Origin of the sequence: Mycetohabitans sp. B2 (assembly GCF_021733735.1) — a bacterium.
Taxonomy (GTDB): Bacteria; Pseudomonadota; Gammaproteobacteria; order Burkholderiales; family Burkholderiaceae; genus Mycetohabitans; species Mycetohabitans rhizoxinica.
The window spans coordinates 1-57,392 of record NZ_JAHKSP010000028.1; the positions used below are offsets into that span (position 1 = coordinate 1).

The 57,392-nt window shown below is 63.2% G+C and carries 54 protein-coding genes and 2 pseudogenes (1 of these 56 running past the window's edge); 49 read left to right on the forward strand and 7 right to left on the reverse strand.

The window, feature by feature from the left end; all coding sequences use genetic code 11:
* The 4 genes and pseudogenes from KPG66_RS05940 to KPG66_RS05955 all read left to right on the forward strand — a co-directional run.
* Positions 1-968: DNA polymerase III subunit gamma/tau C-terminal domain-containing protein (locus KPG66_RS05940; protein WP_272907039.1), on the forward strand; the 968-nt coding region annotated here is incomplete at its 5' end.
* Positions 969-1,011: 43 nt separating this feature from the next.
* Positions 1,012-1,338, forward strand: a complete 327-nt coding sequence (locus tag KPG66_RS05945) for a YbaB/EbfC family nucleoid-associated protein (protein ID WP_237070325.1) — start codon at positions 1,012-1,014, stop codon at positions 1,336-1,338.
* Positions 1,339-1,408: 70 nt separating this feature from the next.
* A complete protein-coding gene (gene recR, locus KPG66_RS05950; RefSeq protein ID WP_013435084.1) occupies positions 1,409-2,011 on the forward strand; it encodes a recombination mediator RecR in 603 nt (200 codons plus the stop codon).
* Between the two features lie 81 nt (positions 2,012-2,092).
* Positions 2,093-2,233: pseudogene (locus tag KPG66_RS05955) on the forward strand (ABC transporter permease); the annotation flags it as partial.
* On the opposite strand, the pseudogene KPG66_RS05960 reads toward KPG66_RS05955, so the two are convergent.
* A pseudogene (locus KPG66_RS05960) lies at positions 2,223-2,551 on the reverse strand (zinc-binding dehydrogenase); the annotation flags it as partial. The pseudogenes KPG66_RS05955 and KPG66_RS05960 sit on opposite strands and share 11 nt — an antisense overlap.
* 341 nt (positions 2,552-2,892) lie before the next feature.
* On the opposite strand from KPG66_RS05960, the gene surE reads away from it, so the two are divergent.
* The 6 genes from surE to rlmD all read left to right on the forward strand — a co-directional run bounded on the left by surE (position 2,893) and on the right by rlmD (position 8,946).
* Complete coding sequence (surE, locus tag KPG66_RS05965) at positions 2,893-3,657, forward strand: 5'/3'-nucleotidase SurE (protein ID WP_041753410.1); 765 nt, start codon at positions 2,893-2,895, stop codon at positions 3,655-3,657.
* The gene (locus tag KPG66_RS05970; RefSeq protein WP_237070254.1) at positions 3,654-4,526 is read left to right on the forward strand and encodes a protein-L-isoaspartate(D-aspartate) O-methyltransferase; all 873 of its coding nucleotides are present in this window, start codon (positions 3,654-3,656) and stop codon (positions 4,524-4,526) included. Before surE ends, KPG66_RS05970 begins: the two co-directional genes overlap by 4 nt.
* 11 nt (positions 4,527-4,537) lie before the next feature.
* Positions 4,538-5,428, forward strand: coding sequence for a peptidoglycan DD-metalloendopeptidase family protein (locus KPG66_RS05975; protein ID WP_083813503.1), 891 nt, complete (start codon positions 4,538-4,540; stop codon positions 5,426-5,428).
* A gap of 11 nt (positions 5,429-5,439) precedes the next feature.
* Entirely contained in the window at positions 5,440-6,516 is a 1,077-nt protein-coding gene (gene rpoS / locus KPG66_RS05980) for an RNA polymerase sigma factor RpoS (RefSeq protein WP_013435091.1), read from the forward strand.
* Entirely contained in the window at positions 6,513-7,289 is a 777-nt protein-coding gene (locus KPG66_RS05985; protein WP_013435092.1) for a 3'-5' exonuclease, read from the forward strand. The genes rpoS and KPG66_RS05985 overlap by 4 nt, the downstream gene beginning before the upstream one ends.
* A gap of 133 nt (positions 7,290-7,422) precedes the next feature.
* Complete coding sequence (rlmD, locus tag KPG66_RS05990) at positions 7,423-8,946, forward strand: 23S rRNA (uracil(1939)-C(5))-methyltransferase RlmD (RefSeq protein WP_237070255.1); 1,524 nt, start codon at positions 7,423-7,425, stop codon at positions 8,944-8,946.
* Between the two features lie 211 nt (positions 8,947-9,157).
* On the opposite strand, the gene KPG66_RS05995 is transcribed toward rlmD, so the two are convergent.
* A complete protein-coding gene (locus tag KPG66_RS05995; protein ID WP_237070256.1) occupies positions 9,158-9,859 on the reverse strand; it encodes a Bax inhibitor-1/YccA family protein in 702 nt (233 codons plus the stop codon).
* A gap of 200 nt (positions 9,860-10,059) precedes the next feature.
* Between KPG66_RS05995 and ndk the strand changes: the two genes are divergently transcribed.
* From ndk to KPG66_RS06080, 17 genes are all read left to right on the forward strand, one after another.
* Complete coding sequence (ndk, locus tag KPG66_RS06000) at positions 10,060-10,485, forward strand: nucleoside-diphosphate kinase (protein ID WP_237070257.1); 426 nt, start codon at positions 10,060-10,062, stop codon at positions 10,483-10,485.
* A gap of 103 nt (positions 10,486-10,588) precedes the next feature.
* Entirely contained in the window at positions 10,589-11,728 is a 1,140-nt protein-coding gene (gene rlmN / locus KPG66_RS06005) for a 23S rRNA (adenine(2503)-C(2))-methyltransferase RlmN (protein WP_237070258.1), read from the forward strand.
* Between the two features lie 248 nt (positions 11,729-11,976).
* Positions 11,977-13,029, forward strand: a complete 1,053-nt coding sequence (locus tag KPG66_RS06010; RefSeq protein WP_237070259.1) for a helix-turn-helix domain-containing protein — start codon at positions 11,977-11,979, stop codon at positions 13,027-13,029.
* 127 nt (positions 13,030-13,156) lie between these two features.
* Positions 13,157-14,524 carry a flavodoxin-dependent (E)-4-hydroxy-3-methylbut-2-enyl-diphosphate synthase gene (gene ispG / locus KPG66_RS06015; RefSeq protein ID WP_237070260.1) on the forward strand — a complete coding sequence of 456 codons (1,368 nt, stop codon included), beginning with the start codon at positions 13,157-13,159 and terminating at the stop codon, positions 14,522-14,524.
* Positions 14,521-15,858 carry a histidine--tRNA ligase gene (gene hisS, locus KPG66_RS06020; protein WP_237070261.1) on the forward strand — a complete coding sequence of 446 codons (1,338 nt, stop codon included), beginning with the start codon at positions 14,521-14,523 and terminating at the stop codon, positions 15,856-15,858. Before ispG ends, hisS begins: the two co-directional genes overlap by 4 nt.
* A 23-nt stretch (positions 15,859-15,881) precedes the next feature.
* Positions 15,882-16,511: a tetratricopeptide repeat protein gene (locus KPG66_RS06025; RefSeq protein WP_237070262.1), complete on the forward strand. Its 630-nt coding sequence runs from the start codon at positions 15,882-15,884 to the stop codon at positions 16,509-16,511.
* Positions 16,512-16,561: 50 nt separating this feature from the next.
* Positions 16,562-17,704, forward strand: coding sequence for an outer membrane protein assembly factor BamB (gene bamB / locus KPG66_RS06030; protein WP_237070263.1), 1,143 nt, complete (start codon positions 16,562-16,564; stop codon positions 17,702-17,704).
* 71 nt (positions 17,705-17,775) lie between these two features.
* Positions 17,776-19,110 carry a ribosome biogenesis GTPase Der gene (der, locus tag KPG66_RS06035; protein ID WP_013435104.1) on the forward strand — a complete coding sequence of 445 codons (1,335 nt, stop codon included), beginning with the start codon at positions 17,776-17,778 and terminating at the stop codon, positions 19,108-19,110.
* A 128-nt stretch (positions 19,111-19,238) separates the two neighbouring features.
* The gene (gene hfq / locus KPG66_RS06040) at positions 19,239-19,475 is read left to right on the forward strand and encodes an RNA chaperone Hfq (RefSeq protein WP_041754221.1); all 237 of its coding nucleotides are present in this window, start codon (positions 19,239-19,241) and stop codon (positions 19,473-19,475) included.
* 67 nt (positions 19,476-19,542) lie between these two features.
* Entirely contained in the window at positions 19,543-20,790 is a 1,248-nt protein-coding gene (hflX, locus tag KPG66_RS06045; protein ID WP_237070264.1) for a GTPase HflX, read from the forward strand.
* Between the two features lie 30 nt (positions 20,791-20,820).
* Positions 20,821-22,173, forward strand: a complete 1,353-nt coding sequence (hflK, locus tag KPG66_RS06050) for an FtsH protease activity modulator HflK (RefSeq protein ID WP_237070265.1) — start codon at positions 20,821-20,823, stop codon at positions 22,171-22,173.
* Positions 22,174-22,185: 12 nt separating this feature from the next.
* Positions 22,186-23,103, forward strand: coding sequence for a protease modulator HflC (gene hflC, locus KPG66_RS06055; protein WP_013435108.1), 918 nt, complete (start codon positions 22,186-22,188; stop codon positions 23,101-23,103).
* Positions 23,104-23,165: 62 nt separating this feature from the next.
* Entirely contained in the window at positions 23,166-23,351 is a 186-nt protein-coding gene (locus tag KPG66_RS06060) for a DUF2065 domain-containing protein (protein ID WP_237070266.1), read from the forward strand.
* A 37-nt stretch (positions 23,352-23,388) separates the two neighbouring features.
* Complete coding sequence (locus KPG66_RS06065) at positions 23,389-24,537, forward strand: ATP phosphoribosyltransferase regulatory subunit (RefSeq protein WP_013435110.1); 1,149 nt, start codon at positions 23,389-23,391, stop codon at positions 24,535-24,537.
* Positions 24,538-24,626: 89 nt separating this feature from the next.
* The gene (locus tag KPG66_RS06070; protein WP_013435111.1) at positions 24,627-25,991 is read left to right on the forward strand and encodes an adenylosuccinate synthase; all 1,365 of its coding nucleotides are present in this window, start codon (positions 24,627-24,629) and stop codon (positions 25,989-25,991) included.
* Between the two features lie 23 nt (positions 25,992-26,014).
* Complete coding sequence (locus KPG66_RS06075; RefSeq protein ID WP_013435112.1) at positions 26,015-26,590, forward strand: phosphoribosyltransferase; 576 nt, start codon at positions 26,015-26,017, stop codon at positions 26,588-26,590.
* A gap of 232 nt (positions 26,591-26,822) precedes the next feature.
* Positions 26,823-28,718 carry a potassium transporter Kup gene (locus tag KPG66_RS06080; RefSeq protein ID WP_237070267.1) on the forward strand — a complete coding sequence of 632 codons (1,896 nt, stop codon included), beginning with the start codon at positions 26,823-26,825 and terminating at the stop codon, positions 28,716-28,718.
* 139 nt (positions 28,719-28,857) lie between these two features.
* Here KPG66_RS06080 and KPG66_RS06085 read toward each other — a convergent pair whose 3' ends face one another.
* Positions 28,858-31,194: a Tex family protein gene (locus KPG66_RS06085; RefSeq protein WP_237070268.1), complete on the reverse strand. Its 2,337-nt coding sequence runs from the start codon at positions 31,192-31,194 to the stop codon at positions 28,858-28,860.
* 92 nt (positions 31,195-31,286) lie between these two features.
* On the opposite strand from KPG66_RS06085, the gene KPG66_RS06090 reads away from it, so the two are divergent.
* The 3 genes from KPG66_RS06090 to KPG66_RS06100 all read left to right on the forward strand — a co-directional run bounded on the left by KPG66_RS06090 (position 31,287) and on the right by KPG66_RS06100 (position 34,976).
* On the forward strand, positions 31,287-32,135 hold the full coding sequence (locus tag KPG66_RS06090; RefSeq protein WP_237070269.1) for a colicin transporter: 849 nt from the start codon (positions 31,287-31,289) through the stop codon (positions 32,133-32,135).
* A gap of 132 nt (positions 32,136-32,267) precedes the next feature.
* Positions 32,268-32,483: a DUF465 domain-containing protein gene (locus KPG66_RS06095; RefSeq protein ID WP_041753423.1), complete on the forward strand. Its 216-nt coding sequence runs from the start codon at positions 32,268-32,270 to the stop codon at positions 32,481-32,483.
* Positions 32,484-32,576: 93 nt separating this feature from the next.
* The gene (locus tag KPG66_RS06100; protein WP_422393294.1) at positions 32,577-34,976 is read left to right on the forward strand and encodes an ATP-dependent DNA helicase; all 2,400 of its coding nucleotides are present in this window, start codon (positions 32,577-32,579) and stop codon (positions 34,974-34,976) included.
* Positions 34,977-35,003: 27 nt separating this feature from the next.
* On the opposite strand, the gene KPG66_RS06105 is transcribed toward KPG66_RS06100, so the two are convergent.
* The gene (locus tag KPG66_RS06105; RefSeq protein WP_041753425.1) at positions 35,004-35,819 is read right to left on the reverse strand and encodes an outer membrane protein assembly factor BamD; all 816 of its coding nucleotides are present in this window, start codon (positions 35,817-35,819) and stop codon (positions 35,004-35,006) included.
* A gap of 15 nt (positions 35,820-35,834) precedes the next feature.
* Here KPG66_RS06105 and KPG66_RS06110 point away from each other — a divergent pair, with 15 nt between their 5' ends.
* From KPG66_RS06110 to rimO, 7 genes are all read left to right on the forward strand, one after another.
* A complete protein-coding gene (locus tag KPG66_RS06110; RefSeq protein ID WP_237070270.1) occupies positions 35,835-36,956 on the forward strand; it encodes an RluA family pseudouridine synthase in 1,122 nt (373 codons plus the stop codon).
* Positions 36,953-37,858 (forward strand): peptidoglycan editing factor PgeF, encoded by a 906-nt coding sequence (pgeF, locus tag KPG66_RS06115; protein WP_237070271.1) that lies wholly within the window; start codon positions 36,953-36,955, stop codon positions 37,856-37,858. Before KPG66_RS06110 ends, pgeF begins: the two co-directional genes overlap by 4 nt.
* 345 nt (positions 37,859-38,203) lie before the next feature.
* Positions 38,204-40,189 (forward strand): class I poly(R)-hydroxyalkanoic acid synthase, encoded by a 1,986-nt coding sequence (gene phaC, locus KPG66_RS06120; protein WP_442929417.1) that lies wholly within the window; start codon positions 38,204-38,206, stop codon positions 40,187-40,189.
* A 46-nt stretch (positions 40,190-40,235) separates the two neighbouring features.
* Positions 40,236-41,417: an acetyl-CoA C-acetyltransferase gene (locus KPG66_RS06125; RefSeq protein ID WP_237070273.1), complete on the forward strand. Its 1,182-nt coding sequence runs from the start codon at positions 40,236-40,238 to the stop codon at positions 41,415-41,417.
* Between the two features lie 46 nt (positions 41,418-41,463).
* Positions 41,464-42,204, forward strand: coding sequence for a 3-ketoacyl-ACP reductase (locus KPG66_RS06130; protein ID WP_013435123.1), 741 nt, complete (start codon positions 41,464-41,466; stop codon positions 42,202-42,204).
* Positions 42,205-42,312: 108 nt separating this feature from the next.
* Positions 42,313-42,888: a polyhydroxyalkanoate synthesis repressor PhaR gene (phaR, locus tag KPG66_RS06135; protein ID WP_013435124.1), complete on the forward strand. Its 576-nt coding sequence runs from the start codon at positions 42,313-42,315 to the stop codon at positions 42,886-42,888.
* Positions 42,889-43,259: 371 nt separating this feature from the next.
* Complete coding sequence (gene rimO, locus KPG66_RS06145) at positions 43,260-44,597, forward strand: 30S ribosomal protein S12 methylthiotransferase RimO (protein WP_237070327.1); 1,338 nt, start codon at positions 43,260-43,262, stop codon at positions 44,595-44,597.
* Positions 44,598-44,600: 3 nt separating this feature from the next.
* Here the strand turns inward: rimO and KPG66_RS06150 are convergent, their stop codons facing one another.
* The gene (locus KPG66_RS06150; protein WP_237070274.1) at positions 44,601-44,999 is read right to left on the reverse strand and encodes a hypothetical protein; all 399 of its coding nucleotides are present in this window, start codon (positions 44,997-44,999) and stop codon (positions 44,601-44,603) included.
* Between the two features lie 115 nt (positions 45,000-45,114).
* On the opposite strand from KPG66_RS06150, the gene KPG66_RS06155 reads away from it, so the two are divergent.
* Together KPG66_RS06155 and KPG66_RS06160 are read left to right on the forward strand one after the other, a co-directional pair.
* Positions 45,115-45,684 carry a hypothetical protein gene (locus KPG66_RS06155; protein ID WP_422393293.1) on the forward strand — a complete coding sequence of 190 codons (570 nt, stop codon included), beginning with the start codon at positions 45,115-45,117 and terminating at the stop codon, positions 45,682-45,684.
* Between the two features lie 17 nt (positions 45,685-45,701).
* A complete protein-coding gene (locus KPG66_RS06160) occupies positions 45,702-46,907 on the forward strand; it encodes a cystathionine beta-lyase (protein WP_237070276.1) in 1,206 nt (401 codons plus the stop codon).
* A 46-nt stretch (positions 46,908-46,953) separates the two neighbouring features.
* Here the strand turns inward: KPG66_RS06160 and serB are convergent, their stop codons facing one another.
* Positions 46,954-47,793, reverse strand: coding sequence for a phosphoserine phosphatase SerB (gene serB, locus KPG66_RS06165; RefSeq protein WP_041753431.1), 840 nt, complete (start codon positions 47,791-47,793; stop codon positions 46,954-46,956).
* Positions 47,794-47,971: 178 nt separating this feature from the next.
* On the opposite strand from serB, the gene KPG66_RS06170 reads away from it, so the two are divergent.
* A complete protein-coding gene (locus KPG66_RS06170) occupies positions 47,972-48,547 on the forward strand; it encodes a DUF6013 family protein (RefSeq protein WP_237070277.1) in 576 nt (191 codons plus the stop codon).
* Positions 48,548-48,658: 111 nt separating this feature from the next.
* Here the strand turns inward: KPG66_RS06170 and KPG66_RS06175 are convergent, their stop codons facing one another.
* Positions 48,659-48,850, reverse strand: a complete 192-nt coding sequence (locus tag KPG66_RS06175; RefSeq protein WP_237070278.1) for a hypothetical protein — start codon at positions 48,848-48,850, stop codon at positions 48,659-48,661.
* Between the two features lie 142 nt (positions 48,851-48,992).
* Between KPG66_RS06175 and KPG66_RS06180 the strand changes: the two genes are divergently transcribed.
* From KPG66_RS06180 to KPG66_RS06220, 9 genes are all read left to right on the forward strand, one after another.
* A complete protein-coding gene (locus KPG66_RS06180) occupies positions 48,993-50,585 on the forward strand; it encodes an ABC-F family ATPase (protein WP_237070279.1) in 1,593 nt (530 codons plus the stop codon).
* Positions 50,582-51,610: an asparaginase gene (locus KPG66_RS06185; protein WP_237070280.1), complete on the forward strand. Its 1,029-nt coding sequence runs from the start codon at positions 50,582-50,584 to the stop codon at positions 51,608-51,610. The genes KPG66_RS06180 and KPG66_RS06185 overlap by 4 nt, the downstream gene beginning before the upstream one ends.
* A 363-nt stretch (positions 51,611-51,973) precedes the next feature.
* Complete coding sequence (locus KPG66_RS06190; protein ID WP_237070281.1) at positions 51,974-53,800, forward strand: hypothetical protein; 1,827 nt, start codon at positions 51,974-51,976, stop codon at positions 53,798-53,800.
* 285 nt (positions 53,801-54,085) lie between these two features.
* Positions 54,086-54,463: a 30S ribosomal protein S6 gene (gene rpsF / locus KPG66_RS06195; protein ID WP_041753437.1), complete on the forward strand. Its 378-nt coding sequence runs from the start codon at positions 54,086-54,088 to the stop codon at positions 54,461-54,463.
* A 45-nt stretch (positions 54,464-54,508) separates the two neighbouring features.
* On the forward strand, positions 54,509-54,811 hold the full coding sequence (gene priB / locus KPG66_RS06200) for a primosomal replication protein N (protein WP_013435139.1): 303 nt from the start codon (positions 54,509-54,511) through the stop codon (positions 54,809-54,811).
* A gap of 2 nt (positions 54,812-54,813) precedes the next feature.
* Positions 54,814-55,089 (forward strand): 30S ribosomal protein S18, encoded by a 276-nt coding sequence (gene rpsR / locus KPG66_RS06205; protein WP_076785003.1) that lies wholly within the window; start codon positions 54,814-54,816, stop codon positions 55,087-55,089.
* Positions 55,090-55,115: 26 nt separating this feature from the next.
* Entirely contained in the window at positions 55,116-55,568 is a 453-nt protein-coding gene (gene rplI / locus KPG66_RS06210) for a 50S ribosomal protein L9 (protein ID WP_013435141.1), read from the forward strand.
* 112 nt (positions 55,569-55,680) lie between these two features.
* On the forward strand, positions 55,681-57,069 hold the full coding sequence (locus KPG66_RS06215) for a replicative DNA helicase (protein ID WP_041753440.1): 1,389 nt from the start codon (positions 55,681-55,683) through the stop codon (positions 57,067-57,069).
* Positions 57,070-57,235: 166 nt separating this feature from the next.
* A protein-coding gene (locus KPG66_RS06220) for a DUF47 domain-containing protein (RefSeq protein WP_041754229.1) crosses the window boundary here: on the forward strand, positions 57,236-57,392 show its 5' portion. The gene runs 470 nt beyond the window's last position; only the first 157 of its 627 coding nucleotides appear in the window; the start codon lies at positions 57,236-57,238; its stop codon lies off the right edge, out of view.

Below are 57,392 nucleotides of genomic sequence, written 5' to 3' on the forward strand. Positions count from 1 at the left end.
CCCCACAATCGGTTCCATCGCCCCCGAATCCCTCGCGCGCTGGCAGTCCGGCCAGCGCGGCGCTTGGCATGCTGCGGGGCAAGGGAGCGCGCGCTTCAAGCGAGCGCGGTCGTGCGCCGGCGGCTGCGTCGGGTGCCATCCGATCCGAGGCGACGACGGCGCCGGGCGCGGGCGGCGACAGCGCCGCCGCGCTGCCTCGCGCGAAAGCGGCGTCTGCGGCAGCACAGCTTGCCGAACGGCTGGCGGCCAGCGCTGCCGCCGGCGCCCGGCGCCCGGCGCCGCGCCGCGACGCCCAGCAGCGGGGCGCTGCCGCGCCAGGTGGCGCGGCGCCCGGCGCCGGCGACGCACAGGGCGCTGCTCGTGCATCGACGCCGGCGGTGGCGCCCTGGGACGACATGCCGCCTGACGACGAGTTCGTGCCGCTGTCCGCGTATGACGGCGCGTTTGATGTTGGCGAGCCCAATTTCGCCGCGCTGGCGGATGACCCGGCGCCCGTGCCGGCTGCTGTGCAGCCGCCGGCGTCAGTCGATGACACACCGTTGCCGCCGGCTGTGCCTCTTGCGCCGCTTGGCTACGACGGCGACTGGCCGACATTGGCCGCATCGCTGTCGCTCAGCGGCATCGCATACCAGCTTGCGTTTCACAGCGAGCTTGTGGCGTGCGACGGTGACGAGCTGACATTGCGCGTGCCGGTGCCGCAGTATGCGGACGCGGCGCACGCTGGCAAACTGAAGGCCGCGCTCGACGCGGCCCTAGGCAAGCCGGTCCGCGTAGCCGTATCGGTTGGCCCCGCACGCCGCACAGCCGCGGCCGTAGAGGCCACGCGGCGCGCGCAGCAACAGCAGCAAGCCGAGCGCGAGATCAACGCAGACCCGTTCGTGCAAACGCTGATCCGCGAGTTCGGCGCGACGATCGTGCCGGGTTCGATTCGCCCGCTTGGCGCCGACCACCGCGCATCCGCCGCATGACCGGCGCGAGCAGCATTTCCCCGCTATTCGAAGGAGTTTCATGATGATGAAGGGCCAACTCGCCGGCTTGATGAAGCAGGCGCAGCAAATGCAGGAAAACATGAAGAAGATGCAGGAGCAGCTCGCGCAGATCGAGATCGAGGGCCAGTCCGGCGCTGGTCTCGTGAAGGTGACGATGACTTGCAAAAACGAAGTGCGTCGCGTCACGATCGATCCGAGCCTGTTGGCCGATGACAAGGACATGCTTGAGGACCTGGTCGCCGCCGCGTTCAATGATGCAGCGCGCAAGGCAGAGGCGACAGCGCAGGAGAGAATGTCCGGCATGACCGCGGGTCTGCCGCTGCCGCCGGGCTTTAAGCTGCCATTTTGATTTTGCGGGTGCCGTCGATGAAGGAGCGTGTCGTGTTTCGACTCCCGGCGCGCGTTGGCGCGCGACGCTCATGAACGTGAAGCCACCGTCCGCGCTGGCCGCGCTGATCGAAGCGCTGCGCACGTTGCCCGGTGTCGGACCGAAGTCCGCGCAGCGCATTGCCTATCACCTGATGCAGCATGACCGGGATGGGGCACAGCGGCTCGGGCGGTCGCTGCTGCACGCGACGCAGGCGCTCAAGCATTGCGAGCGGTGTAACACGTTCACCGAGCGCGACGTATGCGAGCTATGCAGTGACGAGCAGCGCGATCCGACGCTGTTGTGCGTGGTCGAGACACCCGCCGACCAAGTCATGCTCGAGCAGACGCTCGCGTATTGCGGACTGTATTTTGTGCTGATGGGACGCTTGAGCCCGCTTGACGGCATCGGGCCGCGCGAGATCCATTTTGAGCGGCTGATGCGCCGGGCGACCGACGGCGTGGTCAGTGAAGTTGTGCTGGCCACCAATTTCACGAATGAAGGCGAGGCGACTGCCCATTACCTAGGCCAGATGCTCAAGGCACGCGGCCTGACGGTGACGCGGCTGGCCCGCGGCGTGCCGGTCGGCGGTGAACTCGAATATGTCGACGCCGGCACAATCGCCCGCGCGGTACTGGACCGGCGCTCGGTCTGAACGCGTGCCGTTGATCGAGTCGAACGAGTTGACAAAGACGCATGGGGACATCCTTGGCGCCACGGTCGGGCATCAAGGTCCTTGCATACCGTGTTCGCTGGGATCCTGGTGCTGACGCTGTTCGCACTGGTACTTGATGGGATCGTCGCGCTGGCCGAAAAGCGGCGGCTGAAGTGGCAACCAAAATCCGGCGAAACCGAGAAACTGTCGTTTAGCGCGTGATCAGCACCTTACCGGTCACACGCCGCGCGGCCATCTCTTGCAACGCGCGCGGCGTATCCTCGAGTGCATAGCGCGCTGAGATATGCGGGCGCAACTTGTCGCCGCGCAACCCATCGAGCAGGTGTGCGACCGCCGCGGCGTTGCGCTGCGGCTCGCGCCGCACGAATTCGCCCCAGAACACGCCAAGAATGCCAGCCTGCTTGAGCAGCGCGAGGTTTAACGGCAGCTCGGGATCTCGCCGTTGGCGAAACCCACGACCCGGTAGCGGCCGCGCCATGCCATGCTGCGAAGCGCCGGTTTGGCATAGTCGCCGCCGACTCGGCAACTCGGGCCTAAACTGCTACTGGTTCTGAATGACCAGCACGTCCGGGAGGGTGACCGCAGCAGCCTTCACCTCGATCACGACTGGGTCGGGGTCGGCTTCGGGACGGGCACTGTCTCGACCACCAGCGTGTTGGGCGGGCCGTATTGGTGGCAACGAATCGCGCGCATGGTGGCTTTCTTGTGTGGCCGGGTGCCAGTGTAGACTATCGCGAACGCTCGTGCCTTTTGATTCGGTGCGGCCCGGCGGCCGGGATCACTGCTGCTGTGCGTCGCATGATCGAGTCGTGCGCCCGATTGCCATCCGTTAGCAAAACATCCTCGGTTACAATCGCTTGATGAAGATCCTGCTCAGCAACGACGACGGTTACCTGGCGCCCGGGCTCGCGGCGCTTCACCACGCACTTGCGCCATTGGGCGAGGTGGTCGTGGTGGCGCCAGAGCACAACTGCAGTGGCGCATCAAACTCGCTGACGCTGTGGCGGCCACTGTCCGTTTTCACCGCCGCGAACGGCTTTCGCTACGTGAACGGTACACCGACTGACTGCGTACACGTGGCGCTGACCGGGCTGCTCGACGGCAAGCCAGACCTGGTGGTGTCCGGCATCAACAATGGGCAGAACATGGGCGAGGACACGCTCTATTCGGGTACCGTCGCGGCAGCCACCGAGGGATTCCTGTTCGGCGTGCCGTCGATAGCGTTCTCGCTGGTCGACAGAGATTGGGCGCATCTGGATGCGGCCGCGCGCGTGGCCGCGGAGGTTGTGCAGCATTGTTTGCGCACGCCATTGCCCGCGCATACGCTGCTGAATGTGAATATCCCGAACCGGCCGTACGCCGAAATGGGAACTTGGCGCGTCACGCGTCTGGGTAAGCGGCATCCGTCACAGCCGGTGATCCGCGCGAGCAATCCGCATGGTGAGCCGGTCTACTGGATCGGGGCGGCTGGCGCTGCGCTCGATGCGAGTGAAGGCACGGACTTTCACGCGGTGGCGGCCGGCGACGTCTCGCTGACGCCGCTGCAATTGGATTTGACCGATACGCGATTGCTTCCGGCGCTACACGAATGGACGCGTGGTTGGCGGCCGGAGCAGCCTGCATGAGCGCCGGGCGCGCCAAGCGGTTCCCGCTCGGGCTGTCCGACGTGATGCGCGAGCCGCGCGGTGCGCCAGTCCTGCCCGGCGTGGCCGGATCCGCGTCCGCCAGCACCGCGACCAAGCCCACGCTGGGCGGCACGCGCCCGCGCGAAGGCGTCGAGCAGATGCGGCCGTTTTTTGACAGAATGGTGCCGGCTTCGCCCGCGGCCGTGCCCTTGTCGACGCAACTGGCGCTGACCTCGGAACGCGTTCGGCAACGGATGGTCGAACGCGTGCGCGCGAGCGGCGTCGCCGACGCACGCGTGCTTGCCGCGCTCGCGGCGATACCCCGGCACCAGTTCGTCGATCCTGGGCTTGCCGCGCAGGCCTATGAGGATGCCGCGCTGCCCATCGGGCATCAGCAAACGATCTCCAAGCCGTCAGTGGTCGCGCGCATGCTGGAATTGGTGGCAGCCGGGCGCGCACTGGAGAAAGTATTGGAGATCGGCACGGGCTGCGGATATCAAGCGGCAGTACTGAGCCACCTGGCGCGCGACGTGTATTCGGTCGAACGGGTAAAGCCATTGTACGAACGGGCGAAAACGAACCTGCGTCCGTTGCGCGTGCCGAACATCCGGCTGCATTACGGCGATGGGCGGCTCGGCTTGCCAAGCGCCGCGCCGTTCGATGCCATCGTGATTGCTGCCGCAGGCTTCGATGTGCCGGCCGCGCTACTCGAGCAATTGGCCATCGGCGGCCGCCTGGTGGCGCCGGTGGGCTCACGCAGTGGCAACGAACAGGTGCTCACGCTGGTCGAGCGCGTGTCCAGCGCGCAGTGGCGGGAGTCACAGCTTGATCGTGTTTTCTTTGTCCCCTTAAAATCGGGAGTGATTTGACGTTGAACAGCATGTTGCGGAGTGAGAGCGTGAATGCGAGTCTGGTGACGATCCAGCGAACGGTTTGTGTGGCCGCCGCGCTAGCAATGCTGACGGCGTGTTCGACCCGGCTGGAGCCCGCTCCCGTCATCGACCGCAGCGGCGCGCCGCTTTCTACCACCGGCACGGCGGCGTTGGGCGTGCCATTGGGCCCCCCGCCGCCCGGATACTACCGTGTGCAGCTAGGTGACACGCTGTACCGGATCGCGCTTGAGAATGGGCAGAACTACCGCGACATCGCGGCGTGGAACAACCTGACGAACCCAAACCAGATCGAAGTTGACCAGTTGCTGCGGGTCGTGCCGCCGGGGGCCAACGTCGCCGCTTCGCCGCCTGGTGTCGCGGCTGCGCCACTTGGTGGCGCGGCGGTGCAGTCGCGCCCGCTCGGCGGCCCGGCTGAGCCCGGTGCCGCGACGACTCCGTCGACGGCCGCGCCGCCTTACGGCTCGGCGCCGGCGATCGCCTCGATCCCGCCACAGCCGGAAGCGGCGGCCGGCAGCCTCAATTTCGCGTGGCCGGTGCGTGGCCCGGTGCTCAATTCGTTCGACGAAGCGAAGAACAAAGGCGTGAACATCGGCGGCGCACTGGGTGCGCCGGTGAAGGCGGCGGCCGATGGGCGCGTCGTTTATGCGGGAAATGGGCTGCGCGGATACGGCAATCTCATTATTATCAAGCATAATGCGACGTACCTGACCGCGTACGCACACAACCGTACCTTGCTGGTCAAGGAAGGCGACCCAGTGACCCAGGGCCAGACGATTGCCGAGATGGGCGGTAGCGATGCGGACAAGGTGATGCTGCATTTCGAGGTCCGCAAGCAGGGCAAGCCTGTCGATCCCATGAAGTATCTTCCGCCGCAATAGAGCAAACTACCATGGCCAAAGCGAAGCGCCGTCCTTCGACCGACATGTCGGATCCCGTTGGCGATACCTCCGGTGAGTTGGGCGACGGCGAGCGCTTCGTGCGACCCGCCGACGAACCGTCTGCCGAATACGGACTGGACGATGAGCCCGTGTCGGAGCAAGGTGCTGCGGAAGAGGCGGCGGTCGCGGAGCCCGATCCGGACGATTTCCGCGCGTTGCTGAAGGCTGAGCTGACCGCCGATACGATCCAGCACTACCTAAACCGCATCAGCGTGAAACCGTTGCTGACAGTCGAGGAGGAGCAGCGCTATTCGCGGCTGGCCAAGGCGGGGGAGTTCGACGCTCGGCAGATGATGATCGAGCGCAATCTGCGGCTGGTCGTCAGCATTGCGAAGGGCTACCTGAATCGCGGCGTGCCGTTGTTGGATCTAATCGAGGAAGGTAATCTGGGGTTGATGCACGCGATTGAAAAATTCGACCCGACGCGTGGTTTTCGCTTTTCGACCTATGCAACGTGGTGGATTCGTCAGAGCATCGAGCGCGCGATCATGAACCAGGCGCGCACCGTGCGCCTGCCGGTCCACGTGATCCGCGAGTTGAACCAGGTGCTGCGCGCCAAGCGCCATTTGGAGCGGAACGCCAGTGCACCGGCGAGTGGCGCCGACGAGCACCGTGACGCGAGCGTTGACGATATCGCCTATCTGATTGGCAAGACACCCGAGGAGGTGGCGGACATTCTCGCGCTGAATGAGCATACTGCGTCGCTGGACGCGCCGCTGGAGTTGGACCCGGCCAGCAGCCTGCTAGATCTGCTGTCGGACGAGCAAAGCCAGTCGCCGGACGCCGAGGCGCAGCACCGCGAACTGGAGACGCTCACGCGGGTATGGCTCTCGCGCCTGCCTGATAAGCATCGCCACGTGATCGAGCGGCGCTTCGGGTTGAACAATATTGAGCCGGCCACGCTCGAGGAGCTGGCTGATGAGATGGGGCTCACGCGTGAGCGTGTGCGGCAGATTCAGCAAGAGGCATTGGCGCGCCTGAAGCGCTATTTCGCTTCCAACGGCGTACCTAAGGACGCCGTGCTGTGATCCCGGTACTCGTCTTCGATATCGAGACTATTCCCGACGTGGCCGGCATTCGTAAGCTGGAGTCATGGCCCGCGACGATGTCCGATGCTGACGTCGCTGAGTGCGCGTTTGCCGCGCGCCGCGAGAAAACAGGCTCTGATTTTTTGCCACTGCATTTGCAGCGGGTGGCTGCGATCTCGTGCGTATTTCGTGACCGGAACGGGTTCCGCGTACGTTCGCTGGGCACGCCGCAGGATCCAGAGGCCGCGCTAATCCAGTCGTTTTATCGAGTGATCGAGAAGTACACGCCGCAATTGGTGTCATGGAACGGGTGCGGCTTTGATTTGCCGGTTCTGCACTATCGTGCGCTGGTCAATGGTGTCGTCGCACCGAAATATTGGGACCTTGGTGACTGCGATCGGGATTTCAAATGGAATAACTACATCAGCCGGTATCATGCCCGTCATACTGATCTAATGGACGTGTTGGCGATGTACAACGCCCGCGCGAACGCACCGCTGGACGCGTTGGCCAAGCTGTGCGGGTTTCCGGGCAAGATGGGCATGGACGGCTCACAAGTATGGGACGCGTTCCAGCAGGGCCGCATCGCCGAGATCCGCCACTACTGCGAGACGGACGTCGTGAACACGTATCTGTTGTATTGCCGCTTCCAGCTGATGCGCGGCGTGTTGAGCGCAGCGGACTACGAGGACGAAGTCACGTTGGTGCGCGACGCATTGGCCCGCGAAAGCGCGCCTCATTGGCAGGACTATCTGGCGGGCTTTGCCGGCTGACGGCGCTGCCGTGCCGCGCGAGGCGTGCTGTGGCCGCGCTTCAATTGCGCTCGAGCATGAGCGTCAATACCGTACCCCATCGGATACTCCAGTCCATGATCAGCATCGAGGGTCTTTGCTAGGATAGGTAAAGATGTGGGGCTCAGCATCGCTAGTCTACAATTTTGCCTTTCGTCACAAACCAGGAAGTTTCAAGGTGGTTCACACCGTACAGCCGAAAGCCGCCACGCCGGCCGGCGCCGCGTCGAGCGATGTGGTGTCGATTAACTCAAGACATGCCCGCGCCACGCCGTCGAGTGCGGCGACTGCGCCGCGTGTCGCGCCTGTGATCGACATCGAGTCGCTCGATATGGAAGCGCGCGGCGTGGGGCGGCAGATCGACGAGCAGGGCGTACCCGGCAAGGTCATCTTTGTCGAGGGTGCGTTGCCGGGCGAAACTGTGTCGTACTCGAGTTTTCGCAAGAAGCCAAGCTACGAGCAGGCGCAAATCGTTGAGATATTGCGCGCCAGCGGTATGCGCACCACGCCGCAATGCCCGTTCTTCGGCACCTGCGGCGGATGCTCGATGCAGCATTTGGACACGCGTGCGCAGATCGCGGTCAAGCAGCGAGTGCTGGAAGACAATCTATCGCACTTGGCCAAGCTGCGCGCGGAACAGATCTATCGGCCGATAGGCGGACCGTCATGGGGTTACCGCTATCGTGCCCGGCTGACCGTGCGCAACGTCGTGAAAAAGGGCGGCGTGCTGGTCGGGTTCCATGAAAAGAAAAGCAGCTACGTGGCTGACATGACGCGGTGCGAAGTGCTGCCGCCGCACGTATCGGCGCTACTTGTGCCGTTGCGCCGGCTGGTCGAGTCGCTATCGATCCGAGACCGGATGCCGCAAATCGAGTTGGCGATCGGCGACGCACTCACCGCGCTGGTACTGCGGGTGCTTGAGCCGCTGACCGAGCAGGACGAGGCACTGTTGCGCGCGTTTGCTGACCAGCACGGCGTGCAATTCTGGCTGCAGCCCAAGGGGCCCGACAGCGTCACGCCATTCTATCCGGTCGATGTTGAACTGGCCTACACGCTGCCGGAGTTCGATATCCGGATGCCGTTCAAGCCGACCGACTTCACGCAGGTCAATCACCAGATTAACCGGGTGCTGGTCGGCAGGGCGGTGCGGCTGCTTGCGCCAGCACGAACCGATCGCGTGCTGGATTTGTTCTGTGGGCTGGGCAATTTCACGTTGCCGCTGGCACGGCGCGCGCGCGAGGTGGTCGGCATCGAAGGCAGTGACGCGCTGACGCAGCGCGCGCAAGCCAATGCCCGTGTCAATGGTCTCGAGGCCCGCACATCGTTTGCCATGCGCAATCTGTTCGAGGTGGGCGCCGCCGATTTGCGCGCGCTCGGCCGGTTTGACAAGTTCCTCATTGATCCGCCGCGCGAAGGTGCGCTGGCCGTGGCAAAGGCACTGGGCGAGTTGGCGCAGACCGGTGACGCGGCGTGCTTGCCCGGACGGATCGTCTATGTGTCGTGCAATCCGGCCACGCTGGCGCGCGATGCCGGGCTGCTGGTGCACGAAGCTGGCTATCGGCTGGTTGGCGCGGGCGTCGTGAACATGTTTCCGCACACGTCGCACGTCGAGTCGGTCGCCTGTTTCGAGCGTGCGTGACCTGCAGCGGCTGACAGGCAAAAAGGTTGGCGGCGTGGTGGCAGGATGGCGGGTGACGGTAGGGGCGCGCTGTGCGGGCAGCGTGCGATAGGGCAGCGCTGGGGTGCGCCGGTTAAAAAAAGAAGCGCGCAGGCTTGCCCCGCGCTAGCTAACTTGGACGCGCCCCAAGCCCCACGCTTCGTGCGCCGTCGCAGCGTTGGGGCCGCGACAACTAGTTGCGGTTGCCGCCAAAAATACCGAGCAGCGCCAGCAGATGCGTGAACACGTTGTACAGATCCAGATAGATCATCAGCGTCGCGCTGATATAGTTCGTTTCGCCACCGTTGACCACGCGCTGCACGTCGAACAGCATGTAGGCCGAGAAGATGGCGATCGCCAGAACCGACACCGTCAGCATCAATGCCGGCAGGTGCAGGAACACATTCGCGACCGAAGCCAGTAGCAGCACGAGCACGCCGACGAACAACCACTTGCCCAAGCCGGAAAAGTCGCGCTTGCTGACCGTGGCGACTGTCGCCATTGCCGCGAAGATCAGACCGGTGCCACCGAAAGCCAGCATGATCAGCGACGGGCCGTTCGTGAAGCCGAGAATGAAGCTCAGCAGACGCGACAGCATCAGCCCCATGAAGAACGTGAAGCCGAGCAGCACGAACACGCCGACTGCGCTGTGCTTGGTCCGCTCGATCGCGAACATGAAACCGAACGCGATCGCGAGGAAAGCCAGCACGCTCATCATCGGCGACGTGGCGGCGAATAGCGAAAAGCCGGTTGCGACTCCGATCCACGCGCCGAGCACGGTCGGAACCATCGACAGTGCCAGCAGCCAGTACGTGTTGCGCAGTACCCTATTTCGCGTTTCGGCCGACACGATGGTGCCGGTACGCCCAAACCCGTAGGTACGAGAGTCAGCCATGGTTTCTCCTTGCGTTATCTTGACTTGCAGACGGTGCCGGCATCGCCCGCCGCCTCATCGCGGCGGCCCGACGGCCAAGCGACACGTGATGTTAGAGCCTTACAGTGCTGTAAGGGTTCCCTGCCAATGATACACCGGCTCATGCTAGAATGGCAGATTCGATGGACTTCGTAATTTCCTCATTTTCCCGGAGTTTTTTCATGGCGATCGAGCGCACCCTGTCGATTATCAAACCCGATGCTGTCGCAAAGAATGTGATCGGTCAAATCTACAGCCGGTTCGAGCACGCTGGGCTGAAAATCATCGCGGCCCGCATGGTCCATCTGTCGCGCGCGGACGCGGAAAAGTTCTACGCGGTGCATAAGGAGCGGCCTTTCTTCAAGGATTTGGTTGAGTTCATGGCGTCGGGCCCGGTCATGATTCAGGTGCTCGAGGGCGAGAACGCAATCGCAAAAAATCGTGAGCTGATGGGCGCGACCGATCCGAAGAAGGCAGAAAAGGGCACGATTCGTGCCGATTTCGCGGACAGCATCGACGCTAACGCGGTGCACGGCTCCGATGCGCCGGAAACGGCAGCTGTCGAGATCGCCTTCTTCTTTCCGGAAGTGAACGTCTACTCGCGCTGAGCAGCGGTAAGCCGGCCGCGCCGGCCAAGCCCGCGTCTGCGGGCACGGGCTGGATGGGCGGTGCGGTGTGCCGCCGCTGCGGGCGCCATCTGAGACGGCAGGCATGACAATGACTGACACGGTCAATCTTCTGGATTTCGATGCTGCGGGCCTCGTTGCGTATTGCGCGAGCCTCGGCGAGAAGCCGTTTCGCGCGCGCCAGTTGCAGCGGTGGATCCATCACGGTGGCGTCAGCGATTTTGACGCGATGACCGATCTCGCGAAATCGCTGCGCGACAAGCTGAAGACCTGCGCATCGATCCGTCATCCCGCGGTGCTGCAGGACCACACGTCCGCGGACGGCACGCGCAAGTGGCTGCTGGACGTGGGCGAAGGCAACGCGGTCGAGACCGTGTATATCCCGGAGCAGGGGCGCGGCACGCTGTGCGTGTCGTCGCAGGCTGGCTGCGCGGTGAACTGTCGCTTCTGCTCGACGGGCAAGCAAGGCTTCTCGCGTAACCTCGGCGTCGGCGAGATCATTGGCCAGCTGTGGATGGCCGAGTTCGCGCTGCGCGCGGCGCGCGGTGGCCTGGCTCCCGGTGAGCGGGTGATCACGAACGTCGTGATGATGGGCATGGGCGAGCCGCTGCTGAATTTCGATGCGGTGGTGCCGGCCATGCGGCTGATGCTTGACGACCACGCGTACGGGTTGTCACGTCGCCGCGTGACGCTGTCTACATCGGGCGTCGTACCGATGATCGATCGGCTGGCGGCCGAATTGCCGGTGGCGCTGGCCGTGTCGTTGCACGCGCCCAACGACGCGTTGCGTGATGAATTGGTGCCGCTGAACCGAAAGTACCCGCTTGCGGAATTGATGGCGGCATGTAACCGGTATTTGCGTGTTGCGCCACGCGATTTCATCACATTTGAGTATTGCATGCTAGACGGTGTCAACGACAGGGACGAGCACGCGCGGCAACTGCTTGCGCTGACGCGCGACGTGCCGTGCAAATTCAACCTGATACCGTTCAATCCGTTTCCGGAGTCCGGGCTGTTGCGCTCCCATCCGGAGCGGATCAAGCAGTTCGCGCAGATCCTAATCGATGCTGGCGTCGTGACGACCGTGCGTAGGACGCGCGGCGACGATATCGATGCGGCCTGCGGGCAGTTGGCCGGCGAGGTTCGCGACCGTACCCGCGTGGCGGAGCGCATGCGGCGCGACGCGCGTACCGGTCTCGCGTCGATCGGGGTGCGCGCGGTATGACGTATGGTGGCGCAGGCAGGACGGGGCAAAAATGGGGACTTGCCTCGGCAGGGCCGGGATGGCGACGATCGTGGCGCGCTGTGTGCGTCGCGGGATTTTGTGCCGTGCGCCGCGGTCATGCACATGATTTGAGTGATGCCGGCGAACGGCGGTTTGCCGGCCTTGCTCCATTTGGGCTCATCGTTTAGGCGAGACCAGCTCGCGGCGGCGCCGCGAGCAATGAAAAGAATTCCAGTGAGGAATTAGGGATGAGTGACCAGCAGCATCCGACACCGCACGACTCGAGCGCCACGGCCAGACGGCCGGATCCAGGCGCCGCGGCGGAGTCCGCGCGGCAGGTCGGTGCGCAGCTCGAAAAGCTGCGCGAGGCCAAAAGATGGTCGATTGAGGATGTGTCCGCGCGGTTGAAAGTCGCGCCGCACAAGTTGCGTGAGTTGGAGTCAGGCGATTACAGCCACCTGCCGGATACGACGTTTGCGATCGGCGTGGTGCGCAGCTATGCGAAGATGCTCGGTGCCGATCCGACGCCGCTGACCAATACGCTGCGGCGCACTAGTGGGCCGATCGAGCCCGAACTATCGCTGCCGTCGAACAGTGGCGCGGGATTGCCGCGGGGTCGTGTCGTGATGAATCTGGGAGGCGCTCCCAGGCGTCGGCCATGGGGGTGGATCGTCGCGTTCATGATTGTGCTGGCGGCGGTCATCGCGGTATGGCGCACCGGTGGTGAAGCGGGCGGAGGCTGGATCGCTCGCCTGAAGACCGGTGGCGCAGAAGCAGTTGAGCATGACGGCGCTGCATCGCCGGGCGCCGCGGCGCAGACTGGCAACATGGGTGGCACCGCGCCGGCGGGTGTGCAGCTGGCGTCGGCAACCAGCACGCTGACTGAATTGCCGCGGCCCGCGGCGCTTGATGCGTCGTCGGGCGCGGACACGTTGTCCGCGGCATCGACGGCCGCGGCGCTTGCATCAGCGCCGGCCTCGCCTGCGATCGCGGCCAATGCGGGGCTGGGCGACGCATCGCCGACGCCGGGGGGCGCACCGGTGCTGGCCGACGGCGAGGCAGCAGTAATGATCAAGGTGTCGCAGGACAGTTGGTTCAGTGTGCGGCAGCGTGATGGCAAGCCGTTATTTTCCGGCTTGCTGCGCGCGGGGGACGAGAAGCGTGTACAAGGCATTGCGCCGTTTCGCGTGACCGTGGGCAACAAGGCCGGCATCGAGGCGATGGCACTCGACGGCAAGCCGATTCCGTCCGCGAAATACGATGGCGCGCAGGGCAACGTTGCGCGCTTCAGTCTGCCGTAACTGCCGTAACGAAGGGTGGGATGGGCGTGGCAAGGCCAGTGACGGCCAGCCCCGTGCGGTCGTGGGTCTGTCGCAGCGCGGGCGCGGTGCTCGCTAGGATCAGGGTGTCATGCAATCGGATAATTCGATGCAATCTAATATTCTGTTTGAATCCGGTGGTGCGCCGGTAGCAAGCCGGGTCGCGTCGGATGAACCCGTGTTCGGCGGCTCTGCGCCAAGGCGTCGCACGCATGCGGTTACAGTGCGTTGGCAGGGCCATACGGTGACGATCGGCGGTGGCGCGCCGGTGCGCGTGCAGTCGATGACGAACACCGATACTGCGGATCCAATCGGTACTGCGATCCAGATTAAGGAGCTTGCGCAGGCCGGCTCCGAGTTGGTGCGCATCACAGTCAACACGCCCGAAGCGGCCGCCGCGGTGCCGGCGATCCGCGAGCAGCTCGACCGCATGGGCGTGAACGTGCCGCTGGTCGGCGACTTTCACTACAACGGCCATCTGCTGCTGCGCGATTATCCGGATTGCGCGCAGGCGCTGTCGAAGTACCGAATCAACCCGGGAAACGTCGGTCAGGGCGCCAAGCGCGGCACGCAATTCGCGCAGATGATCGAGGCGGCGATCCGCCATGACAAGCCGGTGCGCATTGGCGTGAACTGGGGAAGCCTGGACCAGGACCTGCTTGCGCGGATGATGGACGAGAATGCGCAGCGTGCGACGCCATGGGACGCGCAAAGCGTAATGTACGAGGCGCTGATCCAGTCCGCGATCGGCTCGGCCGAACGTGCTGTCGAGCTTGGCTTAGGGCGCGACCGCATCGTGCTTTCGTGCAAGGTCAGCGGCGTGCAGGACCTGATCGCGGTCTACCAGGCGTTGTCGCTGCGCTGTGGCTTTGCGCTACACCTGGGGCTGACCGAGGCGGGCATGGGTTCGAAGGGCATTGTCGCGTCGAGCGCTGCGCTGTCGGTGCTGCTGCAGCAGGGTATCGGCGACACGATTCGGGTCTCGCTGACGCCGGAGCCGGGCGCTTCGCGCACCGGTGAGGTCGTCGTTGCCCAGGAGATTTTGCAGACGATGGGGCTGCGCTCGTTCACGCCGATGGTGATTGCGTGTCCGGGTTGCGGCCGCACGACGAGCACCGTGTTCCAAGAGCTGGCGTCGCGAATTCAGGACTATCTGCGCGCGCAGATGCCGGTGTGGCGCAAGCAGTATCCGGGCGTGGAGACGATGAATGTCGCAGTGATGGGCTGTATCGTCAATGGTCCCGGCGAGTCCAAGCACGCGAATATCGGCATCAGCCTGCCTGGAACCGGCGAGAATCCAGCCGCGCCTGTGTTCATCGACGGCGTGAAGACGACCACGCTGCGCGGCGCGCGCATCGCGGAGGAGTTTCAAGATATCGTCAACGACTATGTCCAGCGCACCTATGGCGCGACGGCGGCGAGTGGCGTGGCGTGCGAAGCACAGTCCCCAGCCCGGATTATCATTGAATCGACATGACAGAACAGAAACGTAAGCTAGAGAAGTTGACTGGCGTCAAGGGAATGAATGACATCCTGCCGCGCGACGCCGGTCTGTGGGAGTTTTTCGAGAGCACGGTCAAATCGATGCTGCGCGCCTACGGATACCAGAACATCCGTACGCCGATCGTCGAGCATACGTCATTGTTTACCCGTGGTATCGGCGAAGTGACCGATATTGTCGAGAAGGAAATGTACAGCTTCCTCGATTCGCTGAACGGCGAGCAATTGACGATGCGTCCAGAGAACACCGCTGCCGTGGTGCGTGCGGCGATTGAGCACAACCTGCTGTACGACGGCCCAAAGCGGCTCTGGTATATCGGACCGATGTTCCGCCACGAGCGGCCACAGCGCGGTCGCTACCGGCAGTTTCACCAGGTCGGCGTCGAGGCGCTCGGTTTTGCGGGTCCGGATGCCGATGCGGAGATCATCCTGATGTGTCAACGGCTCTGGGATGATCTGGGCCTCACGGGCATCCGGCTCGAGATCAATTCGCTCGGGCAGGCGCAGGAGCGCGCCGCTCACCGCAACGAGTTGATTGCATACCTGGAGCGGCACGTCGAGTTGCTCGACGATGATGCGAAGCGCCGGCTGTATACGAATCCGTTGCGCGTGCTCGACACGAAGAATCCCGCGATGCAGGACATTGCGACGCATGCGCCGAAGCTGATCGACTTTCTCGGGGATGCGTCGCTCGCGCATTTCGAAGGCGTGCAACGGTTGCTGAGCGCGAACCACATCCCATTTACGATCAACCCCCGGCTCGTGCGGGGGCTGGATTACTACAACCTGACGGTGTTCGAGTGGGTGACCGACAAGCTCGGCGCGCAAGGTACGGTTGCCGGCGGCGGCCGCTATGACCCGCTAATCGAGCAGCTCGGTGGCAAGCCGGCGCCGGCTTGCGGCTGGGCCCTGGGCGTCGAGCGTATTTTGGAACTGCTGCGCGAGGATCAACTGGTGCCGTCTGACGACGGCTGCGACGTGTACGTCGTGCACCAGGGCGACGCGGCGCGCGAGCGTGCGTTCGTGATCGCCGAGCGGCTGCGCGACACGGGGCTGGATGTGATCCTGCACTGCAGCGCCGACGGCGCCCCGGCGAGTTTCAAGTCGCAGATGAAGCGTGCCGATGCGAGCGGTGCCGCGTATGCGGTGATCCTCGGCGACGACGAGGTCCAGCGCGACGAAGTGTCGATCAAGGCGTTGCGTGGCGATCCGGCGGGCGCGGATGGCGTGCAGCAACGGGTGCCGGCCGAACACTTGACCGAATTCCTGATCGATGCGATGGTTGCACCCGCCGACGAAGGCGATGAATGAATGACCAGGCGAGTATCCACTAGATGAGCTACCACCACGAACAAGAAACCCTTGATAACCTGCAGGCCTGGTGGGCAAAGTGGGGCAATGTGCTGACCGGGGTCGTGCTCGCCGCGCTGCTGGCCGGGGCCGCCTATAACGGTTGGAACTGGTGGCAGCGGCGCCAGGCGGCGCAGGCCGCGGTGTTCTATGACACGGTCCAGCAGGCGGTGGCCTCGGGAGACAAGGCGCAGATCGCGCGCGTTGCGGCGGACATGGAAGCGCGCTTTGGTGGCACCGCGTATGCACCGCTTAGCGCGCTGGCGGCAGCCAAGGCGTTGTATGCGGCTGCAGACGTGACCGGCGCGAAAGGGCAGTTGCAGTGGGTCATCGACCAAGCACGTGGCGACGCGTTCAAGGCGGTCGCGAGGTTGCGGCTCGCTGCGCTGTTGATCGACGAAAAGGCTTATGACGCGGGCTTGAAGCTGTTGTCTGACCCGCCGCCGCAGGCATTCGGCGGTCTGTACGCGGATCGCCGCGGCGACCTGCTGGCTGCGCAGGGCAAGCGTGACGAGGCGCGCGCCGCGTACCAGACCGCGCTGGCGGCGCTCGAGCACGGTGAGTCGTCCGTGCGTCAGCTGATCCAGTTCAAGCTCGATGCGCTCGGTGGCTAAAGCCCCGTGCAGTTCGATTTCCGATTGACTCGTCAATGCGTCACTGATCCATGAATTTTGTTTTCCGCTACGTCCGGCCGCTCGCGTGCCTGCTTTCGCTGACTGTGCTGGCCGCGTGTTCATCCACAAAGGATGGGCGTGGCGTGCCGACCGAACTGACCCCGATCAAGACCGTACTCGAGGTGCGCGAGGCATGGAAGGCTAGCGTGGGTAAGTCCGGACGCTACCTGTTCGCCCCCGCCGCCGTCGGCGATTATGTGTACGCGGCTGGCGCGAACGGCTCCGTGGTCAAGATCGATGCAACCAATGGCAACGAGGTCTGGCGCACGAAGGTGGGCGCGGACCTGTCGGCCGGTGTCGGCAGCGACGGCACGCTGACCGCGGTCGGCACGCTCAAGGGTGACGTGTTCGTGCTCGGCGGCGATGGCAAGGTGCTGTGGAAGGCGAATGCATCCGGTGAGATCGTCACGCCACCGGCAGTGGGCCAGGGCTTCGTGCTGGTGCGCACGATCGACGGGCGTATCACGGCATACAATGCGCACACCGGCGAGCAGAAATGGGTCTACGTGAACCGCGCGGTGCCGCTGAACCTGCGGACTGTGGCCGGCATGACGTTCGCCGGCGACAGTGCGGTGCTGGCGGGGTTCCCGGGTGGCTCGCTTGCCGCGATCAATTTGCAAAGCGGCGATGCGTACTGGCAAACGCCAGTCTCGTATCCGCGCGGTGTCACCGAAGTCGAGCGGATCAACGATGTGGCCGGCGCGCCGACGCTGGTCGGCTCGCAGACCTGTGCGGTGACGTTCCAGGGCCGGATCGGTTGCTTTGACGTGTTGAGCGGACGCGCGCTGTGGGAGCAGCCGTTCTCCAGTTATGGCGGATTGGCGCAGGACGATCGTGCTGTGGCGTCGACAAACGACTGGTCGGTCGTGTCGCTGTACGATTCGATGACCGGCAAGCCCCTGTGGCAAAACACGCAGTTGAAGAGCCGCGACGTCAGTGCACCGGCGATCGTCGGCCGCGCGGTGGTGGTCGGTGACTATAAGGGGTTTGTGCACTTTCTATCGCGTGATACCGGTGAATTTGTCGCACGGACGAGGACGGGGGGCGCGATCACCGCGCAACCGGTCGTTGCCGGCAACACGTTGGTGGTGCAGAGCCGCAACGGCGATCTGTACGGTTTCCGGCCGCAATAGGCCGGCCGCATCGCGTACGCGCGCCGCCGGCCGCTGCCGGACGGCGCGCGTGCGTTTTTGGAAAAAGCAACATGAAGCCCGTAATCGCCCTTGTTGGGCGCCCTAATGTGGGGAAATCCACGCTGTTCAACCGGTTGACGCGCTCGCGCGATGCGCTTGTCGCGGATCTGCCCGGGCTCACGCGCGACCGCCATTATGGCGAGGGCCGCGTCGGCGAGCGGCCGTACCTGGTCGTCGATACGGGTGGCTTCGAACCGGTCGCCAAGGACGGCATTCTGCATGAGATGGCTCGGCAGACGCGTCAGGCGGTCGAGGAGGCCGACGTGGTCGTGTTCGTCGTCGATGGCCGCAACGGCCTCGCGCCGCAGGACAAGACGATCGCCGACTATCTGCGCAAGACGGGCCGCCCGATCTTCCTGGTCGTCAACAAAGCCGAGGGCATGAAGTACAGCGCGGTGGCCGCGGACTTCTATGAACTTGGCCTAGGCGATCCACGCGCAATCTCCGCCGCGCACGGCGACGGTGTCAGCGAGATGATTGGACAGGCGCTCGCCGTCGCCTATGCGGATCGTGCGCCGCACGATGAAGCGCACGCGGGCCACGGCGTGAAAATCGCCATCGTCGGCCGGCCCAATGTTGGTAAGTCGACTTTGGTCAATGCGTTGCTCGGCGAGGAGCGCGTCATTGCGTTCGATCTGCCCGGCACGACGCGCGATTCGATTTACATCGACTTCGAGCGCCAGGGCCGCCCGTATACGCTGATCGACACGGCCGGGCTGCGCAAGCGCGGCAAGGTGTTCGAGGCGGTCGAGAAGTTCTCGGTGGTCAAGACGCTGCAATCGATCGCCGACGCCAACGTGGTGATCCTGCTGCTCGACGCGCGGCAGGATATCTCGGAACAGGACGCGCATATTGCCGGCTTTGTCGTCGAGCAGGGCCGCGCGCTCGTGATTGGCGTGAACAAATGGGACGGCCTGGATGAGCACGTGCGCGAGCGCACCAAGGCCGACTTGGCGCGCAAGCTCAAATTCCTCGACTTCGCGAAGTCACATTACATTTCGGCGGCGGAAAAGACGGGGATTGGTGCGCTGTTGCGCTCGGTGGATGCCGCCTATGCGGCCGCAATGGCCAAGCTGCCGACGCCGAAGCTCACGCGGGCGCTGATCGACGCCGTGCAGTTCCAGCAGCCGCGGCGCCGCGGTCCGGTCCGCCCAAAGTTGCGTTATGCGCACCAAGGGGGGCAGAATCCGCCGATCATCGTGATCCACGGCAATGCGTTGGATGCGATCACTGATACGTATAAACGTTACCTCGAAGGCCGGTTTCGCGAAACTTTTGGTCTCACCGGCACTCCATTGCGCATAGAGTTTCGTTCGAGCCGGAACCCTTATGCGGACAAAGACTGAATGTGCGGCGATGGTCCGGCCGGCAACTTTACGGCCTCGAAAATTCGGCTATAGTGTAGCAATTGGCGGCGTTTCCTTTTTCTCGTCGCCGATATGATTAATTTGCAAAAAACAACTCGGAGTTTGCTATGAGCAACAAAGGGCAACTGTTACAAGACCCGTTCCTGAACGCATTGCGCAAGGAGCATGTGCCGGTGTCGATTTATCTCGTCAACGGTATCAAGCTGCAAGGCAATATCGAATCGTTCGACCAATATGTGGTGTTGCTCCGCAATACTGTTACGCAAATGGTGTACAAGCACGCGATCTCAACCGTCGTGCCCGCACGCCCGGTGAACTTCCATCCCGATTCGGAAGGCTCGTGATCCGATTGTCCGGCGGGCGCAGCCAGCCGGCCTGGCGCCTGTCTTCCACTCTAACTGTTTCATCAATTTGATCAACGCAGCGCTTGTCAGCATAGATTTCGGAAAGATCGATTTTCAGGCCAGTCTTGAAGAGTTGAGCCTGCTCGCCACCAGTGCCGGGGCTCACCCGGTGCTGACACTGACGGGCCGGCGCTCGAGCCCGGATGCCGCGCACTTTATCGGCAGCGGCAAGGTCGAGGAGCTTCGACTCGGCGCACAGGCTAACGACGTCGATATTGTCATTTTCAACCACGCATTGTCGCCCGCACAGCAGCGTAACCTGGAGCATGAGCTTGAGCGGCGTGTTGTCGATCGCACCAGTCTGATTCTCGATATTTTCGCGCAACGCGCGCGCAGCCATGAAGGCAAGCTGCAGGTGGAGCTGGCGCAGCTGCAATATCTGTCCACGCGCTTGGTTCGAGCGTGGACCCACCTGGAGCGGCAAAAAGGCGGGATCGGCTTGCGCGGCCCAGGCGAGACGCAGCTGGAAACTGACCGGCGGCTGATTGGCGAGCGCATCAAGATGTTGCGCGGCAAGCTGCGCAAGCTGCAGCGCCAGCATGGCACGCAGCGTCGGCAGCGCGAGCGCAATCGCACGCTGTCGGTGTCGTTGGTTGGCTATACGAACGCTGGCAAGTCAACGTTGTTCAACGCGCTGACCAAGGCGCAAGCCTATGCGGCTGACCAGTTGTTCGCGACACTGGATACGACGTCGCGCCGCGTCTATCTCGGCGAAGCGGGCAATGTCGTGGTTTCCGACACGGTCGGCTTTATCCGAGACTTGCCGCACCAACTGGTCGCGGCGTTTCGCGCCACGCTGGAGGAAACCGTGCATGCGGACCTGCTGCTGCATATCGTCGATGCCGCCAGCGCGGTGCGCGCGGATCAGATCGAGCAGGTCAACGACGTGCTGCGCGAGATCGGCGCGGCATCGATCCCGCAGATTCTCGTGTTCAACAAGATCGACCAGGTGCCTGAGTTGGCGAGCCGGGCCGATCGGGTTGAAAGGAACGAGTATGGTAATATCACGCGCGTTTTTCTGAGTGCGCGAACCGGGCAGGGACTCGACGCGTTGCGCGACGCGGTGGCCGAGGTGGCGCTCGGTGCGCAGGCGTTCAAGCGGGATCCGGACGGCATGGGCGCCGACGATCACGGCCCGCGTTGCGACGCCGAGGGTTCGCACTCGGACGAGGCCGGGTCGACGGCCGGCGCCAATGCATCCGACGACGAGCGCGTTCGCCAAGCGAGCCGCAGTGTCCACCAACAGCGTATCTGACAACTGCATTCCGCAATAACCGGCTGTGACATGGTGAACGACAAGAATATCCGAAGTACGTGGCAGCGCGCGCGTGCTGTCTTTTCAATCAATGATCCGCGCTGGGGCCGGGGCCAGGGGGGCAACGATGCGTCCCGGCGTCCGCAGGATCAGCGCAACGGTGGCAAGGACGGCCAGGAAGGTCCGCCCGACCTGGACGAGTTGTGGCGCGACTTCAATCGCCGGATTAACCGGCTGTTCGGTCGCAAGGGTGGTGGCGACGGCGGCAACCCAGGCCCGGCGAACCTAGGTAACGGCCGCGGCGGGCATCTGGGCCTGGGGGTTGTCGTCGGCGTGCTGGTTGCGATCTACTTGGCCAGTGGCGTCTATATCGTGCAGGAAGGGCAGGCCGGTGTCGTGCTGCAGTTCGGCAAGTACAAGTACACGACCGGCGCGGGGATCCAGTGGCGGCTGCCGTATCCGTTCCAGAGCAATGAGATCGTCAACATGTCGCAGGTGCGCTCGGTCGAGATCGGCCGCGACAACATGATCCGCTCGACGAACCTGAAGGATATGTCGATGCTGACCAAGGACGAGAATATCATCGACGTGCGTTTCGCGGTCCAGTATCGCGTAAAGGATCCGGCCGCGTTCCTGTTCCACAACGTCGACGCGGAAGGCACGGTGACGCAGGCCGCCGAGACCGCAGTGCGCGAGATCGTCGGCAAGAACACAATGGATTATGTCCTGTATGAGGGACGCGAGCAGGTCGCGCTGCAATTGTCGCAGCAGATCCAGCGGATCCTGGACCAGTACAAGACGGGCATTATCGTGAGCAGCGTGACGATGCAGAGCGTGCAGCCGCCGCAGCAGGTGCAATCCGCTTTCGACGACGCAGTGAAGGCCGGGCAGGATCGCGAGCGCGCGAAGAACGAGGCGCTGGCCTATGCGAACAACGTGGTGCCGCTCGCGCAAGGCACTGCCGCGCGGATGGTAGCGGACGCGCACGGCTATCGCGCGCGCGTGGTGGCCCAGGCCGAGGGTGACGCCGCACGCTTCAAGCAAGTGCAAGCCGAGTACGCGAAGGCGCCGGCTGTCACACGCGAAAGAATGTACCTGGACACGATGCAACAAGTCTACTCAAACGCAACGAAGGTGATCGTGGACAGCAAAGCCAGCAGCAATCTGCTGTACCTGCCGCTGGACAAGGTATTGGCGCAGCATCGCGCGCACGCGCAAGGGGGCGCGAGCCCGAGTGCGCCGGACAACGGCGCGCAGGGTGGGGCGTCGCCGGCCGGCGGGCCAGCCGTGCCAGCGCAGGCGATGCCGGGTGCGTCTGTCGGCGGCGACGCGAGTCGTTCCCGGGACTTGTTTCGTCGTCGCGGCCGCGACGACGGTCAATAAGAGGGGCAGATTATGAATCGAATCATCGCCCTCGTCGTTGCCGTGCTCGTCGTGTTGTTCGTCGGCTCCTCGATGATCTTTGTCGTCGACCAGCGCAAGTACGCGATCGTGTTCGCGTTCGGCGAGGTCAAGCAGATCATCTCGGCGCCCGGCCTACACTTGAAGGCGCCGCCGCCGTTCCAAAACGTGATCTATATGGACAAGCGCATCCAGACGATCGACAACCCGGAAGCGGACCGCTACATCACTGCAGAAAAGAAGAATCTGCTGGTTGACCTGTTCGTCAAATGGCGGATTGTCGATCCGCGCAAGTTCTACATCAGTTTCCGCGGCGACGCGTCACTCGCGCAGGACCGGTTGACCCAAGTCATCCGCGCGGCGCTGAACGAGGAGTTCACCAAACGCACGGTCTCGGAGGTGGTCTCCAACGAGCGCGAGGTCGTGATGCAGGCGGTGCGCAAGAAGGTCGAGCGCGACGCATCGAACCTGGGCATCGACATCGTCGACGTGCGGCTGCGCCGCGTCGATTTGCTCGAGAACATCAGCGAATCGGTCTACCAGCGGATGAAGGCGGAGCGCCAGCAAGTCGCCAACGAGCAGCGCTCGACGGGTGCCGCCGAGGCCGAACGCATTCGTGCCGATGCGGACAAGCAGCGTGAAGTGGTGATCGCCGAAGCGTATAAGCAGGCGCAGGAGATCAAAGGGGACGGCGATGCCAAGGCTGCCGCGATCTATGCGAACGCATTCGGCCGAGACCCGCAATTCTATGCGTTCTACCAGAGCCTGGAGGCCTATCGGCGCAGCATTGGCAACGGGGATATCGTGGTCGCGGATCCGAACAGCGAATTCTTCCGCTTCATGAAAAATCCCGCCGGCGCGGCGGTGGGCGGCGCTGCGGCTACGCCTGCCGCGCCGGGTCGCAGACACTAGGCGCACGAGCGCCGCGCGGGCATGCGGCGTGTGTGCCCGCGCGAAAAAAAAGAAGCAGGCCCATGGCCGCCACACTCTTGCTCGCCATTGCGCTGATGCTAATCATCGAAGGGATTTTCCCATTCGTGTCGCCGGCGCTGTGGCTGGATACGTTTCGTAAAATAACGCAACTGCCGCCGGCACAGGTGCGGCTCGGCGGGTTGATGGCAATCGGTTTTGGGTTGCTCCTGCTGATGCTGGCGGCCTGATCGCGCTGCGCTGCGTCGCGCCACTGGACTTAAGCTGATGCCGACCTGGTTATTGCCTGAGAATATCGCCGACGTGTTGCCCGCCGAGGCACGCAAGCTTGAGGAATTGCGTCGCGTGCTGCTCGACCGTTTCCGTTCGTATGGCTATGAGATGGTCATGCCGCCGCTGCTCGAATACCTCGAGTCATTGCTGACGGGCAGCGGTAGCGACCTAGCGTTGCGCACATTTAAGTTGGTCGACCAGTTATCCGGCCACACGCTGGGGCTGCGCGCGGACATCACGCCGCAGGTATCGCGTATCGACGCGCACTTGCTGAATCGGCAGGGCGTCACGCGGCTGTGCTATGCGGGGCACGTGTTGCACACGCGTCCCCGTGGCCTGCATGCGACGCGTGAGCAAATCCAGATTGGAGCCGAAATCTACGGGTATGCAGGCTTGGAGGCGGATGTCGAAATCCAGCAGCTGATGCTCGATAGCCTGCGGCTCGCCGGTCTCGGGCCGGTGCGACTGGACCTGTGCCATGCGGGCGTGCTGGCCGCGCTGCTGGACGCCGACGAGCGCGCGGCCGGGTTGGGCCCCGCGCTGTACGCGGCGCTGGCCGGCAAGGATGTGCCCCGGCTGGATGAGCTTACGCGTGACCTGGCGAAGCCGGTGCGCGACGCGCTGCTCGCGTTGCCAATGCTGTACGGCGACGCGTCAGTGATCGACGAGGCGCGCGCGCAACTTCCTGCATGGCCTGCGCTCACGCGCGCGCTCGATGAGCTTGCGTTTCTTGCCGCGCAGATCGGCGATGCGCACGTGGCGATCGACCTAGCCGACCTGCGTGGCTACGCGTATCACAGCGGCGTGATGTTTTGCGCGTATGTCGATGGCGTGCCGAACGCCGTGGCGCGCGGCGGGCGCTATGATCATGTTGGCCACGCGTACGGGCGTGCGCGGGCGGCGACCGGGTTTTCGCTGGACTTGCGCGAGGTGGCGCGGATTTCGCCGCGGCAGGCACGCTCCAGTGCCATTCTGGCGCCGTGGAATCACGACGCGGCGTTGCGGGCCACCGTAGCGGCGTTGCGCGATAGCGGTGAGACGGTGATTCAGGCGTTGCCCGGCCACGAGCATACGCTGGACGAATTCGCCTGCGACCGCGTGCTCGTGCAGCGGGGCGACGCGTGGACCGTCGAGCCGCGCTGAAGACGGTGCATATGCCGGCTGCCTAAAAAAACGGCAGTCGTGTGCACGAACCTAGGTAGAATACGTTTTTAACCAGCTCAAGTAACACCATGTCCGCCAGCGTAGCTCAATCAGGTCAAGCGGCAACCCAGTCCGGACGCAACGTCGTCGTGGTCGGCACCCAGTGGGGTGACGAAGGAAAGGGCAAGATCGTCGACTGGCTCACCGATCATTCCCAAGGCGTCGTGCGCTTTCAAGGCGGGCACAACGCGGGCCATACGCTGATCATCGGCGGCAAAAAAACCATCTTGCGGTTGATTCCATCGGGCATCATGCGCGATGGCGTCGCATGCTATATCGGTAACGGCGTCGTGCTGTCGCCGGAAGCGCTGTTCAAGGAGATCGGCGAGCTTGAGGATGCCGGCGTCGATGTGCGTAACCGGTTGTTTATCTCCGAGGCGGCCACGCTGATTCTGCCGTATCACATTGCGATCGATCTGGCGCGCGAGGCACGGCGTGGCGCTGGCAAGATCGGCACCACCGGCCGCGGCATCGGGCCGGCGTACGAGGACAAGGTTGGCCGGCGCGCGTTGCGCGTGCACGACTTGTTCGACGCGGCCACGTTCGCGGACCGATTGCGCGAGAACCTCGATTTCCATAATTTCGTGCTCACGCAATACCTGGGTGCGCAGGCGGTCGATTTTCAGCAAACGCTGGATGCGATGCTCGGCTACGCGGACCGGCTCGCGCCGATGATCACCGATGTGTCGCGGCGGCTGTATGACGAGAACAACGCCGGGCGCAACCTGCTGTTCGAAGGCGCGCAAGGCACATTGCTGGACATCGACCATGGTACGTATCCGTTCGTCACGTCGAGCAATTGCGTCGCGGGTGCAGCGGCGGCCGGCGCCGGCATTGGCCCGCACAAGCTTAACTACGTCCTTGGGATCACAAAGGCCTATTGCACACGCGTGGGCGCCGGACCGTTCCCGAGCGAACTGTATGACGTGGACAATCCGCAACGCCAGGACCCGGTCGGCTTGACGCTGGCCAACGTCGGCAAGGAATTCGGCTCGGTGACGGGCCGCCCGCGCCGCACCGGCTGGCTCGATGCAGCCGCGCTCAAGCGCTCGATTCAGATCAACGGCGTGACGGGATTGTGCATCACGAAGCTGGACGTGCTTGACGGGCTCGATGAGGTGCGGTTGTGCACCGGCTACAGGATCGATGGCCAGGACGTCGACATTCTGCCGCGCGGCGCAACGCAAGTGAGCCGCTGCGAACCCGTGTACGAGACGTTCCCCGGCTGGAAGGTAAGCACGATCGGCATCAACGCGTGGGATGCGCTGCCCGCCAATGCGCGCGCGTATCTGACGCGACTGCAGCAAGTGGCCGGCGTGCCAATCGATATGGTGTCGACCGGTCCGGATCGTGACGAGACGATTTTGCTGCGCCATCCGTTTAAGGCTGGGTAATACTGCGCGATTCCGATATTCCTATGATGAAAGAACTGAGTTCGGACCCGCGCAATGACGACCAGCACCTGTGGATCGGCTGGGACGATTATCATCGGCTGGTCGAGCGGCTTGCGTTGATGGTGCACGAGTCGGGCTGGAAGTTCGACAAGATTCTGTGCCTGGCGCGTGGCGGGTTGCGTGTCGGCGACCAGTTGTCGCGGATCTATGATCTGCCGTTGGCCATTCTCGCCACGAGCTCGTATCGCGAGGCTGCGGGCACGCAGCAGGGCGATCTCGATATCGCGCAGTACATCACGATGACGCGCGGCGAGTTGTCTGGCAATGTGTTGCTGGTTGACGATCTCGTCGATTCGGGCGTCACGTTGGCGCGCGTGCAGGAGCATTTGAAGGAGCGGTATCCGGCCATTACGGCGGTGCGCTCGGCGGTACTGTGGTACAAGGCATGCTCGAAGGTGAAGCCGGATTACTTCGTCCAGCACCTGCCGACCAATCCGTGGATCCATCAGCCGTTTGAGGAATGGGACACGGTGCGTCCGCACAACCTGGCCGCGTGGATCAAGCGCGGCACCGGCGGTACCGCGCCGGCAAGCGCGTGATTCGCGCCAGGTGGCGGTATCGGCAATGGACGAACATAAGGCGGCTGCTTCTGGCAGCCGCTTTTTTATCGGCGAGAGACGCGGCGTGCGGTCTGTCCCGTAGTCAATCGCAATCGTAATCGGAACGGCGCCGCAAGCTTCCGTGGTGCGGCAACAGCATCGCGGGCGCGGGCTTACTCCGTGAACCTGCATGGATAGAATATCGCCTCGTTTTCGCGACACGACGCCCGACATGACGAATGCTCTCCACGGTCATCCGATCCGTACCCAACCGTTGCCCGCCTTGACTGTGGCCGCAATCGGCGTCGTGTTCGGCGATATCGGCACCAGTCCGCTGTATGCGCTGAAGGAGGCTTTCAGTCCGCAGCACGGTATCGCGTTGACGCCGGAGGGCATTCTCGGCGTGATCTCGTTGCTATTCTGGGCGATTGTCATCGTGGTGTCGTTGAAATACGTGCTTTTCGTGATGCGGGCCGACAACGATGGCGAGGGCGGCGTGCTCGCGCTGATGGCGCTCGCGTTGCGCGGGTTTGCGCGCGATGGCAAGTGGATCGGCGTGCTAATGGCCTTCGGCATCTTTGGCGCCTGCATGTTCTATGGCGACGCGGTGATCACGCCGGCGATCTCGGTGATGTCCGCGGTCGAGGGGTTGGAAATCGCCGCGCCATCGCTCGCGCGTTATGTGCTGCCGATCACGCTGCTAATCCTGATCGCACTGTTCATGCTGCAGAAGCATGGCACCGAGGTCGTGGGGCGGCTGTTCGGGCCAGTGATGATCGTCTGGTTCGTCACGCTTGCGCTGCTGGGCCTGTACCATATCGCCACCGCGCCTCGTGTAATCGCGGCGCTCAATCCATGGTATGCGATACGCTTCATGCACGACCATGCGGTGCAGGCGTATCATGTGCTCGGCTCGGTATTCCTCGTGCTCACCGGCGCCGAGGCGCTGTATGCGGATATGGGACACTTCGGCGCGAAACCGATTCGCGTCGCGTGGTATGGAATGGTGATGCCCGCGCTGGTGCTGAATTACTTCGGACAGGGTGCGTTGTTGCTCAGCGATCCGAGCGCGATCCAGAATCCATTCTATCTGCTCGCGCCGGACTGGGCGCTGCTGCCGCTGGTGGTGCTCGCCACGGCGGCCACCGTGATCGCGTCGCAGGCGGTAATCTCCGGCGCATTTTCGCTAACCAGCCAAGCGATCCAGCTTGGCTATGTGCCGCGGATGAAGATCCAGCACACGTCCGCGAGCGCGATTGGGCAGATTTACATCCCGATCGTGAACTGGTTGCTGCTGTTTGTGATCCTTATTATTGTGCTGGGTTTCAAGAGTTCAGACAATCTTGCGGCGGCCTACGGGATCGCGGTCACCACGACCATGGTAATCACGACGATACTCGCGTGTGTCGTGATGGTGCGCGTTTGGAACTGGAACAAGCTGTGGGTGGCCACGATTATCCTGGGCTTCATCACGGTTGACCTGTCGTTCTTCGGTGCGAACCTGCTGAAGCTGCGCGAAGGCGGCTGGCTGCCGTTGCTGATCGGCGCATTCCTATTTTTCCTGCTGACCACCTGGTACAAGGGCCGGCAGATTGTTAAGGAACGTACCGCGGCCGATGGTATTCCGCTAATGCCGTTCCTGCAGGGGCTGCTTGCCCATCCGCCGCATCGCGTGTCAGGCTCGGCCATTTATCTGACTGGCAACGAGACGCTGGTGCCAGTCAGCTTGCTGCATAACCTCAAGCACAACAAGGTGTTGCACGAGCGCACGATCTTCATGACGTTCATCACGCTGGACATCCCGTATGTCGATGACCATCGGCGCATCGACACCAAGGAGCTTGGCGGCGGGCTATATCGGGTGCGCGTGACGTACGGCTTTAACGAGACACCGGACTTGAATGGCGTGCTCAAGCTGCTCGAGCAACAGGAAAACATGTCATTCGATTTGATGGACACGTCGTTCTTCCTCGCGCGGGAAACCGTCGTGCCGACGCAATTGCCGGGCATGTCGGTATGGCGCGAGCGGATTTTCGCCTGGATGCACCAGAACGCCGCGAAGCCTACCGACTTCTTCAGCATCCCGGCCAATCGGGTCGTCGAGCTTGGCACAAAGATCGAGATTTAGTTGGCCTGCTGCCGCGTGGTATTACCTGCCGCTGTGCTTTAGCGGCCGCGTGGTGCAGAACACGTCGCTGCAGCCGCCGGCGGTGTAAGGGTGAAGGGTGAAGGCAGCGGCCGGGTAGATAACCCGGCCGCTGCATCCGTTAGCGCAGCTTGAGCTTGGCGAGCGCGGCTGCCATCGCGCCTTGCGGTTCTGTCTCCCGGGTCCGTTCGCCGCGGCCCTGACCGCCGCGCCCACCGGCATCCCGGTCACGCGCTGCCGTGCTGCCCGCCCCGGCTCCGCCTGCCGCGGCGTCGTCTGACAGGCGCATTGTCAGCGAGATGCGCTGCCGCTTTAGGTCTACCTCGAGCACCTTGACGGTGACGACCTGGCCTGCCTTGACGACCTCGTGCGGGTCCTTCACGAACTTCGTCGACATCGCGGACACGTGCACGAGCCCGTCCTGGTGTACGCCGATATCGATGAACGCGCCGAATGCCGCGACGTTGGTCACGACCCCTTCGAGAATCATCCCGGGCGACAGGTCGGCGAGCGTCTCGACGCCTTCGCGGAACGTCGCAGTCTTGAACTCGGGCCGTGGATCGCGCCCCGGCTTTTCAAGCTCGCCCAGGATGTCACGCACGGTAGGCAGGCCAAAGCGTTCATCGACGAACTCGGCTGCGCACAGCTTCGCCAGCACGTCACGGTTGCCCATCACATCAGACACCGACTTGTTGATCTTCGCGAGGATGCGCTCGACCACCGGATAGGCCTCGGGGTGCACTGCCGAGCGGTCCAATGGGTTCTCACCATGGTTGATGCGCAGGAAGCCGGCCGCCTGCTCGAAGGTCTTGTCGCCCAGGCGCGGCACCTTTTTCAAGTGCTCTCGGGACGGAAATGGCCCATGGGTGTCGCGATACTCGACGATGTTGCGTGCGAGTGTCGCGTTCAGGCCAGATACCCGGGCAAGCAGCGCAATCGATGCGGTGTTCGCGTCAACACCCACTGCGTTGACGCAATCCTCGACGACCGCATCCAGCGTGCGTGCCAGTTCCCGCTGGTTGACGTCATGTTGGTACTGGCCCACACCGATCGCCTTTGGCTCGATCTTCACCAGCTCGGCGAGCGGATCCTGCAGGCGGCGCGCGATCGAAACCGCGCCGCGCAACGATACGTCCAATTCGGGAAATTCCTTCGCCGCCAGCTCCGACGCCGAGTACACCGACGCGCCCGCCTCGGAGACGACGATCTTTTGCAGCTTCAGTTCGGGATGTCGGGCGATGAGCTCGCTGGCCAGCTTGTCGGTTTCACGCGATGCGGTACCGTTGCCGATGCTGATCAGCTCGGCCTGCGTCGCTTGGGCGAGCCGCGCGAGCCGGGCCAGCGACCCGTCCCAATCGCGGCGCGGTTCATGCGGATAAATCGTATCGGTGGCCAGCAGCTTGCCAGTGCGATCGACTACCGCCACCTTGACGCCGGTGCGCAGTCCCGGGTCCAATCCGATCACCGCCCTGGGGCCAGCTGGCGCGGCCAGCAATAGGTCTTTTAAGTTCCGTGCGAACACATTGATCGCTTCGTGCTCGGCGCGCTCGCGCAACTGGGTCAGCAGGTCGTTTTCCAAATGCGGTTGCACTTTCACGCGCCAGCACCAGCGACACACGTCGCCGAGCCACTTGTCGGCCGGCCGCCCTTGATTGGCAATGCCGAAGTGGCGCGCAATCATCGCTTCGCCAGGATGCGGCACTTGTGCATCAAGCTCCTCGCCCAAGCCGAGCTTAACGAACAGCACGCCGGCATTGCGGCCCCGGAACAGCGCGAGCGCGCGGTGCGATGGCACCGTCTTGATCGTCTCCGCGTAATCGTAGTAATCGCGGAATTTCTCGCCTTCCTCTTTTTCCTTGCCCTCGACGACAGTGGAGATCACTACGCCCTGATTCCACAGGTAGTTGCGCAGTCGGCCCAGTAACTCGGCTGTCTCGCCGAACTGCTCGGACAGGATGTCGCGCGCGCCGTCCAGCGCCGCCTTGATGTCGGCAACGCCTTTGTCGGCATTGACGAAATGGGCGGCCTGCGCGTGTGGATCGCGCGTCGGATCCGCGAGCAACGCATCCGCCAGAGGCTGCAGCCCCGCCTCGCGCGCGATTTGCGCACGTGTGCGACGCTTGGGTTTGTACGGCAGGTAAAGATCTTCGAGCGCCTGTTTCATGTCGGCGGCTAGGATCGCGGTGCGCAACGTATCAGTCAGCTTGCCCTGCTCGTCAATGCTTTGCAGGATCGCCGCGCGACGATCCTCGAGCTCGCGCAGGTACAGTAGCCGCTCCTCGAGCAAGCGCAGTTGCGTGTCGTCCAAGTTGCCGGTGACTTCTTTGCGGTAGCGCGCGATGAACGGGACGGTTGATCCTTCGTCGAGCAGTTGTACGGCAGCGGCGACCTGCCGCGGCTGGACAGTCAATTCGGTGGCGATGCGCTGTACGATCTTTAGGGCTACGTTGTCCGTCATGGGTGAGGCTTGTGCAGGTTCGAGCCGGGCATTTTGCCATAAGCGCGATGCGGGCCGGGCGTGACACAAGATCGCGATGATAGAATGGCGACATGCATGACCGCCTACCGATGTCCTCTCCTGCCCCGTACCAGCGCGTTCGCGAATCGATGCCGCCCAGCGGATCCCTATCTTCCCGAGCGCACCGTCGCACGGTGGCGATAACCCATACTGCACGACGCAAGCGGGCGTGGCCGCTGGTTGGATGGCTGCTTGCGTGTGTCGCCAGCGTTGTGCCGGCTGCGCCGTTGTATGCGCAGGCTGCGGATTGGGACGGCGCCGATGGGCGAGCGCGAGATGCATCATCGTTCGGTGCCCGACAGGCGCAGCTCGATCGCCGCAGCGAGTTAAACCGCTACGAGTATGGTGTCGCAAAGCACAACTGCTACAGCGCTATCCTGGTCAACCATTGTCTGGAGAAGGCGCGCAACCGAATGATTGCGAACAAAATGCGGATTCGCGACGAGCAAAATGCGCTCGACAACGAGCGCCGGGCCGTGCATGCGCGACAACGCGACGAGCAAGCCGCGCTCAAGCGCGAGGCGTACGCGCGCGAGGCGCCTCAACGCGCGGCGCGTGAGCGCGAGAACGAGCAGTCGTACGACGAGAAACAGCGCCAGCATGCGATCAATGAGGCGCGACGTACCGCGCAAGCGCCACAGCGCGAGGCGAGCCAACGCGCGTACGATCAAAAGCAGGCCGACTACCAACGCAAGCTCGAGCAGGCGCGGCAGCAGGCCGCCCAGGATGCGCAGCAGCGGGCAGACAACGTGCGCAAGTTCGAGCAAAAGCAGCAGCGTGCGGTGCAGCATGCGCGGGACGTACGCGAGCGCCAAGCCCGAAAGCAGGGCGCTTCCACACCGGGCGCGGCGTCGGCAGCCTCCGGCATGGGCGGACAGTAGGGCCGCAGCCCCAGCTTGCGGACAAATGCCCAAGCTCTGCGCTAACCGCAGTAGAATCATGGTAAAGCGACCTCATATCGGGGGCCGGCGCCGCAGGTGCGACGGCTTCCGATCGATCGGGAGGAAAAGGGCATGCAGCATGCATATGACGCTGACACGGTGGCAATCCAGGGCCAGATTGCTCGACTTCAGGATGAGCATCATGACTTGGACTGCCTAGTCAACCGGGTGGCTGACGTGCCCGGCATGAGTGACCTCGAGTTGCAGCGGTTAAAAAAGCGCAAGTTGAAGGTCAAGGACACGATTACGCTGTTGCAGTTGCAGCTGAGGCCCGATACCCATAATTGATGCAGCGCGGCGGTTCCCGCCGCGTTCGCGCGACACGCCGGTAGGCGGCGCGCGCTGGCACGGCGCCACACCGACTTTGCAGGGATTGCCGCATTGACATCCACGCCTGAATTGCGTCCGCGCGAACCGGATAGTTCGCCGTCGGTCGATGGCGCGTCGGCCGCGCCGACGCTGACCCCAGATGGACTCGCCGTTGCGCCGCGCCGGCTCGCCGAACTTGACGCGATCTTCGCCGCGGGCGGTGTGTTAGCCCATCATATCGACGGCTATCGGCCGCGCGACGCGCAGTTGCGCATGGCGCAAGCGGTCGCGGCGGCGATCGATGCGACGGGGCGCATGCCGGATGCCGGCGCGCTCGCGCTGGCCCATACCGAACGTCCATCGCGGCGGCTCGCCGCGCAGCGCAGCGAGCCGCGCGGTGACTCGGGTGCCGCGACCGTCGGCGACGCGGATGCGACGGCGGGCGACAATACGTTGATCGTCGAGGCCGGTACCGGCACCGGTAAGACCTTCGCGTATCTAGTGCCCGCGATGCTGTGGGGTGGCAAAGTGATCGTGTCCACCGGCACCAAGCATTTACAGGACCAGTTGTTCCAGCGCGATATCCCGACGGTGCGCGACGCGCTCGCGGTCCCCGTATCGATCGCGATGCTCAAGGGGCGCGCGAACTATCTGTGTCACTATTACCTCACGCGCACCGCCGATAATGGCCGGTTGCCGTCGCGGCAGGATGCCGCGCATTTGCAGGAAATCGTGCGCTTCGCGAAGGTCACGCGCAGCGGTGACAAGGCCGAGTTGGCTAGCGTGCCGGAAAACGCGCCAGTGTGGTCACTGGTGACGTCCACACGCGACAATTGCCTGTCGCAGGAGTGTCCGCATTACAAGGACTGCTTTGTGATGCAGGCGCGTCGCGATGCGCAGCAGGCTGATCTCGTGGTTGTCAATCACCACCTGTTTTTTGCTGACATCATGCTACGCGACACTGGTATGGCCGAGTTGCTGCCCAGCGCGAACACGATCATCTTCGACGAGGCGCACCAACTGCCCGAGACCGCGACACTGTTCTTCGGTGACACGCTGTCGACCGCGCAACTGCTCGAACTGGCCCGCGACAGCGTCGCCGAAGGCCTGCTCAACGCGCGTGATGCAGTCGAATGGACGCGGCTTGGCGCGACGCTGGAGCGCGCCGCGCGCGATGTTAGGCTCGCGTTTAATCAGGATTCGCTACGCATCTCGCAGTCGCAACTTGGCAACGAGCATCCGCTGTTCGACGCGCTCGTCGGCGTCGAAGCGGCGCTTGACGAATTGATCACGGCGCTTGTGCAGCAGGCCGAGCGCGCGGAGCCGCTGGCCAACTGCCTGCGCCGTGCCCGAGAACTGCGGCAGATGCTCGATGGCTGGTGCGGGCCGGACAATGCGCCGGCGCAAGCTGCGTCATCCGCAGGCTCGCGGCGGGGCGGGCCATCGGTCGCCGTGCGGCAGCGCGGCGACGTCGCATCGGCATCAAAATCTGCGCCGGCATCGACATCGGCGTCTGCATCAGGATCCGCTTTGGGATCAGTGCAGCCCGACGACGCAAGCCAGTTCGGCGACGAGAGGGTGCGCTGGGTGGAGGTATTTTCTCACACGGTACAATTGCATCAGACACCGTTGTCTGTCGCGCCGATATTCGCGAAGCAACGCGGGGGCGCGCCTCGCGCGTGGATTTTTACGTCCGCGACGTTGTCCGTGCGGGGCGATTTTAACCACTACGCCACGCAAATGGGTCTGAACGCGCGTCGCTCGATGACGCTGCCTAGCCCGTTCGACTATCCTAATCAGGCATTACTGTACGTGCCGCGCAATTTGCCGCAACCGTCATCGCCCTATTTCACCGACGCGGTGTTCGACGCCGCGCTGCCGGCGATCGAGGCGTCCGGTGGCGGCGTGTTCGTGCTATGCACGACACTGCGAGCGGTCGATCGGATGGCCGCGCGATTGCGCGACGCGATCCTTGCGCGAGGATGGCCGTATCCGTTGCTGGTGCAAGGCGAGGCTAGTCGCACCGAGCTGCTGGACCGTTTCCGTCAATACGGCAACGCGATCCTGGTGGGCAGCCAGAGCTTTTGGGAGGGCGTGGACGTACGCGGCGACGCGTTGTCGCTGGTGGTCATCGACAAGCTGCCGTTTGCGCCGCCCGACGACCCGGTGCTAGCCGCGCGGCTGGACGCATTGACGCGCAAGGGGCTGAGCCCGTTCGCGGTACACCAGTTGCCGCAGGCCGTAATCACGCTGAAGCAGGGCGCTGGCAGGCTAATCCGTGCCGAAACCGATCGCGGTGTGCTGATGATCTGCGATCCGCGCCTGGTCGATAAGCCGTACGGCAAGCGCATTTGGCAAAGCCTACCCCCGTTCCGCCGCACGCGTGAGATCGATGCGGTGCGGACTTTTTTTACCGGCTCGGTGCCAGCAGATCCGCTCGTTGATGCACCCCCGGTGTCCCAGTTGGCGTGACGGTCACGGGCAGGCCGGTTCGCCCGTTCACCAAAATTGATACCACGGTTTTTCACCCTTGCGCAGTGCGCGGGCGTGGCCGGTCACGTAGGGGCTGTCCGGAAACGTTGACGTGAGCACGCGTTGGGTATCGTCGGCGAGCTGCGGCTGGTTCAGCGCGCGATACGACAATATCATCACATGCAGCGCATCCTCGGTGGCCGGCGCGTTCTTGTATTCTTTCAGCACTAGTTGCGCGCGGTTGATCGCGGCGACATACGCGCCGCGCCGATAGTAATAGTCGGCGGTGTGCACTTCGTGCGACGCTAATGCGTTGACGATGTAGCGCATGCGCTGTGCGGCATCCGGTGCATACTTGCTGCTCGGATATTTCTCGACGACGACGCGGAACGCATCGTACGAGTCACGTAATGCCTTCGGGTCGCGTTCGCTCATGTCTTGGCCGGCGAAGCGGCCGAACAGGCCCAGGTCGTCGTTGAAGCTGATTAGGCCCTTTAGGTAGTAAGCGTACGCGATATCCGGATGGTCGGGGTGCAATTGGATGAAACGGTCCACCGCTTGTTCGGCCGCCGCTGTTTCATTGTCCTTCCATTGGCAGTACGCGACATTGATTTGCGCCTGTTGTGCAAAATGACCGAACGGATCGCGCCCCTGCAGCAATTCGAAGTACTTCGAGCATTTGCCCCAGTCACCGGCGGTAAAGGCATCCTGGGCCTCCGAGTATAATTTCTGATTGGTCCACGCCGCCGTTTCGTCCGTTTTCTCGGGCAGACCGTGGCAGCCGGCGACGATCGCCGCTGCGATGGCCACGGCAGCGATCCTCAATGTGTTCAGCACTCGCATTCCAGTGAAGTTCAAATGACTCGTTCAAATGACCGGCCCAACGCCGGCGTCGATCCGCACGATTATAGCCCAAGCGTAAGCCCGGCCCGCCCCGACGAGCAAGTTGCGCGGGTACCGCCGGCGCTGGCAGGCGAGCGGCTGGACAAGGTCCTGGCGCGACTGTTCCCGACTTTTTCACGCAGCCGCCTGCAGACGTGGATTGACGCGGGGCGCGTGACGTTGGACGGTGCACCGGCGCGGCTGCGCCAGTCAGTGCCGCTGGGTGCGACCGTGCGGCTTGTGCCGGACCTGTTACCGCAAGCGCTGGCGTTCGCGCCGGAGCCGGTGCCGTTGCCGATCGTCTACGAGGACGAAACCCTGGTGGTGATCGACAAGCCAGCCGGGCTGGTCGTGCACCCGGCCGTGGGCAATTGGAGCGGCACGCTGCTCAACGGCCTGCTGCATCGCTATCCGGACGCTGCCGGACTGCCGCGTGCGGGCATCGTGCACCGGCTAGATAAGGACACCTCCGGCTTGATGGTGGTCGCGCGCACGTTGGCCGCGCAGACGGATCTGGTCAGGCAGTTGCAGGCGCGCACGGTCAAGCGCCGCTATATCGCGTTTGCCTGGGGTGTGACTCCGCCGAGTGGATGCATCGACGCGCCGATCGGGCGTGACCCGCGCGAGCGCACGCGCATGGCGGTGCTCGCCGGGGCCGCTGGCAAGGCCGCGCGTACGCACTTCAAGACCGTGGCCACCGGCGTGTGGTCCGGGCAACCGGTATCAAGGCTGCTTTGTGATCTGGAGACCGGGCGCACGCACCAGATCCGCGTGCATCTTGCCCATACCGGCCATCCGTTGCTCGGCGATCCGCTGTATGGCCGTGTGCGCAACGCGCGGCAACGTCCCGCGCTGCCCGCCGGCTTCGCGCGCCAGGCGCTGCACGCATGGCGGCTCGCCCTGGTGCACCCGGCCACCCACGCGCCGGTGGCATGGCGCTCGGCGATGCCGCAGGATTTGGCGCAATTGGCTGCCGTGCTCGGGCTGACGGACCCACCCGATGACCAGGCTGCGACAATCGACTTCGCACGGCAACACGCATACGATGACGAGGGTGGCAGCATTGATGCCGACGATGAGGAGGACGAGTTTGAATGAAGCCGATCGGCGACCCGGCGCTCCAACGCTTTGCCGAGTTGACGCTGTCCGACTGTATCGTGCCGGACTGGCGCGTGAGTCCCCGCGTGCGCGCGCTAATCACCACGCGCGCCGGCGGTGTGAGCCGCGGCGCATATGGCGTGTTGCGCGATTGGCAAAGCGCGTCCGGCGGCCTGAACCTGGGGCTGCATACCGGCGATGACATTGATGCGGTGCACGAGAACCGTCGTCGTGTGCTCGCGCTGGTGGGCGCGCCCGCCGCATGGCTCGAGCAGGTGCATGGCACGCGCGTGGTCAGTGCCGACGAAGTGGTCGAGAACGAGCGGCTGACGGCCGATGCGCTGGGGCCCAAGGCCGATGCCAGCGTGACCGACCGTGCTGGGGCGGTTTGCGCGATATTGGTGGCCGACTGCATGCCGGTGTTGATTTGCGACGAAGCTGGCCGGGCCGTTGGCGCTGCGCATGCCGGATGGCGCGGGCTTGCCGGCGGCGTGATTGAGCATACGGTTGGTGCAGTGCGCGCGCTGCTCGCGCGCAATAAGCACGCGCCTGGGGTGCTGCACGCGTATCTCGGCCCATCGATCGGGCCAGGTGCGTTCGAAGTCGGAGAAGCGGTGCGCGCCGCGTTTCTCGAGGCGTCGCTGCCGGGCGAGCGTGATGCGACCGATACGGCGTTCGTCGCGCTGCCCACGCGTGTCGATGACGTCGCTGATGTGCACGGCGATGGCCGATGCAAGTACCTCGCAGATCTCGGCGCACTAGCCCGGCTGAGGCTGGCCCGGGTCGGCGTGCACCATGTGAGCGGGCCCCACGCGTGTACGTTCAGCGATCCTGCTCGTTTCTATTCCTATCGACGGGACCGCACGACGGGCCGCATGGCAGCATTGATCTGGCTGACCTGACCGTGTGTGCGGCGCGGCGCTGGCCCGCACTGCCATATGCCGCACCGTCGCATGCCGCACGGCCGAGGTTGCGTGCCGCGACATCGGGAAAATGCCGATTAAAAAAATGGCGCGGTGCGGCAAAATCGATGATCGTGATTGACAGCCGTCGTGCGGGGGAGCAAGAATGCCCGGAGGCGGTCGATTGGCGACGGCCTTGCAGTACGTTCGCGCGACTGATACACAGCCTGCCTTTGTCACTCCATACGAGGGCACCGGTCACTCCATACGGGTATGGCAGACTCATCCAGAACCTCGCAGCAATCCAGCACTGGTGCTTCGTCAGGCGGTGATCCGGCCGGGGAGATCCGCCCCCTGTTCGACGGCTGGCTGAACGCATGGCGTCAGTTCGCGGACCCGGCCACTTGGCCGCAGCGGATGGCGGACATGCAGCCGGCCGTGGTTGCACAGCCGGCGGCGCACGATGCAGATGAACGCGCGCGTGGCGCGAAGGGTGGCAAGGGCCGCGCCGATCCGCCATACGGCGGCGCAACGGCCGCGATGCCCATGGCTGGGCTGGCCACGCTGTTCGGTCCGGCATTGGCCAGTACGTTCGGTCCTGCTCTGACCGCGTCGCCGTTTGCGTTTGCGCTGCCCCATACCGTCGGCGAGCTGCCGAATGTGCCAGCCGCGTTGACAAACTCGTTTGCGTCGCTTGGTGCGGGGCCCAGCGTGAGATTTGATCCGCAGCGATTGCAAGCGCTGCAGCATGACTACCTGCACGAGTGCCAGACATTGATTGAGCGAGCGCTGAAATTCACGTCGGGCTTGGCAGACATCGGCGCGCTGCTTGAGCCGGGCGACCGCCGCTTCAGCGCCGACGAATGGAAGGCGACGCCGACCTGCGCGTTGGCGGCGGCGTGGTACCTGCTCAATTCGCGATACTTGAACAAGCTTGTGGATGCGCTGGAGGCGGAGGCGAGGACGCGCGAGCGGATCCGTTTCGTCGTCGAGCAGTGGGTCGCCGCGGCATCGCCGAGCAATTTTCTCGCGCTCAATCCGGAAGTGCAAAAAACGCTGCTTGACACCCAGGGAGAAAGCCTACGGCAGGGCATTGCAAACCTGTTGGCGGACCTGCAACGCGGCAAGATCTCGCAGACCGACGAATCGCGTTTCGTGGTCGGCAAGAACCTGGCGAGCACTGAAGGCTGGGTCGTGTTCGAGAACGAGTTGATCCAGCTGATCCAATACACGCCACGTACGCCGATGGTCCACGAGCGGCCGCTGCTGGTCGTGCCGCCGTGCATCAACAAATTCTACATTCTGGATCTGCAGCCGGACAATTCGCTGGTGCGCTACGCGCTCGACCAGGGCCACCCCGTGTTCCTGATCTCGTGGCGCAATGCGGATGCGTCGATTGCGCACAAGACGTGGGACGACTATATCGCCGACGGTGTGCTCGCGGCGATCGACGTCACACGCGACATCACCGGCCGTGAGCAGATCAATACCCTCGGCTTCTGCGTCGGCGGCACGCTGCTCGCGACGGCGCTGGCCGTGCGTGCCGCGCGCGGCCAGCGTCCGGCTGCGTCGATGACGCTGCTCACCGCGATGCTGGATTTCGGCGACACTGGCGTGCTCGATGTGTTCATCGATGAGGCGCACGTCGCGTTGCGCGAGCAAACGATTGGCGCAAAAGGAGGCGGCGCGCCAGGCCTGATGCGTGGCGTCGAGTTTGCGAACACGTTCTCTTTGCTGCGGCCGAACGACCTGGTATGGAACTACGTGGTCGATAATTACCTGAAGGGACGCACGCCGGCACCATTGGACCTGCTGCACTGGAACAGCGATTCGACGAACCTGCCGGGACCCATGTATGCGCGCTACCTGCGCGAGACGTATCTGGAGAACCGCTTGCGCGTGCCGGGCGGCGTGACGGTGTGCGGGGAGCCGGTGGATCTGACCCAGATCGACGTGCCCACGTTCATCTATGGATCAAGGGACGATCACATCGTGCCGTGGCGCAGCGCGTACGCATCGACGTCGCTGCTCTGCGGTCCACTCCAGTTCGTGCTCGGCGCATCTGGCCACATTGCGGGAGTGATCAATCCGCCGGCCAAGAACAAACGCAGCTATTGGGCGATCGAAGGGGAAACTCGCGTGTTGCCAAACGATCCCGAGCAATGGCTCCGGCAATCCACGCAGCGGCCCGGAAGCTGGTGGCCGGCATGGTCGGGGTGGCTAACGCGGTACGGCGGCAAACGGATCAAGGCGCGAGCGAAGGCCGGTAATGCGACATACCTGCCGATCGAACCCGCGCCGGGCCGTTATGTCCTCGTGCGCGACGTATGAACACGCCGCGCACGCAATCGGATGAGGCTTTTAAAAAGGAAAGCGAATGACTGACGTTGTGATCGTGTCCGCCGTCCGTACCGCGGTCGGCAAATTCGGTGGCTCGCTGGCACGCATTCCCGCGCCTGAGCTTGGCGCAACGGTGATCCGGGCGGCCCTGGAGCGGGCTGGCGTGAAGCCGGAACAGGTCAGCGACGTGGTCCTGGGGCAGGTGTTGACCGCCGGCTCCGGCCAAAATCCGGCGCGCCAGGCGCTGATCAAGGCCGGGCTGCCTACTGCCGTGCCGGCGATGACGATCAACAAGGTCTGCGGCTCCGGCCTGCAGGCGGTGATGCTGGCCGCTAACGCGGTGATCGCCGGCGACGCGCAGATCGTGGTCGCCGGTGGCCAAGAGAACATGAGCGCCGCGCCGCACGTGCTGCCCAGATCGCGCGACGGCTTCCGGATGGGGGATGTGAAGCTGATCGACAGCATGATCGTCGACGGCTTATGGGACGTCTACAACCAGTACCATATGGGTATCACCGCCGAAAACGTGGCACAGGAGTACGGCATTACGCGCGAGGCACAGGACCAGTTCGCTGCGCTGTCGCAGAACAAGGCCGAGGCCGCGCAGAAGGCCGGCCGCTTCGACGACGAGATCGTGCCGATCCATATCCCGCAGAAGCAGGGTGAGCCGGTGCACTTTGCGACCGACGAGTTTGTGCGCCACGGCGTGACAGCAGAATCGTTGGCCGGGCTTAAGCCGGCGTTTTCAAAGGAGGGCACGGTCACCGCGGCGAACGCATCGGGCATCAATGACGGTGCGGCGGCGCTTGTCGTAATGTCGGCGAAGAAAGCCGAGGCACTCGACTTGAAGCCGCTCGCCCGAATCAAGTCGTACGCGAGCGCGGGAGTGGACCCGAAGGTGATGGGCATGGGCCCGGTGCCCGCCTCGCGTCGCTGCCTGGAGCGCGCGGGCTGGTCGGTGGCCGATTTGGACCTGATGGAGATCAACGAGGCGTTTGCCGCGCAAGCGCTGGCGGTCCATCAGGAAATGGGCTGGGACGTGTCGAAGGTCAATGTGAATGGCGGCGCGATCGCCATCGGTCATCCGATCGGCGCGTCCGGTGCGCGTATCTTGGTCACCCTGTTGCATGAAATGCGCCGGCGCGACGTGAAGCGCGGTCTGGCGTCGTTGTGCATCGGTGGCGGCATGGGCGTCGCGCTTGCGGTCGAACGTGACTGAGCGGCATCGGCGCGAACGACAGAATCGATATCGGAGGACGTGACAGATGACACAGCGCATTGCATACGTAACGGGAGGCATGGGCGGCATCGGCACTGCAATCTGTCAGCGGTTGCACCGCGACGGATTTCGCGTGGTGGCCGGATGCGGCCCGAACTCGCCCCGTCGCACGAAATGGCTCGACAATCAGAAGGCATTGGGCTTCGAGTTCATCGCGTCCGAGGGCAATGTCGGCGATTGGAGTTCAACCAAAGCGGCGTTCGACAAAGTCAAGGCCGAAGTCGGTGATATCGACGTGCTGGTCAACAACGCGGGCATCACGCGTGACGTGGTGTTCCGCAAGATGACCGTCGAAGACTGGACCGCGGTGATTGACACGAACCTGACGAGCCTGTTCAACGTCACGAAGCAGGTCATCGACGGGATGGTCGAGCGCGGCTGGGGACGGGTGATCAATATTTCGTCGGTGAACGGCCAAAAAGGGCAGTTCGGGCAGACGAACTACTCGACGGCCAAGGCTGGCATCCATGGTTTCACGATGGCACTCGCGCAAGAGGTGGCCACCAGGGGCGTGACCGTCAATACTGTGTCGCCGGGCTACATCGGCACCGACATGGTCAAGGCGATTCGTCAAGACGTGCTCGAGAAAATCATCGCGACCATTCCTGTCAAGCGCCTCGGCGCGCCGGAGGAAATTGCATCGATTGTCTCGTGGCTCGCCTCGGACGAATCGGGCTTTGCGACAGGTGCGGACTTTTCCCTGAACGGTGGTCTGCATATGGGGTGATGCGTGTATGGCGCGCGCTACCCTACGCGCGCCGCGCAGGCATCGCAGAACAAGGGGCATGCCGTTCGTCGAGGATGGCACGTCCGCATTCGTCCTTGAAGGCGTGACATGACGACTACAAAGAAACCTGCCGAACGTCTGATCAAAAAATATCCGAACCGTCGGCTCTACGATACCGAGACGAGCACGTACATCACGTTGAGCGACGTGAAGCAGCTCGTGCTTGACCAGGAAGCGTTCAAGGTGGTCGACGCCAAGTCCAACGAGGACCTGACGCGCAGCATCTTGCTGCAGATCATCCTTGAAGAGGAAAGCGGCGGGGTGCCGATGTTCTCGTCGTCGATGTTGTCGCAGATCATTCGTTTCTATGGCCATGCAATGCAAGGCTTGATGGGAGCGTACCTGGAGAAAAATATCCAGGCATTCATCGACATCCAAAACAAATTTGCCGAGCAGTCGAAGGGACTGTATGACAACAATGCGCTGAACCCGGAAATCTGGTCGCAGTTCATGAATATGCAAGCGCCGATGATGCAAGGCATGATGACCAGCTACATCGAACAGTCGAAGAACATGTTCGTGCAGATGCAAGAGCAAATGCAGAACCAGGCCAAGACCCTGTTCAGCAGCTTTCCGTTCGGGCCGGGTGGCGGCACGTCATCGACCGGCGGCGATAAGAAATAGTCGGTGCCAGTGCGCCGGGTGGTGCTTCCGCACCGATTGCCCGCCACGTGTCCCGCTTTGCGTAGCACAGCCAGGGTGCGGCGGACAAAGACCGGATTCGTGTGCAGCATCTGCGCGATCGTCTCAGAGGCCACCGGTCGTTGCCGTCCAGGGCGTCGCCTCGCGGTCGCAGCGGTTAAGCGCAAACGTCAAGCGCAGCGGCTCGCCGTTGTCGCAGCGGAACTTGAAGCCTTCTGAGAGGGCGACTGTGTCCAGCACGGTAAAATGTTGCTTTGTCGGCGCACGGCGCTAGGAACCCTCACCAGTACGGTACATTAGTGAAAAGCCATCACAAAGCAAAGGTCAAGCCGGATTGCGCGCCCAAAGTCGGCATGGTCAGCCTCGGCTGCCCAAAGGCGCTTGTCGATTCTGAGCAGATCATCACGCAACTGCGCGCGGAAGGCTATCAGATCTGCGGTACCTATGACGGTGCCGATCTGGTCGTCGTCAATACGTGCGGCTTTATCGATGAGGCCGTGCAGGAAAGCCTTGATGCGATCGGTGAAGCATTGGCCGAGAATGGCAAGGTCATCGTCACCGGCTGCCTGGGTGCGAAAAAGAACGCGAGCGGCACGGGTCTGATCGAGCAGGTTCACCCGAAGGTACTCGCCGTGACCGGCCCGCATGCGCTCGGTGAAGTGATGCAAGCCGTCCATGCGCATCTGCCCAAGCCGCACGATCCGTTTGTCGATCTGGTGCCGGCGGCCGGCATCAAGCTCACGCCGAAACACTATGCGTATCTGAAGATCTCCGAGGGATGCAATCACCGCTGTACGTTTTGCATCATCCCGTCGATGCGTGGGGATCTCGTCTCGCGTCCGGTCGCGGAAGTCATGCTCGAAGCCGAAAACCTGTTCAAGTCCGGCGTCAAGGAACTGCTGGTGATCTCGCAGGACACGAGCGCATATGGCGTCGATGTGAAGTTCCGCACCGGCTTCTGGAACGGCCGCCCGCTGAGGACGCGAATGAACGAGCTTGCCGCGGCGCTCGGCGAACTGGCTGCCCAGTATGGCGCATGGGTGCGGCTCCACTATGTGTATCCGTATCCGAGCGTCGACGAAATCGTGCCGCTGATGGCCGACGGCCCGTATCGCGGCCACCTGCTGCCGTACCTAGACGTGCCGCTGCAACATGCCGATCCGGAGGTGCTCCGGCGGATGAAGCGGCCCGCGAACGCAGAAAAAACGCTGGAGCGCGTGCGGGCATGGCGCGAAGCGTGCCCGGACCTGACGATACGCAGCACGTTCATCGTTGGTTTTCCGGGAGAAACCGAAGCGCAGTTCGAGGTGTTGTTGGATTTTATCCGCGAGGCGCAACTGGACCGGGTCGGCTGTTTTGCCTATTCCCCTGTCGAAGGGGCCAGCGCGAACGAACTCGATGGGGCGCTACCGGACGACGTACGCGAGGCGAGGCGCGCGAGGTTCATGGCGGTCGCCGAGTCGGTCTCCGCCGAGCGCTTGAAGCGCAAGGTTGGCAAGACACTGAAGGTGCTGATCGACGAAGTCAACGCCGACGGGGGCATCGGGCGCTCGGCGGCGGACGCGCCAGAAATCGACGGCGTGGTCTACGTGTCGCCGGCCAGCAAGGCATCGCGGCGCTATAAGGTCGGCGATTTTGTCAACGTTAGCATCACCGGCGCGGACGGGCACGACCTGTGGGGCGACGTCTGAACACTAGTCATCCTCAGGCAGCGCCGGCTTGAAGCTGGGATTGATCGGCTTGTTCAGCGGCCCCTTGACCGGCAGCACCTTGACGACAGGTCCATGCTCGGTCTGTGTCGCGACAATATCGTATGAAATGTCCCCGGTGCATGTGCGCGCGATCCAGCGTTGCGGCTTACCGGGCGCCGGTGCTGCGTCGGACGGCTTTTCAATGTTCTGCACGCTGTCACAGCCGGAGCGCATCGACGCATCCAGCCGTACCATGTTATCCGCCGAGTGGCTCGCCGGCGCAAGGTCCGGCGCGGCGGGCTCGCGGTGCGTGAACGGGATTGACCATGAACTGCAGGCGGCGAGCACCGTGCTTGCCGAAACGATAGCGGAGATGCTTGCCGTGCGCTTGAAAACTGCCATTGCGATTCCTCGAAACAACGCCTGTACGGTCCCTGCCGCCGTGCGCGGCGGCAAAACCGGGATCATACCCGCTTGCGCCGATATACTGGTAACGCCACTTTTTTGACCCATGCCGATGAAGCCCATTGTTTATATTTCAATGACCTGCGTGATTCCGTTCGTGTTGTCGGCCTGCGGCGCGCCGCAGCCACGCAGCAACACCGCCGACGCGGATGCCGGCGCATCGCGGGCGGCCGTGCGCGCGCTGGCGCCGCCTGAATTCCCGCTCAAGCCCAATCCACAATACGCGGACTTTCCACTGTACACCGGCACGCTCGGTGCGCGGCCCATCGAAATGCGCTTAGGCGCGAAGTCCGATGACCCAACCGGCGTGCAGGGCGAGTACCGCTTCCTCGACGGTGCCGCTGGCGTCGTCCTCGTGGCCGGCGAGCTGGACAACGGCACGTTGCAGATCGAGGAGTCGGACGATGGCACGCATATTACGGGCAACTGGGTCGGCAAGGTGGCCGTGGACGGCAGCATCCAGGGCGAGCGGATGAATCCGGACGATTCCGAGCCGCAACCGTTCGAGTTGCAACCGTCTAACGCGGCCGCCCGCGGCGCGCGCGATCCGATCCATGGGGCCGTCATCGGCGCGCCGTCGCGCCACGTTGGTGGCATGTCGAATCTGACGACAGACCAATGAACCAGGAGGGTGAAACGATGACAGACGATTTCCCCGCCGCGCCCGCTGGCGCCGCGCGCGATCCGCAGACCGAATTGCTTCATCCCGTCACCCCTGTGCAGCCCGGCTTTGAATCGTTCTCGGTGCCGACCGCACGGGCATCGACGGTGATATTCCCGGACTTAGCGTCGATGCGCGCGCTGGACTGGCGCAGTGATGCGCAGTGGCGCTATGGCCTGCACGCGACGCCGACGTCGGTGGCCTTGCAGCAGCGCATCGCGGCGATCGAAGGCGGGCGTTATGCATTGCTGCAACCCTCCGGCCTATCTGCGATCTCGAATGTCTATTTTGCATTCGTGAAGGCGGGCGACGACGTGTTGGTTCCGGACAATGTTTATTCCCCCAATCGCGAGCATGGTGACTGGCTCGCGCAGGATTTCGGGATCACGGTCCGCTATTACGATCCAATGGTTGGCTCGGGAATGGCCGCGCTGTTACGGCCGAACACGAGGCTGATTTGGCTAGAGGCGCCCGGGTCCATAACGATGGAAGTGCCGGACGTACCCACCATCACGGCACTTGCGCGCGAGCGCGGCATCGTGACGGCGCTCGACAATACCTATTCGGCTGGCCTCGTGTTCAAGCCGTTCGAGCATGGGGTCGACATCTCGGTGCAAGCGCTGACCAAGTACCAGTCCGGCGGCAGCGACGTGCTGATGGGCGCGACGATCACGGCGGACCACGACTTGTACCTGGCGATGAAGCGAGCCCGGATGCGCGTCGGCCTTGGCGTGTCGGCCGACGATTGCTCGCTGGTGCTGCGCGGATTGCCGTCGATGCAAGTGCGTTACCGTGCGCACGAGCGCAGCGCATTGGCGATCGCCGGGTGGCTGAAGCGCCGCCCGGAGGTCGCTGCGGTACTGCATCCGGCATTTGAAGACTGCCCGGGCCACGCATATTGGAAGCGGGATTTCACCGGTGCGGGAGGATTGTTCTCGGTGGTGTTCGATCCATGCTACACGAGCGCGCAGATTGACGCATTCGTCGAGGGGCTCGAGCTATTCGCGCTCGGCTGGAGCTGGGGTGGCGCGCACAGTATCGCGATGCCGTATGACATTGCGGCGATGCGTACCGCCGGTACGTGGCCGCATCGTGGCGTGCTGGTACGTTTCTATATCGGCCTGGAGCACGAGGCCGACTTGCGCGCCGACATTGAGCGCAGCCTGACGCGGCACCTGCGATGACATATCGCGCGTCGGCGACATCGCGCTTGCCGGTCATGCCACCGCGTCAGTCGAACAGGCGCAGCAGGCCGTCGAGTCCGACGTGATCGAGGGCGCAGCTGGCGCGCTCACGCACCAGCGGCTTGGCGCGGAACGCGACTGACCAACCGGCCGCTGCCATCATCGGCACGTCATTCGAGCCGTCGCCGAGCGCGATCGCGCGTGATGGTTCGATGCCGAGTTGGGCACACGTGTCGAGCAACGTGCGCGCTTTCACGTCGCCATTGACGATTTCGCCGACCACGCGTCCGGTCAGCTTACCGTCGACGATCTCCAGCGTGTTCGCCCGTGTAAAATCGAGCCTGAGCCGAGACTTCAAGCGCTCAGTGAAGAACGTAAAGCCGCCTGACACCAGCAGGGTTCGCAGACCGGCGGCACGCGCGCCGTCGAGCATGGCTTGCGCGCCGGGCGACAGGCGCAAGCGCTGCTCGTACACGTTCGCAAGCACATTGGCGTCCAGGCCAGCGAGCAGACCGACGCGTCGCACCAGGCTCTCGTTGAAATCCGTGATCTCGCCGCGCATCGCCGCCTCGGTGATGGCTGCCACCTGCGCCTTTAAACCGCAAAAGTCGGCGATCTCGTCGATGCACTCAATCGTGATCAGCGTCGAATCCATATCCATTGCGACAAGGCCAAAATCCGCGAGCCGGCGCAGTGGAACATACGCATAGTCGAGCTGGTGCGTGCGACAGTATGCGGCGATATCGGCGCGTTGCGACGGACTCGCCTCGCGCACGCGCAGCGCGTGTGCATCGAGGCGCTCGGCATGCGTGCCGCCCGCCAACGCGGTCAGCAGTCGCAGATGGTCATCGGACAGCGGCGCGGCGCTTTGGATCACTAGATTCATCGTTCTACAGGTGTCGGTCGTCGAGGTGGATCGGTGGCGATCCGGGCCGCGTGCGTCGCGGAAAAAGCGGCTATTGTAGCTGCTCGCTGGAGGCGGCGGCATGGCCATCCGTCATGGCATGCGCGAGGCGCGCTACACTGGCAAATACAGGATTCGTGTATAGCAAGGAGGCAATAACATGATGTCAAGCCGTTCGCGCACCCGATACCGCGCAGCGATCCGCCGTGTCGCGGCGCGGCTAGGACCGTTGATGCTGCCCATGGCGCTCGCCGCCGTGCCGGTGAACGCCGCGGCGCAGCTGCAACCTTTGCCCGAGGCGTCTGCGCCGCGGGTGAAGTACACCGTCAAGGTGACGTCGAAAACGTACGGCAATGCGGAGCAAACGCGCATTGTCCGCTCCGGACAGATCGATGACTACACGTGGCGCATGCCCGCCCCCGGAGCACCAGCTTCGGTGCCGCCGCGTTGCCCCGGCGCATCCGGCGTGCCGGTCGACGCCACTGGCGCGCCAATCCGGCAAATCCAACTCAGGCTCGCCCCGATCGTTAAGAACCATATGGCGAGCCTGCAGCTGTACTTCAGCGGCCGTGCGGTGCAGGGCACCTCGACCGTGACGGTCGATGGCAAGCCGTTGGCCTGTCCCAAAACAGTGTCATTCAGCCAAGTCACCCGGTTATCGTTGCCGATCAATGGCAAGACCAAGACGTTGACGTTGTCGGACGGCACGCAATTGTCGCTGTCCGCCCAGTACTAGTGGCGCGGGCAGTCGTGGGCGCCCCGCCTTGCCGCGGCCCACGGCGGCTGCGGTGAGGTGTCGGCTGGCGGCCACCGCCAGATCGTGATGCCTAGATCGAGGTAGGTGACTTCATGCGTCCGCTGCTGGCTCATCGCCGGCTATCGGTGTGGGCCCGTGCAACGCGTCGGCGTTCAGCATCCCGCCGGCGTTCAGTGTCCAGCGCACCATGAAGCCCACGCGAGCGGGTTGTGCGCCGTCATGTGACTCAGACGTAGGCGCACGCCACGGCGCCGTGTCGAACCATCCGGTAACCAGGGTCACGACTGCCCAGCATGGCGATCGAGATGCTGCACTGGCCACCGCGCTGCGTGCCGGCTCGGCCGCGCGTTGGCTGGCCTCTGCCGCGAGCGCTGGGGTGGTAAAATGACAGGCTTTTCCCGAATCCCGCTTTGAGGACGTCCCCGTGCTGTCTACCGCGAACATTACGATGCAATTCGGGCCCAAGCCCTTGTTCGAAAACATCTCCGTTAAATTCGGCGAGGGCAACCGCTATGGGTTGATCGGAGCGAATGGCTGCGGCAAATCGACGTTCATGAAGATCCTCGGCGGCGACCTGGAGCCGAGTGCTGGCACGGTCATGCTCGAGCCGAACGTACGGCTGGGTAAGCTGCGGCAGGACCAGTTCGCCTACGAGGACATGCGCGTGCTCGACGTCGTAATGATGGGCCATACCGAGATGTGGCAGGCGATGAGCGAGCGCGACGCGATCTATGCGAATCCGGACGCGACCGATGACGACTACATGCGCGCCGCGGAACTCGAAGCGAAGTTCGCCGAGTACGATGGCTACACGGCTGAGGCGCGCGCCGGTGAGCTGCTGCTGGGCATCGGCATCGCGATCGAGGACCACAACGGGCCGATGAGCAACATTGCGCCGGGCTGGAAGCTGCGTGTGCTGCTGGCGCAGGCGCTGTTCTCCGACCCAGACGTGCTGCTGCTGGACGAGCCGACGAACAATCTGGACATCAATTCGATCCGCTGGCTCGAGAACGTCCTGAACGAGCGGGATTCGACGATGATCATCATCTCGCACGATCGGCACTTCTTGAACCAAGTCTGCACGCACATGGCAGACATGGACTTTGGCACGCTGAAGATTTACCCGGGCAACTACGACGATTACATGCTTGCGTCGGCGCAGGCGCGCGAGCGGCAAGCCGCCGCGAACGCGAAGGCCAAGGAGCGCATCGCGGATCTGCAGGACTTCGTGCGCCGCTTCTCTGCGAACAAGTCCAAGGCTCGCCAGGCGACGAGCCGGCTCAAACAAATCGACAAGATCAAGATCGAGGGATTCAAGCCGTCGTCGCGGCAGAATCCATTCATCCGCTTCGAGTTCGACAAGAAGCTGCACAACATCGCAGTGCTTGCCGAGCAGATCACGAAGCAATATGACCGGACAATCTTCCAGAACCTGGACCTGTCCGTGCAGCCGGGCGAGAAGATCGCCATCGTTGGCGAGAATGGCGCCGGCAAGACCACGTTGCTGCGCGCGTTGTTCGGCAACCTGCCGCTGGATCATGGGCACGTGAAGTGGGCTGAGAACGCGAATGTCGGCTACATGCCGCAGGACACGTCCGAGGCCTTTCCGGACGACGTGACGTTGACCGAGTGGATTGACCCGTTCCGTCAGGAGGGCGACGACGAGACGATGGTGCGCGGCACGCTCGGGCGCCTGCTGTTTTCTGGTGACGACGTGAAGAAGTCCGTCAAGGTGCTCTCTGGCGGCGAAAAAGGGCGGATGCTGTGGGGCAAGCTGATGCTCGGGCGGCACAACGTGTTGCTGATGGACGAGCCGACGAACCACATGGACATGGAGTCGATCGAGTCGCTGCAGATCGCGCTCGAGAGATACGAAGGCACGCTGATCTTCGTGTCGCACGACCGTGAATTCGTCAACGGCCTGGCGGACCGAATCATCGAGGTCCGCCCGGACGGCAGGATCGTCGACTTCAGTGGCCGCTACGACGAGTTCCTTGCCAGTCAAGGGCTCGAATGAGCGTAGACGCGGCGCACTGGAGACGGCCCACTGTCGCCGTACTGGCGACCGGTGGCACGATCGCCGGCGAGGCGGCCGACGCGGCCCGGACCGTCGGCTACACGGCCGGCGTGGTTGGCGTGGACCGGCTGCTGGCCGCCGTGCCGGCGCTAGGCCGCGTTGCAGCGATCCGTGCGGAGCAGGTTGCCAACATCGACAGCAAGGACATCGACGAGGCGCTATGGATCACGCTGGCGCGCCGTGTCAATGCATTGCTCGCGCAGGACGACATCGACGGACTCGTGATCGCGCATGGCACCGATACGCTGGAGGAAACGGCGTATTGGCTGCACTTGACCGTGACGAGCGCGAAACCGGTCGTGCTAACTGCGGCAATGCGGCCGTTTACCGCATTGTCGGCCGATGGCTCGCTGAACCTGCTCAATGCAGTGACGCTCGCCGCCCGTCCAGATGCGGCAGCGCGCGGCGTGCTAGTTGCGTTTGCGAACCGGATCCATAGCGCACGTGACATCACGAAGGTCAGCACGTATGCGGTCGACGCATTCGCGTCGCCGGAAAGCGGCGTACTGGGCTGGGTGCAGGATGGGCGGGTTGAATTCCAGCGGCGCGTGACGCGCGCGCATACGATTGAATCGGTGTTCAAGCTCGAGGCCATCGATACGCAGCACGCGCTGCCGGCGGTCCAGATCATCGTCAGTCATGCTGGCGTGTCGCGGGTGGTTGTCGATGCGCTGGTTGACGCCGGCGTGCGCGGCATCGTCGTCGCTGGAACCGGCAATGGGTCGATTCACGCGACGTTGCAGCAGGCACTGGCCGATGCGCGTGCGCGCGGCGTCGCGGTGGTGCGCTCGTCGCGCGTCGGCTCTGGGCACGTGATGCGCAACGGCGCTGCGCCGGATGACGCGCTGGGCCTGGTCAGCGCCGGCACGCTGAACCCGTACAAAGCACGTGTGCTGCTGATGCTCGCGCTCGCGCACGGCTGGAGCGAGCCTGCGATGCTGCAGAGCCTGTTCGACCAGTACTGATTGCTGGCACGGCGCTGCGCTCATCGGCTGTGGCGCGCGATCTCATGTGCAGGCCTACTGATCGTCTATCCGGTGCGGGCGGTGTGTGGCTGCTGTCGCTGTTGCTGTTCTACGTTCGCGTATCGATGATGATTGGCCGGCCATTGCGGTACTTTGGCGAAGTTCTGCCCGGGCATGCGCGACATGCGTTCGGGTCTGGCTTAACCGGTTCGGCCAGCACAGGCGCAATGCATGCAGCCATGCAGCTAGACGAAGCGAACCCAACGAATCGCCGGCCACGGCTGACGAATAGCCGCTCGCATCGGTGAAGCATGGGTTGCCGCTTGCGCTTCTTGCATAGCCGCCCTATCGACGGAGGCTATTGTGGTCAGTAAAATCAGTCACGTGAGCAACGCCCAAAACGCTGAAGACGGCGGCCATGCTGTTGTCTTGCCGCAGACGCGTCGCGGGTCGGTCAGCGCCACCGAGCGGCCCGTTGCTTCCCTGCTCGACGGGTTGCCGCGCGCTCATGAGCCGGCCGAACGGTGCGGCGTGTTGGCGCAAAAGCCACTGCGCAATGCGCCATCAAAACCGCGCTCGTTGACTGCATTGCCAACAGAGATTTTGTATCACATCGCGAGCGTCGGCGGGCATGACGTGCTGCAGCCGTTCCAGCGGTCGAAAAATACTCGGCTGATGGCGATCGCCGACGCGATGACGCGTTCCATAACGGTTTCGAACGTGTCCGAGATGGGTACGGTGCTGAAAGACATTCAACAGCAGCGTTACCCGCGGATTAAGACGTTGAGCTTTGGCGGCGGTTGCATCGAAAAAGGTTGCGTCGGAGAATTAAAAGTTCAACAGTTAGCTGACTTGCTACGGAGTCCAGATTGTACGATCACTTCGCTGGATCTAAGTAACAATCCGATCAGTGCAAAAAGCGCGAAGTCTCTGGCGGACGCATTGTGCGATCCGAACTGCCAACTCACGTCGTTGAACCTAAACCATTGTGGCATTTCTAGGCGAGGTGCCCAACATCTCGGGCGGGCGCTGACTCACCCGAATTGCAAGTTGACGTCGCTGAGCTTGTACGCCAACCGGACCGGTGACGAAGGCGCCGCGCCGGTGATCCAAGCGTTGGCTAACGAACACTGCAAGCTGGAGTCGCTTGACCTGGGACGTAATTCGCTGCAGGAAGCCAGTGCGGAGCAACTGAGTCGTGTATTGGGCGACTCCGCTTGCAAGCTTGTGTCGCTGAACCTGAGCAGTAATCACATCAATGACGAAGGTGTCGCGCATCTGGCCCGTATGCTGTCCAACCAGCGTTGTGGCCTCACGATGCTGAGTCTACGCGACAATGGCGTCAGCGATCGTAGTATTGCGTCCCTGTGCGCGGCGCTAACCCATCCCGGCGGCAGTCTGACAGCGCTGGATTTGGGCAACAATCGCATTAGTGAAGCGGGCGCTGAGCATGTTGGACAGGCGCTCGCCAACTCACATTGCAAGCTCGCCGGGCTCAGCCTGAGACAAAACAACATCGCGGATGGCGGTGTGCGGCACATCGCACGCGCGCTGACTGATCCACATTGCAAACTGACGTCACTTGACGTCGGGTCCAATGGCATCAGTGCGCAAGGTGCGGAACACTTGGGCCGTGCGTTGGGCAACGCAGGTTGTCAACTCACGTCGCTGGATTTGCAGGGCAATCAGATCGGCGCTGACGGTGCCAAGCATGTGGCCGATCCGTTGAGCCATCCCAATTGCAAGCTGGTGTCGCTGGGGCTTGGCAGCAATAACATCGGCAACGAAGGGGCAGCGCATATGGCCCGCGCGATCCGCGATGCAAATTGCAAGGTTGTGTCGCTGAATCTTGCGTTCAATGCAATCGACCACCGAGGCGTTGAGCAGGTGAGCCGGGCGCTGGCCCATCCGAATTGCAAGGTCACGTCACTGGACCTGTCTTCCAACGCTATCGGCGCGCAGGGTGTCGAACACCTGGGCGTCCCATTGGGGCTCGCGAACTGCAGGTTGAGGTCGTTGGACTTGATGGACACGGAGATCGACGACGAAGGCGCGTTACGGTTGATCGACGTACTACACAGGCGTGCCTATAGGCTTGCTTCGCTGAACATGGAAGACAACCCGATAAGCCCTGAAGTGCGAAGCCAGCTGGAATCGCTGAATCATGGTGCGCGCCGTGTCGTCGTCTGAGTTTGATAGCCGGGTCCGCGCAGGTTGTTTGATGTGTGGCCTACTTCACTTGCGCGGAACGAGCCAGTGAGCGCTGCCCAACCGGGGCTGGATGGCAAGTCCCGCTGCCGGCAGGTGACCAGGCTGAATGGTCGAGGGCCGCGCCCGACTGGCGATAACCCATTGAAATTGCGTCAGAAACCCAAGCGCCGATTGCACATGCCAGGCAGTTAGGCTAAAATCGCTCGTTTCTCGCTTGCCACACCGGTTCGACGCTCGGGTGGCTTCTATCCATAAGGAGTGTCTATGCGTCACTATGAAATCACGTTCATCGTGCACCCCGACCAGAGCGAGCAGGTGCCCGCGATGATTGAGAAGTATAAGTCGACGATCACTAGCCACGGTGGCCAGATCCACCGTATCGAAGACTGGGGCCGCCGCCAGTTGGCCTACATGATCGAAAAGCTCGCGAAGGCACACTACGTCTGCATGAACATCGAATGTGACCAGGCCACGCTCGACGAACTGGAACATGCGTTCAAGTTCAACGACGCGGTGCTGCGCCACTTGATCGTCAAGATGAAGAAGGCCGAGACCGGCCCGTCGCCGATGATGAAGGAAGTGCAGCGTGAGGAAGCGAAGAAGGCGGCTGCACAGCCTCAGGCTTCTGAAGCGCAAGCGTAACGTAGCGGGCAATATCAGGGAACAGGCGCAAGCCGTCGCGCGCGCATGTCGAACCGGTTGCAGCTCGTGGCGAGCGTCATCGAGCGCGATCCGGTGCGTTATACGCCAGCCGGCGTGCCGATCGTCAATTGCGTATTGCGGCACGAGTCGGAAGTCGTCGAGGCCGGTGTCAGTCGCCGCGTCGAGTTGACGATCCCGGCGCTGGCCGCCGGCGACATCAGCAGCAAGGTGGCGGCGTGCGGGTTGGGTGTTCACGCGCATTTCGACGGTTTTCTGGCCCGAAGACACCGTAACGCGAAAACCCTGGTATTTCACATCACAGCATTGCAGGATATAGAAAAGGACTGATCATGGCTCGTCCCACTGGTAAGAAATTCGACAAGCGTCGCCAGCAACAGAACCCGCTGTTCAAGCGCAAGAAGTTCTGCCGCTTCACGGCAGCCGGCGTCGAGTACATCGACTACAAGGATATCGAGACGCTGAAGGACTTCATTGGCGAAAACGGCAAGATCACGCCGGCGCGCCTGACTGGCACGAAGGCTCACTATCAACGCCAGCTCGACACGGCGATCAAGCGGGCGCGCTTCCTCGCGCTGCTGCCGTACACGGACCTGCACAAGGCCTAAGCGGGCGTCGATCAAGGAGAATTCGAATGCAAGTTATTTTGTTGGAAAAAGTTGTCAACCTCGGTAATCTGGGCGACATCGTCAAGGTCAAGGACGGCTACGCACGTAACTTCCTGATTCCGCAGCGCAAGGCCCGCCGTGCAACGAAGGACGCGATCGCCGAATTCGAAGTGCGTCGCGCGGAACTCGAGAAGGCAGCGGCCGACAAGCTGGCCGCTGCGCAGGCCCAGGGCGAGAAGCTGGCCGGCCTGACGCTGCAAATTACGCAGAAGTCGGGTGTCGATGGCCGTTTGTTCGGCTCGGTCACGAATCAGGACATCGCCGCCGCGCTCAAGCAGCAAGGCTTTGACGTTGAGAAGGCACAAGTGCGCCTGTCGCAAGGTCCACTGAAGACCGTGGGTGACCATCCGGTGCAAGTGGCGCTGCACACCGACGTGGTGACGGACATCACAGTGTCGGTGCTCGGCGAGCACGCGTAAGACGGCTGCGCACCTTCGGGTGTCGCGTGCAAGCAGGATCCGGGGAACCGGTTCCTGCTTTTTTTGTGTCATGCCATTGCGCGAATGGCTGAATGACCGATAATCGGTGCCCATGAACGCTTCAAACCACGATCCGCAACTTGAGTCACTGAAGGTCCCGCCGCATTCGATCGAGGCCGAGCAGTCAGTGCTTGGCGGTTTGCTGCTCGACAACGGCGCGTGGGACCGGATTGCGGACTTCCTGGGTCACCAGGATTTCTACCGCTTTGATCACCGGCTGATCTACGAGCACATCGGCAAGCTGATTGCCACGTCGCGACCTGCTGATGTGATCACGGTGTTCGAGTCGCTGTCCACCGCGGGCAAGGCGGACGATGTCGGCGGCCTTGCCTATCTGAATGCGCTTGCGCAGAACACGCCAAGCGCGGCGAATATCCGCCGGTATGCCGAGATCGTTCGCGACCGCGCGGTGTTGCGCAAGCTGGTGACCGTTGCCGACGAGATTGCCGGTGACGCGTTCAATCCGCAGGGCAAAGAGGTCCGGCAGCTGCTCGACGAGGCCGAGGCAAAGGTCTTCTCCATCGCGGAGGAAGGTCAGCGCGGCACGCAAGGGTTCCTGGAAATCGGGCCGTTGTTGACACAAGTGGTCGAGCGGATCGACACGCTGTACCACACGGCGAATCCGAGCGATGTGACCGGCACGCCAACCGGTTTCATTGACTTGGACCGAATGACCTCCGGGATGCACGGCGGCGAATTGATCATCGTTGCTGGACGGCCATCGATGGGCAAAACCGCATTTTCGATGAACATCGGTGAGTATGTCGCGGTCGAGTACGGTTTGCCGGTCGCGGTGTTCTCGATGGAAATGCCGGGCACGCAGCTTGTGATGCGGATGCTCGGCTCGATTGGCCGGCTCGACCAACACCGGATGCGTACCGGGCGGCTGACCGACGAGGATTGGCCCAAGCTCACGCACGCGGTGCAGAAAATGAGCGAAGCGCAGATCTTTATCGACGAGACGGGCGGGCTCAATCCGATGGAATTGCGCTCTCGGGCACGGCGACTGGCGCGTCAGTGCGGCAAGCTAGGCTTGATTATCGTCGATTATCTGCAATTGATGACCGGCTCGTCGCCGGGTGAGAACCGCGCGACAGAGATTTCTGAAATTTCGCGCTCGCTCAAGAGCTTGGCCAAAGAGCTTGACGTGCCGGTTATCGCGCTGTCTCAGCTAAATCGGGGCTTGGAGCAGCGGCCGAACAAGCGTCCGGTCATGTCGGACCTGCGCGAGTCTGGCGCGATCGAGCAGGATGCGGACGTGATCCTGTTTATTTACCGCGACGAGGTTTACAACCCGGACAGCCCCGACAAGGGGACGGCCGAGATCATTATCGGCAAGCAGCGAAACGGACCGATCGGGCCCGTTCGCTTGACGTTCCTGGGACCCTATACAAAATTCGATAATTTTGCTGGCGTGTCGACGTTCTACGGCAGCGAATAGCCGGGATGTGTCTTTAACGTCGCCCATTTATGCCCGCTCGATCGCGCGCGCTACGCTTGTGCTGCGCTGTGCCGCAGCGGCACGCATATTACACATCGCGCAGGCTGGCGACGCCCAGGTACAATACTGCACTTTTGTGTCAGCGCCCATTACTTCCGAGGGATTCATGTTCGGACGCTTTATGCCTACTGAAGGCAAGTTTTTCGAAATCTTTAACGCCCACGCGAAATGCATGGTCGATGCCAGTCTCGAACTCGAGCGGTTGATCGAAGACCTGCCCAATGCGGAGGTTCACAAGCAGAACGTGCAAGCGAACGAGAAAC

Coding starts and splice junctions, on each gene's coding strand:
- KPG66_RS05945 (WP_237070325.1), top strand. CDS start 1,012: ATGATGAAGGGCCAACTCGCCGGCTTGATGAAGCAGGCGCAGCAAATG.
- recR (WP_013435084.1), top strand. CDS start 1,409: ATGAACGTGAAGCCACCGTCCGCGCTGGCCGCGCTGATCGAAGCGCTG.
- surE (WP_041753410.1), top strand. CDS start 2,893: ATGAAGATCCTGCTCAGCAACGACGACGGTTACCTGGCGCCCGGGCTC.
- KPG66_RS05970 (WP_237070254.1), top strand. CDS start 3,654: ATGAGCGCCGGGCGCGCCAAGCGGTTCCCGCTCGGGCTGTCCGACGTG.
- KPG66_RS05975 (WP_083813503.1), top strand. CDS start 4,538: ATGTTGCGGAGTGAGAGCGTGAATGCGAGTCTGGTGACGATCCAGCGA.
- rpoS (WP_013435091.1), top strand. CDS start 5,440: ATGGCCAAAGCGAAGCGCCGTCCTTCGACCGACATGTCGGATCCCGTT.
- rlmD (WP_237070255.1), top strand. CDS start 7,423: ATGTGGGGCTCAGCATCGCTAGTCTACAATTTTGCCTTTCGTCACAAA.
- KPG66_RS05995 (WP_237070256.1), bottom strand. CDS start 9,859: ATGGCTGACTCTCGTACCTACGGGTTTGGGCGTACCGGCACCATCGTG.
- ndk (WP_237070257.1), top strand. CDS start 10,060: ATGGCGATCGAGCGCACCCTGTCGATTATCAAACCCGATGCTGTCGCA.
- rlmN (WP_237070258.1), top strand. CDS start 10,589: ATGACAATGACTGACACGGTCAATCTTCTGGATTTCGATGCTGCGGGC.
- KPG66_RS06010 (WP_237070259.1), top strand. CDS start 11,977: ATGAGTGACCAGCAGCATCCGACACCGCACGACTCGAGCGCCACGGCC.
- ispG (WP_237070260.1), top strand. CDS start 13,157: ATGCAATCTAATATTCTGTTTGAATCCGGTGGTGCGCCGGTAGCAAGC.
- hisS (WP_237070261.1), top strand. CDS start 14,521: ATGACAGAACAGAAACGTAAGCTAGAGAAGTTGACTGGCGTCAAGGGA.
- KPG66_RS06025 (WP_237070262.1), top strand. CDS start 15,882: ATGAGCTACCACCACGAACAAGAAACCCTTGATAACCTGCAGGCCTGG.
- bamB (WP_237070263.1), top strand. CDS start 16,562: ATGAATTTTGTTTTCCGCTACGTCCGGCCGCTCGCGTGCCTGCTTTCG.
- der (WP_013435104.1), top strand. CDS start 17,776: ATGAAGCCCGTAATCGCCCTTGTTGGGCGCCCTAATGTGGGGAAATCC.
- hfq (WP_041754221.1), top strand. CDS start 19,239: ATGAGCAACAAAGGGCAACTGTTACAAGACCCGTTCCTGAACGCATTG.
- hflK (WP_237070265.1), top strand. CDS start 20,821: ATGGTGAACGACAAGAATATCCGAAGTACGTGGCAGCGCGCGCGTGCT.
- hflC (WP_013435108.1), top strand. CDS start 22,186: ATGAATCGAATCATCGCCCTCGTCGTTGCCGTGCTCGTCGTGTTGTTC.
- KPG66_RS06060 (WP_237070266.1), top strand. CDS start 23,166: ATGGCCGCCACACTCTTGCTCGCCATTGCGCTGATGCTAATCATCGAA.
- KPG66_RS06065 (WP_013435110.1), top strand. CDS start 23,389: ATGCCGACCTGGTTATTGCCTGAGAATATCGCCGACGTGTTGCCCGCC.
- KPG66_RS06070 (WP_013435111.1), top strand. CDS start 24,627: ATGTCCGCCAGCGTAGCTCAATCAGGTCAAGCGGCAACCCAGTCCGGA.
- KPG66_RS06075 (WP_013435112.1), top strand. CDS start 26,015: ATGATGAAAGAACTGAGTTCGGACCCGCGCAATGACGACCAGCACCTG.
- KPG66_RS06080 (WP_237070267.1), top strand. CDS start 26,823: ATGACGAATGCTCTCCACGGTCATCCGATCCGTACCCAACCGTTGCCC.
- KPG66_RS06085 (WP_237070268.1), bottom strand. CDS start 31,194: ATGACGGACAACGTAGCCCTAAAGATCGTACAGCGCATCGCCACCGAA.
- KPG66_RS06090 (WP_237070269.1), top strand. CDS start 31,287: ATGCATGACCGCCTACCGATGTCCTCTCCTGCCCCGTACCAGCGCGTT.
- KPG66_RS06095 (WP_041753423.1), top strand. CDS start 32,268: ATGCAGCATGCATATGACGCTGACACGGTGGCAATCCAGGGCCAGATT.
- KPG66_RS06105 (WP_041753425.1), bottom strand. CDS start 35,819: ATGCGAGTGCTGAACACATTGAGGATCGCTGCCGTGGCCATCGCAGCG.
- KPG66_RS06110 (WP_237070270.1), top strand. CDS start 35,835: ATGACTCGTTCAAATGACCGGCCCAACGCCGGCGTCGATCCGCACGAT.
- pgeF (WP_237070271.1), top strand. CDS start 36,953: ATGAAGCCGATCGGCGACCCGGCGCTCCAACGCTTTGCCGAGTTGACG.
- KPG66_RS06125 (WP_237070273.1), top strand. CDS start 40,236: ATGACTGACGTTGTGATCGTGTCCGCCGTCCGTACCGCGGTCGGCAAA.
- KPG66_RS06130 (WP_013435123.1), top strand. CDS start 41,464: ATGACACAGCGCATTGCATACGTAACGGGAGGCATGGGCGGCATCGGC.
- phaR (WP_013435124.1), top strand. CDS start 42,313: ATGACGACTACAAAGAAACCTGCCGAACGTCTGATCAAAAAATATCCG.
- rimO (WP_237070327.1), top strand. CDS start 43,260: ATGGTCAGCCTCGGCTGCCCAAAGGCGCTTGTCGATTCTGAGCAGATC.
- KPG66_RS06150 (WP_237070274.1), bottom strand. CDS start 44,999: ATGGCAGTTTTCAAGCGCACGGCAAGCATCTCCGCTATCGTTTCGGCA.
- KPG66_RS06155 (WP_422393293.1), top strand. CDS start 45,115: ATGAAGCCCATTGTTTATATTTCAATGACCTGCGTGATTCCGTTCGTG.
- KPG66_RS06160 (WP_237070276.1), top strand. CDS start 45,702: ATGACAGACGATTTCCCCGCCGCGCCCGCTGGCGCCGCGCGCGATCCG.
- serB (WP_041753431.1), bottom strand. CDS start 47,793: ATGAATCTAGTGATCCAAAGCGCCGCGCCGCTGTCCGATGACCATCTG.
- KPG66_RS06170 (WP_237070277.1), top strand. CDS start 47,972: ATGATGTCAAGCCGTTCGCGCACCCGATACCGCGCAGCGATCCGCCGT.
- KPG66_RS06185 (WP_237070280.1), top strand. CDS start 50,582: ATGAGCGTAGACGCGGCGCACTGGAGACGGCCCACTGTCGCCGTACTG.
- rpsF (WP_041753437.1), top strand. CDS start 54,086: ATGCGTCACTATGAAATCACGTTCATCGTGCACCCCGACCAGAGCGAG.
- priB (WP_013435139.1), top strand. CDS start 54,509: ATGTCGAACCGGTTGCAGCTCGTGGCGAGCGTCATCGAGCGCGATCCG.
- rpsR (WP_076785003.1), top strand. CDS start 54,814: ATGGCTCGTCCCACTGGTAAGAAATTCGACAAGCGTCGCCAGCAACAG.
- rplI (WP_013435141.1), top strand. CDS start 55,116: ATGCAAGTTATTTTGTTGGAAAAAGTTGTCAACCTCGGTAATCTGGGC.
- KPG66_RS06215 (WP_041753440.1), top strand. CDS start 55,681: ATGAACGCTTCAAACCACGATCCGCAACTTGAGTCACTGAAGGTCCCG.